62 protein-coding genes and 1 tRNA gene are annotated in these 57671 nt (G+C 38.6%); 35 read left to right on the top strand and 28 right to left on the bottom strand.

Annotated features, from left to right (window positions below):
- The first annotated feature begins 267 nt into the window (after positions 1 to 267).
- From F957_RS10505 to F957_RS10540, 10 genes are all read left to right on the top strand, one after another.
- A tRNA-Met gene (locus F957_RS10505) sits at positions 268 to 344 on the top strand.
- 189 nt (positions 345 to 533) lie between these two features.
- Positions 534 to 767, top strand: a complete 234-nt coding sequence (locus F957_RS10510; protein ID WP_016540430.1) for a hypothetical protein — start codon at positions 534 to 536, stop codon at positions 765 to 767.
- Positions 768 to 877: 110 nt separating this feature from the next.
- Positions 878 to 1087, top strand: a complete 210-nt coding sequence (locus F957_RS10515; RefSeq protein ID WP_004653101.1) for a cold-shock protein — start codon at positions 878 to 880, stop codon at positions 1085 to 1087.
- A gap of 450 nt (positions 1088 to 1537) precedes the next feature.
- The gene (locus F957_RS10520; protein WP_004653102.1) at positions 1538 to 1750 is read left to right on the top strand and encodes a cold-shock protein; all 213 of its coding nucleotides are present in this window, start codon (positions 1538 to 1540) and stop codon (positions 1748 to 1750) included.
- 232 nt (positions 1751 to 1982) lie between these two features.
- Positions 1983 to 2114, top strand: a complete 132-nt coding sequence (locus tag F957_RS22055) for a hypothetical protein (protein ID WP_262758204.1) — start codon at positions 1983 to 1985, stop codon at positions 2112 to 2114.
- A 219-nt stretch (positions 2115 to 2333) separates the two neighbouring features.
- Positions 2334 to 3752 carry an NAD(P)/FAD-dependent oxidoreductase gene (locus F957_RS10525; RefSeq protein WP_016540429.1) on the top strand — a complete coding sequence of 473 codons (1419 nt, stop codon included), beginning with the start codon at positions 2334 to 2336 and terminating at the stop codon, positions 3750 to 3752.
- 181 nt (positions 3753 to 3933) lie between these two features.
- Complete coding sequence (locus F957_RS21630; protein ID WP_016540428.1) at positions 3934 to 4095, top strand: hypothetical protein; 162 nt, start codon at positions 3934 to 3936, stop codon at positions 4093 to 4095.
- Between the two features lie 5 nt (positions 4096 to 4100).
- Complete coding sequence (locus F957_RS10530) at positions 4101 to 4676, top strand: hypothetical protein (protein WP_016660345.1); 576 nt, start codon at positions 4101 to 4103, stop codon at positions 4674 to 4676.
- Positions 4677 to 4773: 97 nt separating this feature from the next.
- Positions 4774 to 5208 carry a putative hemolysin gene (locus tag F957_RS10535; protein WP_016540426.1) on the top strand — a complete coding sequence of 145 codons (435 nt, stop codon included), beginning with the start codon at positions 4774 to 4776 and terminating at the stop codon, positions 5206 to 5208.
- A 186-nt stretch (positions 5209 to 5394) separates the two neighbouring features.
- Positions 5395 to 5955, top strand: a complete 561-nt coding sequence (locus F957_RS10540; RefSeq protein WP_016660343.1) for an FxsA family protein — start codon at positions 5395 to 5397, stop codon at positions 5953 to 5955.
- Positions 5956 to 5998: 43 nt separating this feature from the next.
- On the opposite strand, the gene F957_RS10545 is transcribed toward F957_RS10540, so the two are convergent.
- Positions 5999 to 6184 (bottom strand): hypothetical protein, encoded by a 186-nt coding sequence (locus F957_RS10545; protein WP_016660342.1) that lies wholly within the window; start codon positions 6182 to 6184, stop codon positions 5999 to 6001.
- A gap of 242 nt (positions 6185 to 6426) precedes the next feature.
- Here F957_RS10545 and F957_RS10550 point away from each other — a divergent pair, with 242 nt between their 5' ends.
- Positions 6427 to 6684 carry a hypothetical protein gene (locus tag F957_RS10550; RefSeq protein WP_004653110.1) on the top strand — a complete coding sequence of 86 codons (258 nt, stop codon included), beginning with the start codon at positions 6427 to 6429 and terminating at the stop codon, positions 6682 to 6684.
- A gap of 59 nt (positions 6685 to 6743) precedes the next feature.
- On the opposite strand, the gene metK is transcribed toward F957_RS10550, so the two are convergent.
- Positions 6744 to 7910 (bottom strand): methionine adenosyltransferase, encoded by a 1167-nt coding sequence (gene metK, locus F957_RS10555; protein WP_005211901.1) that lies wholly within the window; start codon positions 7908 to 7910, stop codon positions 6744 to 6746.
- 383 nt (positions 7911 to 8293) lie between these two features.
- Between metK and tkt the strand changes: the two genes are divergently transcribed.
- The gene (tkt, locus tag F957_RS10560) at positions 8294 to 10282 is read left to right on the top strand and encodes a transketolase (protein ID WP_016540423.1); all 1989 of its coding nucleotides are present in this window, start codon (positions 8294 to 8296) and stop codon (positions 10280 to 10282) included.
- Between the two features lie 178 nt (positions 10283 to 10460).
- The gene (locus F957_RS10565; RefSeq protein ID WP_016540422.1) at positions 10461 to 10949 is read left to right on the top strand and encodes a hypothetical protein; all 489 of its coding nucleotides are present in this window, start codon (positions 10461 to 10463) and stop codon (positions 10947 to 10949) included.
- Between the two features lie 13 nt (positions 10950 to 10962).
- Here F957_RS10565 and F957_RS10570 read toward each other — a convergent pair whose 3' ends face one another.
- A complete protein-coding gene (locus tag F957_RS10570; protein WP_016540421.1) occupies positions 10963 to 11373 on the bottom strand; it encodes an OsmC family protein in 411 nt (136 codons plus the stop codon).
- A gap of 227 nt (positions 11374 to 11600) precedes the next feature.
- On the opposite strand from F957_RS10570, the gene F957_RS10575 reads away from it, so the two are divergent.
- Complete coding sequence (locus tag F957_RS10575) at positions 11601 to 12179, top strand: YceI family protein (RefSeq protein ID WP_005189293.1); 579 nt, start codon at positions 11601 to 11603, stop codon at positions 12177 to 12179.
- Positions 12180 to 12302: 123 nt separating this feature from the next.
- On the opposite strand, the gene F957_RS10580 is transcribed toward F957_RS10575, so the two are convergent.
- A complete protein-coding gene (locus F957_RS10580) occupies positions 12303 to 12980 on the bottom strand; it encodes a LexA family protein (protein WP_016540420.1) in 678 nt (225 codons plus the stop codon).
- A 136-nt stretch (positions 12981 to 13116) separates the two neighbouring features.
- Here F957_RS10580 and F957_RS10585 point away from each other — a divergent pair, with 136 nt between their 5' ends.
- From F957_RS10585 to F957_RS10605, 5 genes are all read left to right on the top strand, one after another.
- On the top strand, positions 13117 to 13524 hold the full coding sequence (locus tag F957_RS10585) for a hypothetical protein (protein WP_016540419.1): 408 nt from the start codon (positions 13117 to 13119) through the stop codon (positions 13522 to 13524).
- Between the two features lie 133 nt (positions 13525 to 13657).
- Complete coding sequence (locus tag F957_RS10590; protein ID WP_016540418.1) at positions 13658 to 14209, top strand: hypothetical protein; 552 nt, start codon at positions 13658 to 13660, stop codon at positions 14207 to 14209.
- A gap of 223 nt (positions 14210 to 14432) precedes the next feature.
- The gene (locus F957_RS10595; RefSeq protein ID WP_016540417.1) at positions 14433 to 15185 is read left to right on the top strand and encodes a hypothetical protein; all 753 of its coding nucleotides are present in this window, start codon (positions 14433 to 14435) and stop codon (positions 15183 to 15185) included.
- A 117-nt stretch (positions 15186 to 15302) separates the two neighbouring features.
- Positions 15303 to 15698 carry a hypothetical protein gene (locus tag F957_RS10600; protein ID WP_016540416.1) on the top strand — a complete coding sequence of 132 codons (396 nt, stop codon included), beginning with the start codon at positions 15303 to 15305 and terminating at the stop codon, positions 15696 to 15698.
- Between the two features lie 60 nt (positions 15699 to 15758).
- Positions 15759 to 16310 carry a hypothetical protein gene (locus tag F957_RS10605; protein WP_016540415.1) on the top strand — a complete coding sequence of 184 codons (552 nt, stop codon included), beginning with the start codon at positions 15759 to 15761 and terminating at the stop codon, positions 16308 to 16310.
- 58 nt (positions 16311 to 16368) lie between these two features.
- On the opposite strand, the gene F957_RS21120 is transcribed toward F957_RS10605, so the two are convergent.
- The 3 genes from F957_RS21120 to F957_RS10615 form a co-directional block, all read right to left on the bottom strand.
- Entirely contained in the window at positions 16369 to 17436 is a 1068-nt protein-coding gene (locus F957_RS21120; protein WP_016540414.1) for a bifunctional HD family hydrolase/N-acetyltransferase, read from the bottom strand.
- 110 nt (positions 17437 to 17546) lie between these two features.
- Positions 17547 to 17804, bottom strand: coding sequence for a YjhX family toxin (locus F957_RS10610; protein WP_016540413.1), 258 nt, complete (start codon positions 17802 to 17804; stop codon positions 17547 to 17549).
- A 231-nt stretch (positions 17805 to 18035) separates the two neighbouring features.
- The gene (locus tag F957_RS10615; protein ID WP_016540412.1) at positions 18036 to 18569 is read right to left on the bottom strand and encodes a lecithin retinol acyltransferase family protein; all 534 of its coding nucleotides are present in this window, start codon (positions 18567 to 18569) and stop codon (positions 18036 to 18038) included.
- Between the two features lie 170 nt (positions 18570 to 18739).
- Here F957_RS10615 and F957_RS10620 point away from each other — a divergent pair, with 170 nt between their 5' ends.
- Positions 18740 to 19480 carry a phosphodiester glycosidase family protein gene (locus F957_RS10620; RefSeq protein WP_378319738.1) on the top strand — a complete coding sequence of 247 codons (741 nt, stop codon included), beginning with the start codon at positions 18740 to 18742 and terminating at the stop codon, positions 19478 to 19480.
- Between the two features lie 43 nt (positions 19481 to 19523).
- Here the strand turns inward: F957_RS10620 and F957_RS10625 are convergent, their stop codons facing one another.
- From F957_RS10625 to putA, 4 genes are all read right to left on the bottom strand, one after another.
- On the bottom strand, positions 19524 to 19751 hold the full coding sequence (locus F957_RS10625; RefSeq protein WP_016540410.1) for a hypothetical protein: 228 nt from the start codon (positions 19749 to 19751) through the stop codon (positions 19524 to 19526).
- A 249-nt stretch (positions 19752 to 20000) separates the two neighbouring features.
- Positions 20001 to 21086, bottom strand: a complete 1086-nt coding sequence (trmA, locus tag F957_RS10630; RefSeq protein WP_016540409.1) for a tRNA (uridine(54)-C5)-methyltransferase TrmA — start codon at positions 21084 to 21086, stop codon at positions 20001 to 20003.
- Between the two features lie 93 nt (positions 21087 to 21179).
- Positions 21180 to 21650 carry a GrpB family protein gene (locus F957_RS10635; RefSeq protein WP_016540408.1) on the bottom strand — a complete coding sequence of 157 codons (471 nt, stop codon included), beginning with the start codon at positions 21648 to 21650 and terminating at the stop codon, positions 21180 to 21182.
- A 122-nt stretch (positions 21651 to 21772) separates the two neighbouring features.
- Positions 21773 to 25534 carry a trifunctional transcriptional regulator/proline dehydrogenase/L-glutamate gamma-semialdehyde dehydrogenase gene (gene putA, locus F957_RS10640; protein ID WP_016540407.1) on the bottom strand — a complete coding sequence of 1254 codons (3762 nt, stop codon included), beginning with the start codon at positions 25532 to 25534 and terminating at the stop codon, positions 21773 to 21775.
- Positions 25535 to 25654: 120 nt separating this feature from the next.
- On the opposite strand from putA, the gene F957_RS10645 reads away from it, so the two are divergent.
- The gene (locus F957_RS10645; protein WP_004653132.1) at positions 25655 to 26146 is read left to right on the top strand and encodes an Lrp/AsnC ligand binding domain-containing protein; all 492 of its coding nucleotides are present in this window, start codon (positions 25655 to 25657) and stop codon (positions 26144 to 26146) included.
- 44 nt (positions 26147 to 26190) lie between these two features.
- Here F957_RS10645 and putP read toward each other — a convergent pair whose 3' ends face one another.
- On the bottom strand, positions 26191 to 27687 hold the full coding sequence (gene putP, locus F957_RS10650) for a sodium/proline symporter PutP (RefSeq protein ID WP_016660341.1): 1497 nt from the start codon (positions 27685 to 27687) through the stop codon (positions 26191 to 26193).
- Between the two features lie 480 nt (positions 27688 to 28167).
- On the opposite strand from putP, the gene aspA reads away from it, so the two are divergent.
- Both aspA and F957_RS10660 read left to right on the top strand, forming a co-directional pair.
- On the top strand, positions 28168 to 29610 hold the full coding sequence (gene aspA, locus F957_RS10655; RefSeq protein ID WP_016540405.1) for an aspartate ammonia-lyase: 1443 nt from the start codon (positions 28168 to 28170) through the stop codon (positions 29608 to 29610).
- A gap of 262 nt (positions 29611 to 29872) precedes the next feature.
- Positions 29873 to 31024 carry a lytic polysaccharide monooxygenase gene (locus F957_RS10660; protein ID WP_016540404.1) on the top strand — a complete coding sequence of 384 codons (1152 nt, stop codon included), beginning with the start codon at positions 29873 to 29875 and terminating at the stop codon, positions 31022 to 31024.
- 86 nt (positions 31025 to 31110) lie between these two features.
- On the opposite strand, the gene gcvH is transcribed toward F957_RS10660, so the two are convergent.
- The 4 genes from gcvH to F957_RS10680 all read right to left on the bottom strand — a co-directional run bounded on the left by gcvH (position 31111) and on the right by F957_RS10680 (position 35007).
- Positions 31111 to 31485, bottom strand: coding sequence for a glycine cleavage system protein GcvH (gene gcvH, locus F957_RS10665; RefSeq protein ID WP_005211933.1), 375 nt, complete (start codon positions 31483 to 31485; stop codon positions 31111 to 31113).
- Positions 31486 to 31565: 80 nt separating this feature from the next.
- Positions 31566 to 32591, bottom strand: a complete 1026-nt coding sequence (locus F957_RS10670; protein WP_016540403.1) for an AraC family transcriptional regulator — start codon at positions 32589 to 32591, stop codon at positions 31566 to 31568.
- 128 nt (positions 32592 to 32719) lie between these two features.
- On the bottom strand, positions 32720 to 33160 hold the full coding sequence (locus F957_RS10675; protein WP_016540402.1) for a MaoC family dehydratase: 441 nt from the start codon (positions 33158 to 33160) through the stop codon (positions 32720 to 32722).
- Positions 33160 to 35007: an ABC transporter ATP-binding protein gene (locus tag F957_RS10680; protein WP_016540401.1), complete on the bottom strand. Its 1848-nt coding sequence runs from the start codon at positions 35005 to 35007 to the stop codon at positions 33160 to 33162. The genes F957_RS10675 and F957_RS10680 overlap by 1 nt, the downstream gene beginning before the upstream one ends.
- Positions 35008 to 35214: 207 nt before the next feature.
- On the opposite strand from F957_RS10680, the gene F957_RS10685 reads away from it, so the two are divergent.
- Positions 35215 to 35400 (top strand): hypothetical protein, encoded by a 186-nt coding sequence (locus F957_RS10685; RefSeq protein ID WP_016540400.1) that lies wholly within the window; start codon positions 35215 to 35217, stop codon positions 35398 to 35400.
- Between the two features lie 212 nt (positions 35401 to 35612).
- Complete coding sequence (locus F957_RS10690) at positions 35613 to 35975, top strand: hypothetical protein (RefSeq protein WP_016540399.1); 363 nt, start codon at positions 35613 to 35615, stop codon at positions 35973 to 35975.
- 29 nt (positions 35976 to 36004) lie between these two features.
- On the opposite strand, the gene F957_RS10695 is transcribed toward F957_RS10690, so the two are convergent.
- On the bottom strand, positions 36005 to 36949 hold the full coding sequence (locus F957_RS10695) for a metal-dependent hydrolase (protein WP_016540398.1): 945 nt from the start codon (positions 36947 to 36949) through the stop codon (positions 36005 to 36007).
- 232 nt (positions 36950 to 37181) lie between these two features.
- Positions 37182 to 38411 (bottom strand): sodium/glutamate symporter, encoded by a 1230-nt coding sequence (gene gltS / locus F957_RS10700; protein ID WP_016540397.1) that lies wholly within the window; start codon positions 38409 to 38411, stop codon positions 37182 to 37184.
- 661 nt (positions 38412 to 39072) lie between these two features.
- Between gltS and F957_RS10705 the strand changes: the two genes are divergently transcribed.
- From F957_RS10705 to F957_RS10745, 9 genes are all read left to right on the top strand, one after another.
- The gene (locus F957_RS10705; RefSeq protein ID WP_016540396.1) at positions 39073 to 39267 is read left to right on the top strand and encodes a hypothetical protein; all 195 of its coding nucleotides are present in this window, start codon (positions 39073 to 39075) and stop codon (positions 39265 to 39267) included.
- A gap of 93 nt (positions 39268 to 39360) precedes the next feature.
- Positions 39361 to 39666 (top strand): hypothetical protein, encoded by a 306-nt coding sequence (locus F957_RS10710; protein WP_016540395.1) that lies wholly within the window; start codon positions 39361 to 39363, stop codon positions 39664 to 39666.
- 189 nt (positions 39667 to 39855) lie between these two features.
- Entirely contained in the window at positions 39856 to 40512 is a 657-nt protein-coding gene (locus F957_RS10715; RefSeq protein WP_016660339.1) for a hypothetical protein, read from the top strand.
- Between the two features lie 186 nt (positions 40513 to 40698).
- Positions 40699 to 42570 (top strand): non-contractile tail sheath protein, encoded by a 1872-nt coding sequence (locus F957_RS10720; RefSeq protein ID WP_016540393.1) that lies wholly within the window; start codon positions 40699 to 40701, stop codon positions 42568 to 42570.
- 133 nt (positions 42571 to 42703) lie between these two features.
- Positions 42704 to 43468 (top strand): DUF4882 family protein, encoded by a 765-nt coding sequence (locus tag F957_RS10725; RefSeq protein WP_016540392.1) that lies wholly within the window; start codon positions 42704 to 42706, stop codon positions 43466 to 43468.
- Between the two features lie 65 nt (positions 43469 to 43533).
- On the top strand, positions 43534 to 43866 hold the full coding sequence (locus tag F957_RS10730; RefSeq protein WP_016540391.1) for a hypothetical protein: 333 nt from the start codon (positions 43534 to 43536) through the stop codon (positions 43864 to 43866).
- Between the two features lie 124 nt (positions 43867 to 43990).
- Positions 43991 to 44446 (top strand): lipopolysaccharide transport periplasmic protein LptA, encoded by a 456-nt coding sequence (gene lptA / locus F957_RS20855; protein ID WP_045544702.1) that lies wholly within the window; start codon positions 43991 to 43993, stop codon positions 44444 to 44446.
- Between the two features lie 217 nt (positions 44447 to 44663).
- Positions 44664 to 44945 (top strand): hypothetical protein, encoded by a 282-nt coding sequence (locus F957_RS10740; RefSeq protein WP_016540389.1) that lies wholly within the window; start codon positions 44664 to 44666, stop codon positions 44943 to 44945.
- A gap of 191 nt (positions 44946 to 45136) precedes the next feature.
- Positions 45137 to 45391, top strand: coding sequence for a hypothetical protein (locus F957_RS10745; protein WP_016660337.1), 255 nt, complete (start codon positions 45137 to 45139; stop codon positions 45389 to 45391).
- A gap of 36 nt (positions 45392 to 45427) precedes the next feature.
- Here F957_RS10745 and F957_RS10750 read toward each other — a convergent pair whose 3' ends face one another.
- The 10 genes from F957_RS10750 to F957_RS10795 form a co-directional block, all read right to left on the bottom strand.
- Positions 45428 to 46669 (bottom strand): mechanosensitive ion channel family protein, encoded by a 1242-nt coding sequence (locus F957_RS10750; RefSeq protein WP_016540387.1) that lies wholly within the window; start codon positions 46667 to 46669, stop codon positions 45428 to 45430.
- 120 nt (positions 46670 to 46789) lie between these two features.
- The gene (locus F957_RS10755) at positions 46790 to 47329 is read right to left on the bottom strand and encodes a DUF2058 domain-containing protein (protein ID WP_016540386.1); all 540 of its coding nucleotides are present in this window, start codon (positions 47327 to 47329) and stop codon (positions 46790 to 46792) included.
- A gap of 3 nt (positions 47330 to 47332) precedes the next feature.
- A complete protein-coding gene (locus tag F957_RS10760; RefSeq protein WP_016540385.1) occupies positions 47333 to 48013 on the bottom strand; it encodes a YoaK family protein in 681 nt (226 codons plus the stop codon).
- Between the two features lie 6 nt (positions 48014 to 48019).
- The gene (gene sstT / locus F957_RS10765; RefSeq protein WP_016540384.1) at positions 48020 to 49222 is read right to left on the bottom strand and encodes a serine/threonine transporter SstT; all 1203 of its coding nucleotides are present in this window, start codon (positions 49220 to 49222) and stop codon (positions 48020 to 48022) included.
- A gap of 197 nt (positions 49223 to 49419) precedes the next feature.
- On the bottom strand, positions 49420 to 51120 hold the full coding sequence (locus F957_RS10770; protein WP_016540383.1) for a SulP family inorganic anion transporter: 1701 nt from the start codon (positions 51118 to 51120) through the stop codon (positions 49420 to 49422).
- An 81-nt stretch (positions 51121 to 51201) separates the two neighbouring features.
- Complete coding sequence (locus F957_RS10775) at positions 51202 to 51513, bottom strand: ArsR/SmtB family transcription factor (protein WP_016660336.1); 312 nt, start codon at positions 51511 to 51513, stop codon at positions 51202 to 51204.
- Between the two features lie 561 nt (positions 51514 to 52074).
- Complete coding sequence (locus F957_RS10780; protein ID WP_016540381.1) at positions 52075 to 52641, bottom strand: TetR/AcrR family transcriptional regulator; 567 nt, start codon at positions 52639 to 52641, stop codon at positions 52075 to 52077.
- 476 nt (positions 52642 to 53117) lie between these two features.
- Positions 53118 to 53630: a hypothetical protein gene (locus tag F957_RS10785; RefSeq protein ID WP_016540380.1), complete on the bottom strand. Its 513-nt coding sequence runs from the start codon at positions 53628 to 53630 to the stop codon at positions 53118 to 53120.
- A 37-nt stretch (positions 53631 to 53667) separates the two neighbouring features.
- Positions 53668 to 54723, bottom strand: coding sequence for a linear amide C-N hydrolase (locus F957_RS10790; protein ID WP_016660335.1), 1056 nt, complete (start codon positions 54721 to 54723; stop codon positions 53668 to 53670).
- Positions 54724 to 54921: 198 nt separating this feature from the next.
- Positions 54922 to 56088, bottom strand: a complete 1167-nt coding sequence (locus F957_RS10795) for a cupin domain-containing protein (RefSeq protein WP_016540378.1) — start codon at positions 56086 to 56088, stop codon at positions 54922 to 54924.
- Positions 56089 to 56290: 202 nt separating this feature from the next.
- Between F957_RS10795 and dnaX the strand changes: the two genes are divergently transcribed.
- Positions 56291 to 57671 (top strand): DNA polymerase III subunit gamma/tau (gene dnaX / locus F957_RS10800; RefSeq protein ID WP_016660334.1); only part of this gene is annotated, 1381 nt, incomplete at its 3' end.

Here is a 57671-nt window from a genome sequence, read left to right as displayed (position 1 = left end):
ACTGCATAATTTTTTTGTAGTATTTTGAATTATAAGAAAATAGTTGATTTATTGAACGATTCATTAAATCACACTTAAAAAAATTAAAATTGAAGCATGATCTGAGTGCAATCTATAGGAGTATGGAAAAGTCGTAAAAATGATCGATTTGTACTTAATTTAGGCATTAAGAAGGAAATTATGTGATTTTTCTAAAAAAAATTTGCATTGTGGGGGAGATGGGCGTATAAAGCATCTCATTGATCAGATGTGATGATCAAATGTTGATGCGGGATGGAGCAGTCTGGTAGCTCGTCGGGCTCATAACCCGAAGGTCGTTGGTTCAAATCCAGCTCCCGCTACCACTTTAAAAGTTAATTGAATATTAGCTCTGTGATTATTGAATTGTTGTCTACTTAAGAAATTAGACAGCAAAAAGTTAGCTGAAATAACCCTAAAGAAAGCTAAAAATTATTAGATTCTAGAATTGTAGTTATCCTCTCTCAATTAATCTAGCGTTATAGTAAATCCAAATCGATCACTTGAGCTCAGGAATGAGTGATTTTGTGTTGAAAATTATTAATGAATGGCGTGTAGCCAAAGCCATAAATGGCAATGAGATTTGTGTGCAAATCATCCCTTTAAAGCGTCAGCAAAACACGTTGAACGGCTTTAAATGGGTGGAAGTAGGAAAGAAAGTACTGTTGGAATCGGGTCAGGAAATTGACTTTAATCTAGACGGGAAAAGTTTCTATACCGATGTTAATCAACTTTATCGATTGACATAAATGGTTTACATACTTGTAGTATCTATTTAATACAGATAGATTGTATTAAATCATAATGTAAAAGTTATGGTTTAATTCATAAATGAACAAAGTTTAAAAGGTTTAAAGGTATGTCTGATACAGTTACTGGTACTGTTAAGTGGTTCAACGAAACTAAAGGTTTTGGTTTTATTCAAGCTGACTCTGGCGAAGACGTTTTTGCTCATTTCAGCGAAATCCAAAGCAAGGGCTTCAAAGTATTGAATGAAGGCCAACGCGTTTCGTTTGTTCTTGGTCAAGGTAAAAAAGGACCACAAGCAACTCTAATTACTGTTATCTAATTACTTTAGACCAGTGAAAAAAAAGCTCACACTCTGTGGGCTTTTTTTGTACCTTAAAAAATGCTCATGAATGATGGATATTTGTGAGCATATGGAAATGAAATAATATGTTAAAAATTTATATAAAAAGCAGAATTTTGAATGTTAAATAAAATGAAGTTTTTTAACTATATGAATATTAAAATAAAAAAATATTAATCTTTACTCGGTTTTGCAGAAATGCATGCTTAAAAACATCATTTAAGCCAGCTGTAAAAGATAGAGATTGCGTGAAAAATGTAAAGTCGTGTATAGTAAAACTGACTAGAAGAATAACACTGTTGATTCAGAAAATCTTTGATCTCGTAGTTTTAGACAAACCTTTCGTTTTATCAGATTTCCTTTCAAAGTTTATGATTCCAAGTTGCTCGCTGCTAAGCGCCCCAATTTTTTAAATATAGGTTTAAGTATATGTCTGATACAGTTACTGGTACTGTTAAGTGGTTTAACGAAACTAAAGGTTTTGGCTTTATTCATGCAGATTCTGGACAAGATGTTTTTGCTCATTTCAGTGAAATTCAAAGCTCTGGCTTCAAAGTTCTAAAAGAAGGTCAACGCGTTTCATTTATTTTAGGTGAAGGTAAGAAAGGACCTCAAGCAACCCAAATTACTGTGATCCAATAATCTTAGATCAGTAAATAAAAAAAGCTCACGATTGATGGGCTTTTTTTATGGCAATCTTTTGAGCATACGTTCCTTTACATAATTCGGTTTATTTTTAAATTTTTTAAATAAACTGTCACTTTTTGTCATAAATTAACCATCTGGTTGAAAAATTGCACTAGTCAGATATAAGACTTTTTGCTAATTTATTCTTGTTAATTTATTAGGCAAATTAACAAGTGTGGTACATTTAATGAGCGTTAAAGTTATGGAAAACTTGGAGCCGTATGCTCAAGGGTTTGAGCAAGAAGTTCATGTACATTGTAAAAGATCTTTAGGGACGTTGTTATTCAGCTTTGTCGTCTTGATTGCAACCAGCCTATAAGAAAGAAAAGCACCTTCGGGTGCTTTTTTAATGCTCACTCCTCAGTTTTATTTCGACTTTGGTGTATTTCATTGTTGGCTAGATTTATAAAACAATAAATAGAAAGATTTAGGTAAATAACCTATCAAAAATATTGAAAGATTCTGGTTTTATTGCTCATTTTTTTTGCGATAAACTATAGCAATTAATCAGTAAGAAATTGTTTTAGGTGAATTACAAATGTATAGCGGTATAAACAAGCCAGCGCATTTAGATGATGTTGTTTTTAAAGAAAGTAAAGCATATAAAAATTCGAATGAGTGGAGCTGGGTAAATCCGAAACATGGTCAGTTTGATCATCCTGCAAACTATTATGAAAGTTCCTTAGCGGATTGGCATTGTTTTGATGCGCTCAATTCGGATCAAACCTGTGATGTCGTTGTGATCGGTGGCGGATTATTGGGTGCTTCAGCGGCATTGCATTTGGCTGAACAAGGTGTGGATACCATTTTGGTTGAAAAGAACCGAATTGGTTCAGCTGCTTCAGGCCGAAATGGAGGGCAGCTTACGCCTGGCTTAGCCCGTTGGGAAGCCGAGGAGATGATTAAGCGCTTTAGCTATGAAGATGCTAAAAAACTTTGGCATTTTACGTCGACAGAAGCGATGTCTTTAATTGATCATATCGCAGAAAAATATGCTGTTAACTTAGCACGTAAACGTGGACATATTACCGCTGCTGTACATGAAGGACATTTGATTGCTTTGACTCAAGGTGCAGATGCTCGGAAGTATTTGGGCGAAGATCATACACAGGTTGTTGGTGAATACGAACTTAAGGCTTTAATCAAATCTGATCTTTATAAGGGTGGCTTGGTTGATGACTTAGGTGGCCATATTCATCCACTGGCACTTAACCGCGCCTTAGTACACGGCTTCTGCCAGAATGGCGGGCAGGTGTTTGAACAAACGGAAGTGTTATCAATCACTGAGCAAGCTGATGGTGTTTATGTACAGACAGCATCGGGTATAATAAAAGCACGTAAAAGTGTGGTCATTGCAGTACATCATAATGCATTTAAACTACTTCCAGAGAAGAAGCAAACAGCCATCCCATTTCATACCTACATTGCCGTTACTGCACCTTTACAACTGCCATTAATAGATTTGTTGCCACAAGACCATCCTGTTTATGACACGCAATTACAGATTGATTACTATCGTGGAGTTTCCAAAAATCGTTTGCTATTCGGTGGGCAAGGAACAGGAACAAGTTGGTCTGCTGCTAAGATGAATCAGTACTTGCTTGGGCGTATTCACAAAGTTTTCCCTCAACTGGAGACTGTTGAGATGGATTTCTGTTGGAGTGGGGTCAGTGATTTGACCATGAATGGCGCGACAGATAACCGTAAGTTTGGAAATAAGTATCCAATTTATGCAGTACATGGTTGGAGTGGACATGGTGTGGCGCAAACGGTACGAATTGGAAAAGCAATTGCAGACGATTTTTCTGGTGCAAATGCAGATTATGCAATGCTCACCAAAATTCAGCACAGCGATATCTTATTTGGTCGTTTATTGGCTCCGCTAGCGATCCCAATGTCTAAAGGGTGGTATGGTATAACAGGAATGCTGAATCCTGGAAAAATGGTATCGTTCTAATCTGCGTTCTTATTTGGAAAAAATGTCTCTTCAATATGAGACATTTTTTCTAGTCTCTAATGAAAAAAGTTGTATAAAGCATGGCCTGATCGAAAGCTATGACAACTGACTGATTAGGCTGTATTTTATTCTATATATGAATAAATATAATATGTTAGGCTAAATAAAAAGGATGAAGTCCATGGATGTTATACAAGTTAAAGATTTTTCAGCGGCGACGGGGTACACGCAGGCCATTATGGAAATGGATGAGTGGATCCATACTCGACCTTATTTTTATCTCATTAAAGAGCATTACTTGGTCGATGAGGCGATTCGATTGGAGTTTATTGTTATTCAGTAATCGAGATGAGTATTTTAAAGGGAGATTCGGTTTTGGATTATTATGCAAAAGTAGATGCATTCTGGGGGAGTGTGAATATTGCTGATGAAAATAAATTCACTTATTTGATGGAAATGTTTGAGCGTGGCGTTCATCAAAGTGATACCGATATGCTTGAGTTTGTGGCTGATTTGGCATTTAAGATAGAAAATCAAGAGATCAAGGTTTCGGTTTTAAATCATTTGTTATTGTTAGATGGGCATTACCAGCATCAAATGATAACAAAAGAGCTGCAAGATCTTGCCCATCCATCAAGTGTGGCTAGTATTGCAAAAGTTCTTGAGCAGGGTTTTAAGCGGTTTGAATATACGGCTTCTGATGATGGGGTCATCACAAAATGGTTTAGTCATGCCTTGGCAGATATTGGCACTGAAGAAGCGATCGCTTTAATAAGGCAGCATGCACAAAGCGAAAATGAAGAAATAGCTCAGGAGATGAAATACCGCTTAAGGCGGATAACAGATAAACAATATGGTAGTCTGATAAACAAACCGAAAATGAATGTATTTAATAGGTTTGTGAGTACTTTTAAAAAATTATAAATTAGAGTGTATCGGTTTGCTTCCTGTTTCAAATCATAGACATAATAATCTAAACTATTTTGTTATCTTTGCTTTTTACTTTATCAGAATTCAAATCATGAAAAAGATCTTACTTTTAGGTGCAATTGTAGCCTCATTGGCAGCGTGTTCAGCAACACCAAATAAAGAGATGACGCCACCAAAAATTGGTATGGCAAACCCTGCGAGCAAATATTGTGTAGAGCAGGGTGGTCAGTTAGAAATTAAAAATGAAGCCAATGGTCAGGTTGGATACTGTAAGTTACCCAATGGTCAAGTGGTCGAAGAGTGGGAGTTATTCCGCGCAAACCAGCCGAAATGCCTGGCAGATGAAGCGACGAAGCTCATTGGTCAGTCTGGATTAAGCGAAGATCAAATCAAACAGAAAACCAAATCAGAGATTGTTCGCAGTGTTGGACCAAACCAGCCTGTCACCATGGATTATCGTGAAAATCGTGTGACGGTAACGATTGACCCTCAGTCTAAGAAGATTACTCAAGCAACGTGTGGTTAATCATTAAAGGCTGTTTAGGCTCTCAATTAGATCAAATTTAATTGGGAGCTTTTTTATACAAGCTATCACATTGGACTTGATAAATTGAGAAATGTACCCATCAATTAGTTTATTGAGTTTATTTTATTTGTTGTGTCAGGATTGATTGTTCAAGATTGCACAAGGTTTTAATTTTCGAGATTTGACATGAATCTACTTCTTATCGTGGTATTTGGCACAATTGCTGAAGTTTTAGTCTGGATTGGCGTGGGTGACCTCGTTGGAAGTATGTGGTATGTCTTTTTCTGGTTCATTATCGCATTCTTCATTGGCCTGAATATGGTTCGTTCAAGTACATCGGGTATTATGCCTCAATTGCAGCAAATGCAGATGACAGGCCAATTAGGTGGTGATCCAGCAGTCACCAAGAAATTAGCACTGGCGATGTCTGGTTTTCTATTGATGGTTCCTGGTTTAATTTCTGATGTATTGGCTGTATTGGTTTTAATTCCACCTGTTCAAACGGCGTTTCGCAATGCATTGATGAAAACCATGGCCAAGCGTCAGCAAGCCATGATGGATAAAATGATGGGTGGTATGGGCGGTGGTGCTGCAGGCCCGAATCCATTTGCTGATTTGATGCGTCAGATGCAGGATATGCAGAATCAACAAGGTGGTGGTCAGTATCGTGATTCAACCATTATTGATGGTGAAGCACGTGAAGTAAAACCTGATCAGAAGAAAATTGAATTTAAAGATGTGAATTGATTTTAATTTGCTTCAAAAAGCACACTTGATCAAGTGTGCTTTTTTATGGCTTATCTTTTGGGTCTTGAAGATTCTGTGTGGGTTCGGACGTAGCAGCTAAGTTGGCTTCCTTACTTTGTGGTTGGTAATGGCTCGGTTGCAGCGTCGTAACCTCATTTTCTGATTGTTTATACTTTCGACTGCGATTTGCCCGTTCGCGAAATCCACCTTTATTAATTAATTGAGTCATGCTGTATTCCATAACATGCAAAAGTTTATTTTATCAAATTACGTGAAAGATCAAAATAATATTAAGCACTTAAAGATTTGCTTAAAATCAAAATTCTAATCAAATTGTCATAAAAAATTGTTAATTTGAATGGGTAGGTCAGAAAACTAGATTGAATTCTTGGTTTTTTTTTCATAGGATAAAAGTGCGACATATGAAATTGTTGTAAAAAGAAAATAAAAAATAAGTGGTAGGAGGAATTAATGATGTTATATCAATATCATTGTGCATGTTGTGACAAGGTTGTTGCATCAACTGATAAAGAGTGCCCACACTGTGGCTCTCATCATATCCGCAGTCCGTATGGCATGTGGATGTTCTGTGTGGCGGCATGTCTGGCAGTTGTCGTAGTCATTAAGCTTGCACATTTGTATACGCAACATCATCAAGAAGATCAGCCAGTTCAAAGCAATTCACTCTTTGAAATGTTTAAGCAAGATAATACCAATTCGAATAAATGATGTTAGGGGTAATAAAAAAGCTCGCAAATGCGAGCTTTTTTATGAAAGAGCAGTGTGGATTACAATCCAGCAGCATCTTTAAGGATTTCAACTTTATCAGTTTTTTCCCACGTGAATGCAGAATCAGAACCTTCACGACCAAAGTGACCATAAGCTGCAGTTTGCTTATACATCGGTTGGATCAGGTTCAGCATACGAGTAATACCATATGGGCGTAAGTCAAAGTGTTCGCGCACCAATTGAATAATTAACTCGTCTGATACTTTACCAGTATTGAACGTATTAATAGAAATTGACGTTGGTTCAGCAACACCGATTGCATAACTCACTTGGATTTCGCATTTATCTGCTAAACCAGCAGCAACAATATTTTTTGCCACATAACGACCGGCATATGCAGCAGAGCGGTCTACTTTCGATGGATCTTTACCAGAGAAAGCACCACCACCATGGCGTGCCATCCCGCCATAAGTATCGACAATAATTTTACGGCCTGTTAAACCACAGTCACCTACAGGGCCGCCAATTACAAACATACCTGTTGGGTTGATGTGGAATTTAGTACCAGCATGGAACATTTCGGCAGGGATGATTGGCTTAACAATCTCTTCAATAATCGCTTCTTTAAGCTGAATTTGAGAGATTTCAGGATCGTGTTGAGTTGATAATACAACTGCATCTAAACGAACTGGTTTGCCATTTTCATAAGCAAAAGTCACTTGGCTTTTCGCATCTGGGCGTAACCAAGGTAATGCACCTGAACGGCGTAATTCTGCTTGACGCTCCATTAAGCGGTGTGCATAAGAGATTGGAGCAGGCATGAGTACATCTGTCTCACGGCTTGCATAACCAAACATAAGACCTTGGTCACCTGCACCTTGATCTTCTGGCTTTTGGCGGTCAACACCTTGTGCAATCTCAGGAGATTGTTTACCGATCATGTTGATCACGGCACAAGTCGAACCATCAAAACCTAAATCAGAATGGTGGTAGCCGATTCCATTTACGGTTTGACGTACAATCGCTTCGAAGTCCACATTTGCTGTTGTTGTGATTTCACCAGCAAGAACAACCGCACCTGTTTTTACTAATGTTTCACAAGCGACACGCGCATACGGGTCTTCTTTTAGGATTGCATCTAAAATTGCATCGCTAATTTGGTCAGCCATTTTATCTGGATGACCTTCGCTTACAGATTCTGAAGTAAAAACAGCATACTCGCGCATGAACGTCCTATCATTGGTATTTTCAAAAAGACAGAGTATGTTACATCGACTTGGCGGATAGGACTAGCACAAGCTGACTAAAAAGCATGAATTTATTTCATTTTCATGATGTTTTTATTGATATGAGTATCAGCAAAAGTGATATTTAGTGATTTTGATATGAATAAATCTGTAATTTGATGTTCTAATTATTATCATTCTGTTGTGTGTTCTGTTTATCACTTGAACATTTACACAGATAATGCCAAATGAATGCGGGAAAAATAAGAAATATCGTGTATTGCACTTTACCCACTGTCGTTTTTTTAAGACAATAGTCTCAGTTTTTGAAAGATGATTTCTCATCTTCTCTCATCTTATTTGATTTAATCGGATTCTGACTTATGACAACCCCTTTAAATGAACGTCGTATTGCAAACGCAATTCGTGTCTTGGCAATGGATGCTGTGCAACAAGCAAACTCAGGGCATCCAGGTGCACCAATGGGGATGGCAGATATCGCTGATGTTGTTTGGCGTGAATTTTTAAATCATAACCCAAGCAACCCACAATGGGCGAACCGTGACCGTTTCGTATTGTCGAATGGCCATGGTTCAATGTTGCAATATGCATTATTGCATTTGACTGGTTATGATTTATCTATTGAAGATTTAAAACAATTCCGTCAATTACACTCTAAAACACCGGGCCACCCTGAATATGGTTATGCGCCTGGTATCGAAACTACAACAGGTCCATTGGGTCAGGGTATTGCCAATGCGGTTGGTTTCGCTTTAGCTGAAAAAACTTTAGCAGCTCAGTTCAACAAAGACGGTTTGAATGTTGTTGACCACTTCACTTACTGTTTTTTAGGTGATGGCTGTTTGATGGAAGGTATTTCTCACGAAGTATGTTCACTTGCAGGTACTTTGGGTCTTGGTAAACTTGTTGCGTACTATGACGACAATGGTATTTCGATTGATGGTGAAGTTGAAGGTTGGTTCAGCGATGATACTGAACAGCGTTTCAAAGCGTATGGTTGGCAAGTTCTTCGTGCAGATGGTCATGATGCCGCTGCAATTCGCCAAGCAACTGTTGAAGCGAAAGCTGAAACCAATAAACCAACGATCATCATCTGTAAAACGATTATTGGTCTAGGTTCACCAAATAAACAAGGTAAAGAAGATTGCCACGGTGCACCATTGGGTAAAGACGAAATCGTTTTAACCCGTGAAGCATTAGGCTGGAAAGAAGATTCATTTGTTATCCCAGAAGATGTATATGCAGCTTGGGATGCAAAAGCAAAAGGTCAAACCTCTGAAGCAGCTTGGAATGAATTGTTCGCGCAATACCAAGCAAAATATCCAACTGAAGCGGCTGAATTATTACGTCGCATCAATGGTGATTTACCTGCTGAATTTGCTGCACAGGCAGATGCATTTATTGCTGAAACCAACGCAAAAGCAGAAACCATTGCAACGCGTAAAGCAAGCCAAAATACCTTACAGGCCTTTGGTCCATTACTTCCTGAGTTATTGGGTGGTTCTGCTGACTTGGCGGGTTCTAACTTAACACTTTGGAAAGGTTGCCAAGGCGTACAAGAAAACCCAGCGGGTAACTACGTGTATTACGGCGTTCGTGAATTCGGTATGACTGCAATTGCAAACGGTGTGGCTTTACACGGCGGTTTTGTTCCTTATGTTGCAACATTCTTGATGTTTATGGAATATGCGCGCAATGCGGTACGTATGTCTGCATTGATGAAGCAACGTGTGATTCATGTGTATACGCATGACTCGATCGGTTTGGGTGAAGATGGTCCTACGCATCAACCAATCGAACAAATTGCATCATTGCGTGGTACACCAAACTTAAATACATGGCGTCCATGTGACACAGTTGAAGCTGCTGTTTCTTGGAAATCTGCACTTCAACGTAAAGATGGCCCATCAGCGTTAATTTTCTCTCGTCAAAACTTGCCATTCCAAGCACGTAATGAAGCTCAAATTCAAAACGTTGCAAAAGGTGGTTATGTACTTGCTGAAGAAAAAGGCGAATTAAAAGCAATCATCATTGCAACAGGTTCAGAAGTTTCATTGGCAATGGAAGCATATGTACAGCTTGAAGGTGTGCGTGTTGTATCTATGCCATGTGCTGAAGAGTTTATGAAGCAAGATGCTGCTTACCGTGAAGCAGTATTACCAGCGCATATCCGTGCGCGTGTAGCGGTAGAAGCGGCTCATGTGGATTACTGGTGGAAGTTTGTTGGTTTAGACGGCAAAGTGATCGGTATGACCACTTACGGCGAATCTGCACCAGCAAAAGACTTGTTCCAATTCTTCGGTATTACCACTGAAGCGGTTGTTGCTGCGGTTAAAGAATTGACTGCTTAATCAAATTAAGTGGTATAAAAAAGCGTCCTGATTCAGGGCGCTTTTTTTATGATGATTAAATGGAATATAAATATGAACGAGAAATACATATTCATTATATTGACCCAAAAAATGGAACAGATAATGATATAGCCGATTACTGGTACTTTATTGAAAATTAAAAGATTAAGGTGTTGTGATGAAAAAAGAATTCGAACTTCATGCTTTTGATGAAATATTAGATGATATTAAATATTGGTATTTGGAAAATTTGAATAAAAAAGAAATGTTTTGGCAGTGCGCACAATATAATTTTTTATTTCGCGCATTACAGGAAAGTTTCAAAAATGAAAATGGCGACCCAGCCTTTGGTGGCAATTATAATTATCGTATGCAAGCCTATTTTGAAGAGGCTATTCAAGCTCGAGTTAAATGTCATGGCATGCCAAGTTGGGCGAAGTTAAAGGGAAAAATATTAGTATTTGATGTGCACTCATCAATGTTTGACGGTTTGGGTGAAAAAGAAATAGATGGTTGTGACACTCCACCTCCTGAGTTTTGGATTCATTTCGATGGGGAAAACCTATATTCATTTATTCCAAATGAGCTCACAAATATTGTCGACCTAGCAATAGATATTTCGATGAGTGGCTCATTGGAATGGTATACGAATGTGATTGAAATTTAGTGTAAGGGGCCACTTATCCGACACTTAATTCACTCTGAATCGAAATATTTGATGTTAATAACTTATGAATCGGGCAGCTTTCCGCGACTTTTAATAAACGCTTATGCTGATCCTCGGTAAATTCACCTTTTAAGATAATTTTACGTTCAATATTATTTTGACCTAATTCAGGCTCACCATTGGGATTTAAGGCTAAATCGACCTGCACATGCTCAAGTTTAATCCCTTTATGATTGGCATACATTTCTAGAGTGATGGTCGTACAGGCACCTAAAGCCGACAGTAAAAGCTGAACTGGGTTAGGTGCTGTATCTTGACCACCTTTATCTGTAGGTTCATCTGCATACCAAGTATGACCAGCAGGGTCTGTCAAGCTAACGCGATAAGGTGTGGATGTACTGAGTGCTTGTGCTGTATGTGTCATGTTTTACCTTGTTGTTTATCGTGAAGTATCTAAATCAAAATATACCCATTGATCATGTGAGCTTGTCGATCAATTGTCCAGTATCGAATAGTCTTATGATATTGATTTTTGATAAGCGCTGTAACGCTTTTATTGTTGCACTGGTGAAACATATCGTTTTATAAAGACTAGTGAATAAAAATACTTGATCTATACACTAATCACTATATCAAACAAGGATACGAAAAATGCAATTTAAAACATTAAGCCTCGGTTTAGCAGTCGCTTTAGCTAGTTCGGTAACTTTGGCTGCGCCAGTCGACTATAAAATTGACCCAACCCACACAGCAACTGTATTCAGCTGGAATCACTTTGGTTTCTCTACACCAAGTGCAAATTTCACTGATATTCAAGGGACAATTAAAGTTGATACTGCAAAACCTGCAAATTCATCTGTGGAAGTAACGATTCCTTTAAGCAGTGTAAATACTAATGTTGCTGCTTTGGATAAAGAGTTCCAAGAAGAAGCTTGGTTTAATGCTGCGAAGTACCCGAACATTACTTTCAAAAGTACTAAAGTAGAAACCAAAGATAAGAAACACTTCAAAATTACAGGTGATTTAACCGTGAAAGGGGTAACAAAACCTGTGGTATTAGATGCTGTACTGAATAAACAAGGTGAGCATCCAATGGCGAAAGTACCTGCAATTGGTTTTAATGCTACAACAAGCTTTAACCGTTCTGCATTTGGTATCGGCAACTACGTTCCAAATGTTGGTGACAAGATCACTGTAAATATTACAACTGAAGCAACTGCTGCGAAGTAATATCATATTGCATAAAAAAGCCTAGATCATCATCTAGGCTTTTTTATGGTTATGATGGTCAGATTTATTAAAATACTAATATTGATATAAAATAAGAATACTAATAAGTCATTCGATAAAAAATTAGCTATGTTTTATTTTGGATCTACGTTTGGATTGGTAAATATAGCGAATGGAGTCGACCACTTCACCAACAAAAATACATTCTTCATCTAGAGGAATAATATTGGGCTTGAATTCTGGATTCAATGCTTGTAGATATCTTGAATTATCGGTTTCGATCACTAGACGCTTAAATGTCGCATCTTCATGCTTTCTCACCACAATCATGTCACCCGATTGCATATCGCTATATTGCACAGTAGGGTCAACTAAAATGTAATCACCCTCATGAAAGACAGGATAATTACTCAGACCTTGCACTTTTAAATAAAAGCAGTCATCACAATCATCAGGTAGAGGCAGCCATTCCTCAATTTGTGTGATATCAACCGATTCAACATTGGTAAATACACCCGCTTGTACCCAAGAGAGTACAGGCGCCATATTGGCCTTTACGGCGGTGATGTTGGAAATATCATCTTGGCTAGATTCTTTCGGCATGGCCGTACCAAGACCTGTTTGTAGCCAATAGGCATCTACACCCAAAAAATTAGCAATCGAGGGTAAATGAGATGAGGAACTGACCAGTCCGGTCTCAAGCTGGCTGAGGGCTGATTGGGTAATGCCTACAGCAGCAACCACATCTTTTTGAGACTTCTTGGCTTTTTTTCTTGCTTCTTTGAGCCGATCTTTAAGCATTTTAATGCACCTTAAATCAATAAATTAAGAATATTAGCAAGCTAATGTGAAGTCAAATTAGTATTCTTATTGAATTAATATTAGTTTACTAATATAATTGACCTATCCATGAAGTTATAAATGCTAGAGGTGCGGTATGAACAAACTCATCAATCCAAACATGCATATTAAGCAGAATTTAAATGCAGAAATTGAAGCATGGTTGGCTCAAGGTAATGCAATCACAACGATTCAAAATAACTATGAACAAAGATTGAAAGCAAGACCAAGCCATGTTGCAACGTTTGTATCTCAAGAAAAAACACAAAAAGAATTAAAGCGGCTCGAAAGAGTTGCGAAGCAGGCCACAGAAGATCAAATCCAGATGTTCAGTGCTTGGTTGGATGAGCAAAAGGGGCGAGCGAAAGCCTTGGTGAACGTTTTAGGTTGTGCACATAGTTATATTTCTCAAATTAAAAGTGCAACCAGACCTTGTACTAAAACACGATTTGAAGAAATTTATCAGGCAATGAAGCTTGTAGAAGTCAGGGAAAAATATCACTAAGCACATCAAACTTGAACTTAAAGTAAGTGCACGATGAGTACTGAGAAATAACACAAGACTTGGTTTATTCAATTTACATTTTATAAAACATGAATCAAGCCCAAAATGAAATGACATTGGTTTAGGTGACGATATGAATGCAAGTATTGCAAAGTTTGAAAAATTTGAATGGTTGACGCAGGGTTTAACACTACGCTCAGCGGGTTTAGAGCCATTTATTCGTGGGACAGGCGATCGTCCTTTAAATTATGAAGATCGTTTAGGTGCAATCGCATCTATGAATACACAATTGGCAAAGTCGGTGACAGCGCTCATTGTATTTGAGCATAAAAGCAAGAGCGATTATGACTATGTTCGCCAGTATTTGGCAGACCTTTTTATAGAACAAGCCGAGCGAGATAAAAAACGTGAGCCAGAACGTATTGCGATGTATCACTTGGCTTGGTTAGTGGCGCGGATGGTATTGGATTTTGTGCTAGATCCTGAGTTGGAGGAAAACTATACAGCAAAAGGGCGTCTTGCTTATGCAGGTATTCATCGACTACAGATGAATGTCGAGAGTTATAGAAAGACATGGAAGGGTTATGAAAGCTTAATGATTCAGACGATTGAAATAGCTATCTATGAGGCTGAAACCACAATTGAACAATACCGGAAAAATACTTACAAAAATATGCAGGCTTAGGGATTCCATTATTTCGGAAACTAGGCTATAGTTTTTATATACTGGTCGTATTACATTTGACTTCGACCAAATTGAAAAGCTCACATCTAGTGGGCTTTTTTATTGCCTAAAAACTCGGTATCCGTCAGGAGCCGAGTTTTTTTATATCTGAAGAAAAGCAATCGTCCATTTAATTTTATAGCTGGGTGCTTTAAAAGCCACTCAATAACTCAAGGTGATTAAAATGAATTGTATCAATAATATGATGTTGGGTTCTTTTTCAATTAAACACTTAGACATTCTTTCTTATGCAGATATTGTACCTGCGGTCATGCGTACCACAGCAGATCGATCTGGTATGACGTATATCCATGGAAATGATCTACTCGGTTCAATAAAAATAACAGAGGTAGTCGATGGATCTTTCGCTATTTCAGCCTATTTCCAAGCACAAAAAGGTCGATTTTCATTTACTCATGCAAGCACGATTAACCGATCAATTGTGATTTTGGGTGTGGATCATGAGCCTAAAAGTAACGTAACCGTGAACAATATTGAGCAAGGCTTTGTTATTAATAGTTATTTTGATGCAGGTAAATTCGTAGTGGTGTTGGGTGATTTTAATAGCTTAAACAATGTCACTTATATCCAAGATAACCCATCCGAAAACCCCATAGTGACCTTTGAAATTACCAGTTCTCAATCGATGAATGTTTATATTGATTATGAATTTGTTGGTGCATGGCATTCAAATAATGCATTGAAATTGCCACAGTATTATCAAATCGTTGCGCAAGAGGGTTTAACCCAGCTTGATTTTGATTTACGCGAAGCTTATGCGAGCTTGAACTATAAAATGCCCGCTGAACTTGAAGATGGCATCTATTATCACTTAACCAGTCATGGTGAAATCTTGGGTTCAGAAGTCAAGGTTGGAGACTTTGTTCAATTTCATGATCAGCAAAGTTGGATGCTGCATTTTCCACAATCCTTATAAATTCAATTTTTTACAGAACCAAGGGGGGGATTATGGTGGAAAAATGAAAAACAAATCTACACAAGCGAGGTCTTAATTTTAAACAAGTTGAGGCCTTTTTTAATTATGGAGGACAAAATGACAGAGGTTGTTTCAGCGGGTGCAGGGATTGCAGCCGTGATTAAATCCTATGGCGTATTTTTTATTATCGTTATGGCACTGAGCTTTATGTTTTTAGCTTGGATGGTCGTAATTATGACACGGCTTCCCAAAACTAGGCGTGAATGGGTGGTTTCACTCATATCAACTGCAGTCGGCAGCATTGCTGGAGGTGCTTTTGTGATTCAGCATTTTGGCTTGCAAGAATGGAGTCAAAACCCATATGGGGCATTTGCCTTGGGAGGTCTGTACTTCCTTTGTGGTTTGCAGGTATGGGCGATTATTCGTTGGACCTTTAATTATATTAATGCACGAGAAGATTCAACCATCTTGGATGTTGCAAAAGAGGTGAAAGACTTTAAAGACAAATTTTAAATAATAGATTCAATCCAATGCCGCCTTCGGGCGGTTTTTTATTATAAAGAGGAAAAAGACATGACAATAATACAAGATGGTTTCGATATTTTACGCAACAACTTTGGCAAGTTGAGTCAATCCCAAGTCGATGGCATCAACTTCCTCGTCTCGGTACTGGCTGAAGAGCAAACAATTACATCTGCTCAAGCTGCTTATATCTTGGCAACAGCTTGGCATGAAACAGCCAGAACCATGCAACCTGTGATTGAATATGGTTCTGAAAAATATTTAAAATCTAAGCAGTATTATCCCTATATTGGCTATGGCTATGTGCAACTGACTTGGTTGGCAAACTATAAGAGAATGGGGGATTACTTAAAAATTGATTTAGTGAAAAATCCAAAATTGGCTTTACAAGCTGATATTGCAGCGCGTGTCATGATTGTCGGTATGAAAAAAGGGATGTTTACAGGCAAAAAGCTCGAAAATTACATCAATCAAGATAAAAAAGACTATATCAATGCGCGACGAATTATTAATGGAACAGATAAAGCCGAGCTGGTCGCAGGTTATGCAGAAATCTTTGAGCAAGCGCTGCAAGTTTCCGAAACAATGGTCATGCCTGATTAAAGTGCAGAAGTTCATTCCATATTGTTATGAACTTCTGTCTCGTCATTTAGCAGTTAGCTTATGCAGTCGCATTAAATGCATCTACATAAACGACTTCACCAGTGGGGATATGTTTAGTAAATGGCAAGATTTGGAAATATTCAGCAGGTACACCTTGCAAAACAAGTCTTGCATCTGCTTTAAAGCCAAATTTACTGTAATAAGCTGGATCACCCAGTAAAACACAACCCATAGCATCTAAATCTTTGAGTGCTTCAAGGCCTGCATGCATCAGTTTTGCGCCAACGCCTTGACCTTGATATTCAGGTAAAACTGAAATTGGCCCTAAGCCATACCAGCCTTTGCTTCCATCTGAGATTTTCACAGGGGAAAATGCAATATGTCCAATCAGTTTATGGTTACTGATCGCAACCAAAGATAAACTCAATTGGCCTGAATTACGTAAAGCATTCACAATAAATTGCTCTGTATGACTGGAATGCTCTATAGTCTCGAAAGCCGCTTGAGTTAAATCGAAAATACTTTGAATGTCTGTTGGCCGTTCATCACGAATGTGTATATTCATCTTTATTTTCTCTTGTGTTTCCTGATTGAGGATGGCCCGAATCTGCTTAAGAGCAGGGTTGGCTTGAGTGTATTTTTCACCATAACTAAGATTAAATGCATAATCGAAATTAACTGGGTTAATACCTTGATTGTGTTGCAAAATGGTCTCTAACTTATCCAATGCTTTAACCAGTCTGGCTTCAGCTGTTTTTGCATCTTCATATTCTTGCCATAATGCTCGAATCAAATTTTTCGTGTGTTCATCAAGACATTCGGTCAATTGATCAAGATCCTGTTTTTCCTGCTGATTCTTCGTTGGAAATTGATCTTTCATAATGGCTGGAATATCGCCATGAAGAGCTTCACCCAAGTCATGAATCAGGCACATTTTTAGTGTCTTCTCGAGATTAATGTCCTCGAATTGATCTGCAAAGGTCATTGCCATTAAACATAAGCGCCAACTATGTTCGGCTGTACTTTCTTGGCGACCATTTGAAGTATGTGAAAATCGCAGCACATTTTTTAGTTTTTCCGCTTCTCGTAAAAAAGCTAAGCGGTTTTGAATTACGTCTAGTTCCATTTTCTTTCTCAAAATAAACCATATGTAATTTGGATAAACCCGATCTAAGAGTAGATTGATAGACATCATCTAAGTACAACCAAGGATTTATCCAAACCAATGGTTGTCTGTTAACGATTGTCTAACTGTGGGCGTACTGATCTAAGCCCATGTAAATTAATGTGATAGGGCTGTCCATTGATGGATTTAATCAGTTTTTTCTTTCTTAGCTTATTAAAAACGGCAAGGTCGCAATCGGACAGCAAGAAACCTTCACGGCTATAGCACTCTACAGCAATGGTTTGACCTGAGTCATCACGAAGTTTTACGATTTTTCCGCCTTTTGCTAAGACGTGCAGTGTCCGTTGTTCGGACTTAGATAAGTTCATGTTGTTATCCAGATAGAAATAATCAGAGGCAAAGTTAGGCTTAAAGCCCAAAAAATCGCGCAGATAACCAATTTCAATGTGCTACTGAAATTTGGTTACCAGATTACTGCTATCTCCAACATAGAACCCTCGATAAGGATGGGATACGAAATGTATCGAAGAAAATATTAATGCAAGCTGAGTGAAAAATCAATCAATTGCTGGAAAAACGTTTTAAGGATCGTATGATAATTATTTTTTTGAATGCTTTTGTTTGAGTTGTAAGTAAGCAGGCACGGATTTTTTGGCTTGCCGACGTAACATCATTTTGATGTATAGCACGATTGCAAAGCAGGCAGTAGCTACAGTGAGCATTAAACCGTTCATATAACTCATAACTGAACTGACATAGCCAATGGTGGCAAGACGACGCTGCATACGTTCAACTTGAGTGCTGGATTCAACACCTGTAATCGCCCAAGTACATAAATGTTCACAGTTGTTAATGATGAGATGGTAGTGGTTTTCGTGCATGCGTGAACGCATACGCCGTACCACTGTTTTGGCTTTGTAGCGTGGGGATGGATAATTCCTGATGTAAATTGGCTTATCACGTGCAAAACGTTGGATAGAAGTCATTTCAATGGGATGCTTTTTAAAGATATGGGCAAATCCAGAATAATGAATGACTCGACCACGACCTGCATAAATGCCGTGGTGACTATAACCAAAGTGTTTTACGATCAGATGTGCGCCAATTGGAAAGCGTGGATGTCTTTGCTGCATGTGGATACAAGGTTATTGTATTTACCCTATTATTTTAGTGAAAAAATGTGAATCAATCGAGCTTATTTGCTCCACTAAACCGATGATTGTGTGTGCTGTTTGTATCTGTCATTCAGCCTTGAGCTTTGCTATGAGAAAATAGACCAAATTGATCTTAAATATTAACCATGATGAAAAATTGGCTACTGTTCACTTTTACATTTTTAGCTGCCTCCACTCCTTATGCAATGCAGCATCAAACCATTCAATTTAAGCAACAGCACTATGATGTCATCAAAGTCGAACAGCTGGATCAATTACAATTATTTTTAAAAAGTCCTAAAACTAATCGCTACTACCAAAAGTTTGCCGCGATTCAAAAAGCGCTACCTGCTTGTGAGCAACTCAGTTTTGCCATGAATGCAGGGATGTATCATGCAGATTCTCAACCTGTAGGTTTATATGTCGAAAATGCTAAAGAGCTTGCGAAGTTAAATGAGGCACAGGGCTTTGGTAATTTCTTTATGCAGCCGAATGGGGTGGTGGCGTGGAATGATCATCGTGCTGTGATTAAAACGACTGCTGATTATAAGCATGATCAATTTAAAGCGCAGTTTGCAACACAGTCAGGGCCCATGTTGATCTATAAGGGCAAAATCAATAGCCAGTTTCTCGCTGATTCGAGCTCATTAAAAATTAGAAATGGAGTGGGTATTAAAGATAATCAGTTGTATTTTGTGATTTCACAGCAACGGGTGAGTTTTTATCAATTTGCACAATTTTTTAAGCAGCAATTGAAAATCGACAATGCTCTGTATTTGGATGGTTCGATTTCAAGTTTGTATTCAGCACAAACTAAACGACATGATAAAAATTTTAACTTAGGACCAATTGTGGCAGAAGTGAATAGAGAGAAGTGTAAGTCGTATTGACTCCCTAATCTCTTAATCAAGAGAGATTAGGGAAAGCTTATTTTTATTGGATTGGCGGGTTGATCATCGTAAGTAATTCTTTGCGGCTATAACCTCGGGAAATCAGTACTTTTTTGATGCCTTTAATCACATCTTCATCTGTTGCTTTGACTAAAGCATCCAACAGTTGTTCATTGGTTTTGCAAGAACAATCATTTTCAACGCAAGAAGTTTGGTTCTTGTGTTCGTTATATTGTTCATCTGCATTGAACAGTTTTTGCCAAAAACTCATAGAGCCTTCATATACAACCTAACATAGCTCGAAATATAGCCGCTTTAAAATAAAATACAAGTCAGCTTAAGTGATAAAAGCAGCAGTTGAACTTCAATTTTTTCGATGAGACTTTTAAAGTTTAACGAAATTATGACATTTGGATGACTTGACCTTTGAAAAACATCACTTTTTTATAAATATACTTTGAGAAAAAATAAAGGGTTACTGGAACCCTTTATATAATATTGTTACGTTGAAATAATTTGTTTAAATCTTTTCAAGTAAAATGCCTGATTCCACATGATGGGTAAAAGGGAATTGATCGAACATGGCAAACTTGACAATGCGATGGGTTTGGCTAAGTATTTTTAAGTTGTCATGCAGGGTATCTGGGTTGCATGAGATATATAGAATACGTTCAAAACCCTGTAATAGTTTAAGTGTTTCATCATCGATGCCTGCACGCGGCGGATCAACAAAAACCGTGTCAAAGTCGTAGCTTTGCATGTCGATTTCAGCTTCTTGCAACCGTCTAAATTCACGCTCACCTTGATAAGCTTGAGTGAATTCTTCCGCAGATAAACGAGCAACTTGAATGTTCTCAATCTGGTTTTGCTCAATGTTCCATTGTGCCGCGTAGACGGAAGACTTGGCCAGTTCAGTTGCGAGTACACGCTTAAATTTCAAGGACAGTGGTAAGGTAAAGTTACCATTACCACAGTACAATTCTAACAAGTCTTTTTGGGATTCTTGCGCAGCATCGCAAGCCCATTCCAACATATGCTGACACACTTGAGCATTAGGCTGGGTAAAGCTGCTTTCGATTTGTTTATATTTAAAGGTGCGACCGTGAACATTCAGTTGTTCAACCACATAGTCATCACCAATAATCACTTTTTGGCCACGGCTACGCCCCATGATTTTAATATTCAGTTTTTCAGCTAATGCTTTAGCTGCTGTTTCCCATTCGGCATCTAATTTACGGTGGTAAATCAGAGTAACTAGCATTTCTCCGCTTAGGGTTGAGAGAAAGTCTGCTTCAAAAACTCGTTGTGATAGAATCGGGACTGCTTTTAATTCTTCTAATAGGCGGGGCATTAAATCATTAATGCTTTGATCCGCGATGGGAAATGTATCCACGCGGACAACTTCTTTTTGCTTACCATCTTCAGCACGTTCAAACATGGCGTAGAACAGATCATCTTCGGTATGCCAGATGCGAAATTCTGCTCGCATACGGAAATGTTGTTCAGGCGATTGAAACACTTCTAAAGCAGGTGGATTGAACGGGGCAAATTGTGCGGTAATGCGTTCAACTTTCTCTTGAAGTTGCTGCTGGTAAGATACGGTCATAAAAAAGAAAACTACAGCTGAAATCTAAACGGGAATGGTATCAAAAAAGTGCAATCAGGTGCAGGAAATTATGATATTCACTTATTTATATGCTTAGCCTAGGGCGAGTACAAATTGGATAAAATCTGCTTTAATTTGCCGATATTGGTCTTGAGATAAGCCAACACATCTTTGTTTGAGCTGATTATATTGTTGTGTCAGGCTAGGTGAGTTTCTTAATAGATCCCGAAAGGTGATGAAATTGCAAAATTCTGAACCTGTCACCACGATTTGCAATGTCACATCATGTTGTTGTGATTCCAGCATACAAAGTTCATGAGTACGTAGTGTATCAAGTTTTTCTTTAAAATTAAGCTGTTGTAATTTTTCAATTGAATCTAAAAATTGATGGGCGGGTACTTCAATATAAATATCGAGATCACCTTTTGAAATTGCATTGGGAATGGCGGATGAGCCAATATGTTCAACAATTGCAAAAGGAATAAGCTGCTGGATTTTATTTTTATAATCTTCAAAATGCTGAGCGCAGTTGGGTTGATATTCAGGAGCTGAGAAGAAATGCATCTAAATGGTCTCATTTTATAATAGGAATAAGGTGATCTAAAAAATAATAAAAAACCCGAACCATGTAAACATGATTCGGGTTGGGATGAGGAGCGTTTGAAGCTCCGCAAGGGATTTAAAAATTAATCTTCAGATAAAGTCATTAAGCTTGCGTTACCACCAGCTGCAGCAGTATTCACACTGATTGCACGTTCGATAACAAGACGTTCTAAAGGAATTTGTTCATTGGCTTGTAACTGGGTAATCCCGACAATCGCACCTGAACGATTCGCAACTTTAGTTTGCAAGTCTTGCAACTGTTCAACAGAACCATGATGAAGCACTGCATCAAACGCATCTTTTTCAACACTTGAAATCACAGTGATTGCATCTAAGACATCTTTTGGTAAAGATGCTTTGTGTTTTACTAAGAATGCATTGTCTTTCAATACAGCCGCAGTACTGCTGACGGAGAAAATCGCAAGTAATTGTTGAAGCTGGCTTGCTTCATCATTTGCAATTGAAAGCACACGGTGACGAGGCAAGATAATGTATTGGTTGCTTTCACCCGTAGGGCCTTGCAACTCGTAGAACTTACCTACACCAAATGCTGGAATCGCCGTAATTGCTTGCGGCATGTTTTGGTTTGCCCAAGACAATAAGCTTTGATAAGCAACATTTGAAACTGCATCAAACTGAGAGATTTCAGCTTTCACCGCAAATGGAGTCGCCAATACTTTCTCTGAACAATGTTCCATCAAGCGGTACATATAAAGCGGACCACCAGCTTTAGGACCAGTACCCGATAAACCTTCACCACCAAATGGTTGCACGCCTACAACTGCACCCACGATGTTGCGGTTGATATATAAGTTACCCACTTCAGCGCGCTGGATCACAGTATTAATGGTTTCATCGATACGTGTATGCAGACCCATGGTTAAGCCATAGCCTTTGGCATTGATACGGTCGATCAATTGCTCAAGCTCACCATATTTATAAGTGATGATGTGCAATACAGGACCAAACACTTCGCGTTCTAGATCGTCAAGGTTTGGCAATTCAATCGCTGTTGGCGGAACAAATGTACCTTGTGCAAGCGCTTGTTGGCTTACCGCATCGTTAAACATCAATTGATGAACAGGGTAGCCCTTAGATTTCATCTTTTGAATGTGCGTATCGATAGTTTGTTTTGCTTCAGTATCAATTACTGGGCCAATGTCAGTTTTTAAGATCGCAGGGTTGCCAACGATCAACTGTTGCATTGCACCTTTCAACATTTTGATAACTGTTGCAGCGCTGTCTTCTTGCACACATAAGATACGAAGTGCAGAACAACGTTGACCCGCACTGTCAAATGCAGAACTGACAACATCGAGAACCACTTGTTCAGTCAGCGCAGATGAATCAACGATCATCGCATTTTGACCACCTGTTTCCGCGATTAATGGAATTGGTTGACCATTTGGAGATAAACGTTTTGCCACAGTTTTTTGCAAGATTTTTGCAACTTCAGTCGAACCTGTGAACATGATGCCTTGAACACGATCATCTTGGCTTAATTGAGCACCAACGGTTTCACCGCGACCAGGAAGAAGTTGAACAGCGCCGTGTGGCACGCCAGCTTCCCAAAGCATTTGAACGGCTTGTGCTGCAATCAATGGTGTTTGTTCAGCAGGTTTGGCAATCACACAGTTACCGCTCACCAATGCCGCTGCAATCTGACCAGAGAAAATCGCAAGAGGGAAGTTCCATGGGCTAATACACAATACGGTACCTAATGGCTTCACTTGTGCATTCGCAGGTAAAGCTTCGATTTGAGTTGCGTAGTAACGTAAGAAATCTACTGCTTCACGGACTTCGGCAATGGCATTGGCATAGGTTTTACCACTTTCGCGGCAAAGTAATACCATCAATTCTTGAATGCGTGCTTCCATCAAGTCAGCAGCGCGTTTTAAACAAGCAGCACGTTCAACTTTATCGGTTGCAGCCCAGCTTTGCTCAGCTTGTACTGCAGCTTCTAGTGCCAGTTGTACATCAGCGCTGGTCGCTTCATTGACATAACCGACAACTTCGCTATTTTGTGCAGGGTTTGTAATTGCAAGTGCATTGCTTTGGTCATGTACTGTTGATTCGAAACCAAGTAACGGTGCACTTTTCCAAATCTGACTACGCAATTTCTGTGCAGTCGCATCCAAGTCAGCTAATGGTTGATCGTTATTCAGATCAAAGCCATTTGAGTTTGGACGTAATGGGTAAAGATCATGCGGAAGTGGAATCGCAGGGTGTTTTAAGCCAAGCTGACCTTCGTCTTTTGCAGAAGTTTGAATATCTTTGATTGGAGACTGAATTAGGTCTTCAACTTTTAAAGTCTTATCTGCAATACGGTTTACGAACGAAGTATTGGCACCATTTTCAAGTAAACGACGGACTAAATAAGCCAATAAAGTTTCATGGTTACCAACAGGCGCGTAAACACGACATGGAACACCTAACTTGCCATCTTCTTTTGAACCAACAACTTGCTCGTACAATGGCTCACCCATACCGTGCAAGCATTGGAATTCGTATTGACCTGGATAGTACTTGCTTGGATCAGCAAGGTTGTAAATGGTTGCAAGTGATTGCGCATTGTGTGTCGCAAATTGTGGGTACACTTGGTCTGGTGCAGCAAGAAGTTTTTTCGCGCAAGCGATGTATGACAAATCCGTGTGAACTTTACGAGTAAACACAGGGTAGTCCGTCATACCATCAATTTGTGCTTTCTTGATTTCGCTGTCCCAATATGCACCTTTCACCAAACGGATCATCAGGCGTTTGTTACTGCGTTTTGCAAGGTCAACGATGTAATCCACCACGTAGAAACAACGTTTTTGATAGGCCTGAATAACGAAACCGATGCCTTTCCAGTTTGCAAGTTTCGGTTCGAAACATAAGCGCTCAAGTAATTCGAGTGAAATTTCTAAACGTTCAGATTCTTCAGCATCGATGTTTAAGCCGATATCATATTGTTTTGCCAAGCACGCAAGTTCGAAGACTTTGTTGTAAAGTTCGTGGTGAACACGTGCAATTTGTGCACGTTGATAACGTGGATGCAAAGCAGATAGCTTGATTGAAATACCTGGGCCATCATAAACACCACGACCGTTCGATGCCTTACCAATGGCATGAATCGCTTGTGTGTAGTCATTGTAGTAGCGATCTGCGTCATGTTCAGTCAGTGCAGCTTCACCCAACATGTCGTATGAATAACGGAAACCTTTGTGTTCAAATGGTTTTGCATGCTCAAGCGCTTCTTCGATGGTTTCACCCGTAACGAATTGCTCACCCATCATACGCATGGCAACGTCAACCGCTTTACGGATGATACCACGACCACTACGTGCTAAAAGACCAGTCAAAACACTCGATAAGCTGGTTTGCTTCGGTGTTTCCATTAACTTGCCTGTTAACATCAAGCCCCATGCAGCAGCATTTACGAACATCAGGTTACTTTGACCAACGTGTTCCTTCCAGTTACCTTGGTTGATTTTGTCGCGGATCAACAAATCACGTGTTGCTGTATCTGGAATACGAAGCAATGCTTCTGCCAAACACATCAATGCCACACCTTCTTGTGAGGAAAGTGAGAATTCTTGTAGAAGACCTTGAACGATTCCTGCTTTACCCGCCGAGCTTTTACGTTCTCGTAAATTATGCGCTAGGCTAAAAGCAAGTTCATAAATTTTTTGATCAAGTTCAGGGGAAATGTTTGCAGCTTCAGCAAGTACAGCGACTGCTTCAGGCTCTGCGCGTCGCCAAGCCGTATTAATGCGTTGCTCAAACTCACTTTTTTCTTTAAATTCGGTAATATAACCGTCGATGTGAGCTGTTTCCATTTGTGCGGGAGTATCCAATGTATTCATACTAAATTCCAATAACAATCTCTAGAACATATTGAGTAGAGAGGTTTAGATAATTTATGATTACAGAATAAATCCCGAGTAACTCACTATAATTTACCCATTTTTTAGAGGAAAATTCAGTTGAATGGCCCTATTTATACACTAGATCGAACCGATCTAAAAATTCTGGATATTCTTCAAGCAGATGGGAGAATTTCTAATAGTAAATTGGCAGAATTAGTGAACCTTTCACCGACTGCGGTGATGGCACGTGTTCAGAAGCTGACCAAGGATGAATTTATCTTGGGATATGAGGCAAAGCTTAATCCGAATAAGCTGAATGCGAACTTTTTAGTATTCGTGGAAGTGTTACTTGATAAGACTACACCGCATGTTCTGGATGATTTTATTGATGCAGTGACCCAATATCCTGAGATCGTGGAATGTCACATGGTCAGTGGTGGCTTCGACTTTCTGATTAAATTGCGGAGTGCCGGAATGGAGGAGTTTCGCCGTATTGCTGGGCAAATATTGTGGCAACTCCCTGGTGTGAAAGAAACAAGAAGCTACCCAGTCATGCAGGTGGTGAAAGACAGCTCTAAAATAAAAATTAAATCAAAAACAAAATTTTAACTAAAAGAAAAGGGGCTCGAAAGCCCCTTAAATTTTTATCAGAATTATTTCATTTCACGTGCATAGATTTCATCAGCTTGTTCAAAGCGACTGGTTACAGCAGCATTTGGTGCTTTACCAAGTAAGCTCACTACAACGATGCTGATCAAGGCAAAAACGAAACCTGGAATAATTTCATAGATGCCCGTGTAACCGAAGAAGTTTTTCCATAGGATTACAGTCAAAGCACCAACAATCATACCCACCAATGCACCGTTTAACGTCATACGTTTCCAGAACAATGAAAGAATAATCAATGGACCAAATGCCGCACCAAAGCCAGCCCAAGCATAAGCAACTAAGCCAAGAACTTTACTGTCTGGGTTTTGAGCAAGAGAGAGGGCAAGCATTGCAACAGCAAGTACCATTGCACGTCCAATCCAAACCAGCTCTTTTTGAGATGCATTTTTGCGGATAAAGCCTTTGTACAAATCTTCGGTTAAAGCGCTTGAACATACTAGAAGCTGACAGCTTAACGTACTCATGACTGCAGATAAAATCGCAGCAAGGATTACACCCACAACCCACGGGTTGAACAAGATTTTGGTAAGTTCCATGAATACAGTTTCAGGGTTAGCTGAAACTGCAGCTGCAAGCTCTGGATGCATTTGGAAATAAGCAATACCAATAAAGCCTGAACCGACTGCACCTGCCAAACATAAAACCATCCATGTCATACCGATACGGCGCGCAGCTGGAATTGATTTTACCGAATCAGCGGCCATGAAGCGGACAAGGATATGTGGTTGACCAAAATAGCCGAGACCCCAAGCTGCAGCAGAAAGAATCGCAACAACGCTTAAGTTTGTCGCAAAATCAAATGCATGTGGACGTACACTTTCAACAACCGCAGTAAACTCTTCCATACCAATGCCTAAAGACATGTAGGTCACGATTGGAAGCAGCAATAATGCAAAAATCATTAAGCCTGCTTGGAAAGTATCAGTCCAGCTGATTGCAAGGAAACCACCGATACAAACATAACCAATGGTTGCAAAAGCACCTAACCATAAGGCTGTGCTATACGGCAAATGGAATAATGTTTCGAATAAACGTGCACCAGCGACCATGCCAGAAGCACAATAAATCGCAAAAAAAACAAGAATAATCAATGCAGATGTGACGCGTAAGATTTTCTTCTGATCATCAAAACGACCAGTAAAATAATCTGGTAAGGTGAGGGCATTGTTTTGTACTTCAGTGTGTACACGTAAACGTCCTGCAACCAAATACCAGTTTAGCCATGCACCAATAATTAAACCGATGGCAATCCACGATTCAGATAAGCCAGTTAAGTAAATAGCGCCAGGTAAACCCATGAGTAACCAACCACTCATGTCTGATGCGCCCGCAGATAAAGCGGTTACAAAACTGCCTAGACTTCGGCCTCCAAGAATATAATCGTCAAGGTTTTTGGTAGAAAAATAGGCGTATAAACCGATGCCAAGCATGGCCAGGATATAGACCACGAATACAACAACTGTGGGATTAGAAAAATTCATAATGGATGCCTGTCCTTACATATCCATAATTTGCAATCACACCTGAATAGCTAAAAAAATCATTGACTATTCTTGGGATTGATAAGGTCACAGATTCAAGCACAAATGATTTTTAAAATACTGTTATGTTTATGTATTTAATTTGTATATTTTGTGTAATTTAAAATAAGTGTATGAATCTTAATTTTTTAATTCGAAAAATAGGTTTTTTTTTCATCAAAATATGAATAGGTAACGTTCAAAAAAAACTCAAAATGTATACAGAAGTTACAATTCATAAAATGTACATCTGTAGATTAAGTTGATTCAGTTAAAAACTAGGCAAAAATTCAGAAATATAAAGTTACAAAAGCTACAATCTAGAGAAATTCTATTATAAAAAAATATAATCTTAAGCGCTTTTGCTAATGAAAAGTCAGTTGCAATCTTTCATATTAATCCATTGCACCATTAAGGTGCATTGTCTGAGAGAAATGGAAAGTGGAAACGGTTCAAACGGCAACGATAAGAATAGAGCATGATTTGCTTGGTGCGAAGGAAGTTCCAACAGAATGTTATTACGGAATTCATACCTTACGTGCCATGGAAAATTTTAAGATCTCCTCACAAAAAGTTGGACAAAATGCTTATTTTATCCGCGCTTTGGCACAGGTAAAAAAGGCCTCGGCACAAGCGAATTTAAGCTTTGGCAAACTCACTGAAACTCAAAGTCTGGTAATTCAACATGCCTGTGATGTGCTCATCACTGATGCAGAAAAATGGCAAGATTCCTTCCCAATTGATATTTATCAAGGTGGAGCGGGCACTTCAATTAATATGAACACCAATGAAGTGATTGCCAACATCGCGTTGGAGTCATTAGGTCATCAAAAAGGTAAATATGAGCTGATCCATCCCAATGATCATGTCAATAAATCCCAATCGACCAATGACGTATACCCAACAGCGCTTCGTCTATCAACCTACTGTTCTTTAGATGCTTTGTTCACACAAATGGACAAGCTAATTACCTCATTTGAAAACAAGGCGATCGAGTTTCGTTATGTGTTAAAGATGGGGCGTACTCAATTGCAAGATGCGGTTCCTATGACATTGGGCCAAGAGTTTCGTGCTTTTGCAACGCTATTAAAAGAAGATGTCCGATTAATCAAACGCACTCGTGAATTATTGCTTGAGGTGAATTTGGGTGCGACAGCCATAGGAACAGGTGTGAATACACCCAAAGGTTATGCCATCAAAGCGGTTTCTTGTTTGAAAGACATCACGGGTCTAAACCTCGTCGGTGCAGAAGACTACGTTGAAGCAACCAGTGACTGTGGTGTATTCATCATTTTATCGAGCGCCTTAAAGCGTCTTGCGTGTAAGCTTTCAAAAATCAGTAATGACTTACGTTTACTGAGTTCAGGTCCACGTACAGGATTAGGTGAAATTCAGTTACCTGAACTGCAGGCTGGCTCTTCGATCATGCCTGCAAAAGTAAACCCTGTGATTCCTGAAGTGGTCAATCAGATTGCATTTAAAGTGATTGGTAACGATTTAACCATTACCTTTGCTGCGGAAGCGGGGCAATTACAACTCAATGTGATGGAACCTGTGATTGCAATTTCATTGAATGAATCGATTGAATTGCTTACACATGCAATTCAAAGCTTGGATGAAAAATGTGTGCGTGGTATCAAAGCAAATGAACAAGCATGCCATGACGCCGTGATGCGTAGCGTGGGGATTATCACTTTACTTGATCCGCTCTTAGGTCATGCTTTATGTGATGAAATTGGTAAACAATGTATTGCAGAGAATAAAACCATTCAAGAGGTGGTTTTAGAGCGTGGGTTACTGACTCAAGTCCAACTGGATGAGATTTTCTCTTTTGAAAACTTGGTTTCAGAAGTCGATGGCATTCAAGTGGACGATGTCGCTTAAATCCTGAAAATCCAGTTTTGAAAAAGCCCAGTTCAAATCGAATTGGGCTTTTTTTGATTGCACTGAGAATTAATGGATTTATAAAATAATTTGATCGGGTCATCATAAGCTTTTATTCCTGTGATCAAGTCAACTGGCATATTACAGATTATTACAGCATAGGGAGTTGTCTTGTTTGAGTGACTGACCTATGGTCTAAGAGGTGTCTTAAGAACACCAATGCTTAACAACAATAAATAACTGAAATGACAAAGGTAGAAGAATGATGCATCACTTTATTAGACGCAGTTTAATCTCGATTGGAATATTGGTACTGCCTATTGTACCTTCATTGGTTTTTGCACATGGCTATGTACTTAAACCAGAATCTCGAGCTTATGCCTGTAAGTTAAATAAGAATACTCAATGTGGCAGCATTGTGTGGGAGCCGCAAAGTTTAGAAGCTCCGAAAGGTTTTCCGCAGTCTGGACCAGCTGATGGGCAAATTGCCAATGCAAATTTGAGTCAATTTTCAGAATTAAATGCACAATCACCGACACGATGGGTCAAAACAAATTTGCCCACAGGCGCAAATGACTTTACTTGGCAATTTACGGCGCAGCATGTGACTCAAGGCTGGCGTTATTTCATCACTAAGCAAGGCTGGAATTCTTCAGCTCCTTTGGCTCGTAGTTCTTTTGATCTCAATCCCTTTTGTACAGTAGATGGCAAATACCAAAAGCCTGCCAGTGTGGTCACACACCGTTGTCACGTGCCTGCTGACCGCAGTGGCTATCATGTCATTCTCGCGGTATGGGATATCGGAGATACCAGTAATGCCTTTTATAATGTCATTGATGTAAATGTCGGTTCAGGCAACCCAACTACACCAGTCGATCCGCAACCCCCAAAACCAGTTCAAAGCTGGAACGATATCGGTGATATCAATCCGCTTGATGATTTAGTAGAGAATGATCGTGTATCAACACGTGTATTTGATATGAATGGCGAAAATCCAAATTTGAAAACAGAATTACGGATTACCAGTACTGCCAATGGCAATCGAAATGTTTGGCCTCGCTTATTGGCAGAAGCCATTAATCGAGAGCATAGTGCTTTACGCGCAGGGGTTAAAAATGCACAGGGTGAGATTGTAGCTGTAAGTGGAAAAAATGATGTTTATAGTAGTTTAAATAGCGGTATTCAGCGTGTTGAAATCAAAATTGAGCGTGCCCCGATCAGTGGAGGGACTTATGATTTTGTTTATCCGAAGAATATTGCTACATATAAAGCAGGTAGCAAAGTATTGAGCAGCGATGGACGTATTTATCAGTGTAAGCCATTTCCTTATAGTGGTTGGTGTAGCATTCAAGCACATCAATATGTACCTGGCACAGGCTCGAACTGGCAGGATGCTTGGATTCTCGTGAAATAGTGTAAGTCCAAGTAATAAAAAACCGAGTTAGCAATAACTCGGTTTTTAAATATCCCAATCCAAAGCGATTGGTCAGATTTATAAAATTATAAACCTGATTCGTATTCGCTATTTGAAAGCAATTTTTCAACATCAGCCATATTATCTGGCTTAATCTTATAGATCCAACCCTTACCATACGGCTCGTCATTGACAAAGTCAGGATCATCTTCAAGATCAGTATTCACTTCAACCACAGTTCCAGAAACAGGTGCGTGAATATCAGAGGCTGTTTTAACTGATTCAACAATGCCTGCTTGTTCAGTTGCGGTGACATGGCTGCCCACTTCTGGCGTTTCCACATACACTAAATCACCCAACTCATCTTGTGCATGGTCAGTAATCCCCGTGACAACGAGGTCACCCTCAATTCTTACCCACTCATGCGTACGTGCATATTTCAATTCTGCTGGATGATTCATGACAACTCCTTAACAATCTGTCGTATGATTTTTATTTGGTTTATACATGCTTTTCAACAAAAACAAAAGCTTTCGTGAACTTATAAGTATGGGTCTTTACGCCAGTTACTTGGGCTACGACCACTCCAGCGTTTAAAGGCACGGCTGAAATTCGCGACATCCGAATAACCGAGTTCGTCTGCAATTTGTTCCAAACTATAATCGGTACGAGACAGCAAAGAGGTTGCATGGCGATAACGGACTTCATCCACGAGCGTAGAGAAGGATGTGCCTTCCGCAGCCAATTGGCGTTTCAAGGTACGATCTGACATGTGTAAGCGTTCAGCCACACTTTCAATACTCAGATAATGCTGTTCTGAATTGGTTAAAATATCACGAACCCGCATGGCTAAACGACGACGTTCACCCAGTGCAGAGAGTTCAGTTTCACATTGGTTAATCGCAATCTGGCTGGCAATTGGATCTGCATTGACCATTTTTAAGCCGAGATATTTTTTATCGAAGCTGGAAATCAGATGGGGTTGATTAAAACGTACTGTACTGGTTAATCGATCTTTATATTTTTCAAAACCAGCAGGTTCAGCAAAGTCCAAATCGACTTCACCCCTCAAATCTTCAATGCCTGTGAGAGCTTTGGCCATGGTCATAATACCAATGGTCAGACCTAGAATAATTTCAGTGCGTAATGGCTCAACTTCAATATCACATTGTAGTTGTAGCGTGGCCTTAGGTCCAAAGGTGGAAAAATAAAGTTGTAAAAAGGGAAGACGTAACTGAATAAACCGGCTTGCTAATGCAATGGCATCGGTAATGTCATGTGCCGTCATAATGGCATAGCCAATAAAGCCATGAATGGAAATACGCATCTGCGTTCCTAGATGAAAGCCCAATGTGCTTTCACCGGTAAGACGCAAAGAATGCTTGACCAATTCATTCGCAATCGGTGTTGGAATTCGATAATTTGGATCAGCCAGTTGTTCGCTAGTTAAGTGAAACGGTGCAAACAATGTTTCGTCGCTATATCCCCAGCGCGAAACGACGTCTAAGAGCAATAAGCCATAAACGCCTGGTATTCCTTGATCTTGACGAGTTGAGGTTGTTTTCATGTGCTTTCCGTGGCGCTCATCAATTTTGCCAATATCTTTTAAACATTTAAGTCTTAAACATCTTTACATGAAATAAAATAATCAATCATAAAAATTGTTGGACAAAAGAGTCACCGAATGTTCAAGAATCAAGTTGGTTTTCTAAAGACCATAATTTTGGTTGTCGATATTAATAGCACATCCCCATGTTGGTTCAAAGCTTGTGTTACGTAGCTGACGATACCACGATCATGTTTTGTTTTAGATGGCACAATTGCAGTAATTTCAATCTCAACATGAATTTTATCGCCAACACGGGTTGGACGCGGCCAGCGTAGGCTTGATTCGGTACCCAACAACCCACCAGCAACTGGAAAACACTCTGTCCATAAGCGCATGGTTACAGCGGAGGTATGCCAGCCACTTGCCGCTAAACCTTGAAAGAGAGGATGTTCTGTTGCAGCAACTTCATCAAGATGGAAGGGTTGTGGGTCATATTGCCCAGCAAATTGCTTTACTTCTGCAAGCGTCATTTCATATTCACGGCTGGTGAAGCGATCACCAATACTTAAATCTTCTAAATACAACATTATTCTGTGTCCTGAGTCACTCGTTGTTCAACTAAAAAGCCACCCGTTTGGCGTTTCCATAACTGTGCATACAAGCCATCGTTCGCAATCAGTTCCTCATGTGTGCCTTGCTCAGCAATTCGGCCTTGGTCAAGCACAATCAGGCGATCCATTTGAGCAATAGTAGATAAACGATGCGCAATTGCAATCACCGTTTTGCCAACCATCAAGTCATTTAAACTGCTTTGGATCGCAGCTTCGACTTCCGAATCCAGTGCACTGGTGGCTTCATCTAAAATCAGAATAGGGGCATCTTTTAGAAAAACACGTGAAATCGCAATCCGCTGGCGTTGTCCACCAGAGAGCTTCACACCACGCTCACCGACATAGGCATCAAATCCAACACGTCCTTTTTGATCTGTCAGTTGTGGAATGAATTCTTCTGCTCTGGCTTTTTTCACTGCGAGTTGCACTTCAGCCTCAGTCGCATTTGGACGCCCATATTTAATATTTTCAGCAACAGTACGGTGTAATAAAGAAGTATCTTGCGTTACTAAGGCGATATTGGCGCGTAAGCTATCTTGAGTTACATCATGAATATTTTGACCATCAATCAAAATACGACCTTGGTTGATATCGTAAAAATGAAGCAGTAATTGAATTAATGTTGATTTACCAGCACCAGAGCGTCCAACAACGCCAATTTTTTCACCAGGTTTGATGGTTAAGTTAAAATGCTCAATGACATTTTTTTGGTTATAAGCAAAGCTCACATCCTCAAATCGGATCTCACCATGCTGAACTTTCAATTCAGTCGCATCTTTCTTGTCTTGGATCTGGATCTGTTTCCCTAAAGTTGACATACCATCCTGAATGGTGCCGACATTTTCAAATAGCATGGTGACATGCCACATTAAAAATTCAGCCATACTGTCTAACTTCAGTACCATCGCCGTAGTTGCGGCAATGACACCAATCGCCGCTTGTCCTTGTGTCCATAACCAAACTGAAGTGCCAATGACACCAATATATAGAAACGCACTGAGTAAACGAATGCTGATTTCGTATTTGACTCCTAAGCGCATTTGCTTATAAACCGTAACCATAAACTCTTGCATGGATTCTTTGGCATATTGGCTTTCACGGCCTGCATGCGCAAAAAGCTTTACGGTTTGGATATTGGTATAAGCATCGGTTATACGACCTGTCATGACCGCACGTGAATCTGCTTGTTTTTTGGAAATCTTACCTAAACGGGGGATAAAATAACTGGCAATTACTATAAAAAAAACCAACCACAACATTAAAGGAATAATCAGTACAGGAGAAATGGAGCCTAAGACCACACTAATTGTAATGAAGTAAATCAGTACATAAACCAGCATATCGCCTAAAATCATCCAGAATTCACGTACAGCCAAAGCCGTTTGCATGACCTTTGCAGATAGACGCCCTGCGAAGTCGGTATGGAAGAAATCTAAGCTTTGTTGTAGTAACAAGTTATGGAAGCGCCAACGCATACGCATCGGAAAGTTGCTGAATAGCACCTGATGCTTCACCACAGATTGCAGGCTGACAAAGAAAATATTGGCAAAGAGGATACTGATGAGGATGGTTAAATTTTGTTGATTATTCGCTAAGAAAGTACTGGGTTGACTTTGTGTCAACCAGTCGACCAATTTCCCGATATAGGAGAAAAATAATGCTTCAAAACTGGCTGCAGCTGCCGTACATGCAATTAAGATAAAAAGGTAAGGGCGAATTCCTTTGGTTGCTTGCCAAACGAAAGCAAAGAAAGTGGTGGGTAATGGTTTGTTTAAGTCTTTCGTTGGATAGGGATCAACTAATTTTTCAAACCATTGTAGCATGCCGCTTTTCCTCTAGTTCTACAGTACGATTCAGCTCACCTTGTTAGGATAACAGAAAAGCGAGTTGGAGTCGGTAAAAGAACATAAATGATGAGCATGTCTTTTATGCCATAAACAAAATCATTTCTAGAATTCACAAAGTTTTATGTTAAGCATATGATATTTATTTGTAAGGTCAATCATCCATCATTGTAGAGGTAGAAAAAAGTGAATAACACCAATAATCCAGTAGATGAACTCGGGCAATTAGAAAGTGACCATCAACAACAGAATTCGACGGTAAATTCAATTGATCTTAATCCAGTCGATTTAGTTGAAATTGTTGTTGAGATTGGAAAAGGTGCATTAGATGTGGCTTCATCCATTATAGAGAAGGTTGAGATTGATTTTTGATTAGAAAGTTTGTCTTATAATTAAATGTAGTTATTTCAAATAGGCGAAGGTTAAATAAGATTTTTATTTAGTTATTCTTCATGCTTTGTTTTGTATTTTTAAAGGTTTTGGTGTTTTATTTTGAGGCGGTTTTTTGTTCAATATGATGTTATAATAAGTGAAAATTAATATATATAGAAACGGTGATGAAAATAATATCTATAGTTATACTTATGTTTTTATTCGGTATATGTCGTACAGCAGATGCTAAAAACTTTAAAGATGATTACGTTAATTTATCTGATGTTTATTTCAAATCTATAGATGATCAAATTCAATTTGAATATGGTTTGAGAGGCAAGGAAAAATCGGGCATTGAACAACTAAAAGCAAAGCAAAAACAATGTTTAGTTGAAAAAAGTAAAGTAAATCTACATAAGTTGATTATTGAGCGTTATTCAGATTATCAGCACTATATGCAAGGTGCTACTGAAAGCATTATGGAGAAAAATGAGTTTGTATTTACTCAAAATGAAGCGCAAAAAAATTATTTAGCATTGAAAAATGAGTTAAAAAAAACCCCATATCCATGTTGAATAATGAGGTTTTTTATTGAATTAAAAAACTAGCTTAATGTCGTTTTGTTTGAACTTTGCGTCGTCTGTTCAAAATATTGTACTGCAGGTGAACGAGCCATATAAGCCAATGCTTGCTCGGTATCACCTTCATGTATCGGATTAAATTTTGGCGACACCCAGCGTAAAGTTGCTTTCCATAAGTACTTTATGGTGGGGAGGTTATCAGTTTGCGTTGCCGTTTTTTCGAACTCTCGAATAAAGCTAAAGAATCCGCGGCGCATCAATTTTTGGATCTCTTGATGTTCTAGATCTTGCTGTCCAAGACTACGTGCAAAATCTGCAAGGAAGTAAATAAACAGAGGGAACACACCCATCATGATCACTTGACGAGAGACATAAAAACCAAATTTGTTTGTGAGTAGATGTTCAAAAAGGTCATAGGCTACACAACGGTGCTCAACTTCTTCTGCAAGGTGCCAACGAAACAAATCGGTCATGGCTGGATCTGCTGTATCCCAAGACTTACTATCGAGTGTCCATTGTCCAATCGTTCCAGTAAAGTGCTCGATTGCAGCAATAACACCAACGCGAAACAGTAACCAGTATTCCTCCAATTTCTCACCCTTGAGAAAGGGTACTCCTAAGGGTTTGTCCCCGAGAAGAATATTAAAAATAAAGTGAGCACGATTTAATGGATCTTGGATGTCATAGCCATTTTCTCTTAAGAAATCTTGGGCTTTCTCATGGGCACGGGCATGAGCTGCTTCTTGACGGACAAAGCCAATCACTTCTTGTTTGAGTTTTTCATCTGAAATATAGGGAATTGTCTTGTTAAACACACGGCAGAACCAAAATTCACCCGCAGGCAACAGCATGTTAATCCCATTGGCAATATGTGAGCATAAAGGATCATTCTGCATCCAGCAGACGGAAGATTCAGAAAAATCGAAATGTACTTTTCTTGCTTTAAGTTGATGATTTTCTGTGATCATACATGTCACCCGATATAAAATTACAAATCAAATTGAATACGTAATTTTTAGCATTGAGTAAAAATGTGCGCCATGTGCATATAGGACAAAAACAGGGTTTCAATTGGTTTTAAGGACAAACATTATGCTTTTTGCTGAATCGAGGTTTAAAAACTATATATAAAAAAGCCACATCTTTTGAAGATATGGCTTTAAGACACTTAATTAAGTCGTCATTGCTTTGTTTTAGCGATTAACCAAAGATTTGTAAGATCGTTTGAATAACAACAACGTTCACTAGGTCAATAAAGAATGCACCGACAAGAGGAACGATCAAAAATGCTTTATGCGATGGACCATACATATTGGTAATTGCTTGCATATTTGCAATCGCATTTGGCGTTGCTCCCATGCCAAAACCACACAGGCCAGAAGCCAACACCGCTGAATCGTAGTTTTTACCCATAACGCGGAAGGAAATATAAACCGCAAATACCCACATTGCAATAGACTGAGCAATCAACAAAATAATCATTGGAATTGCAAGATCAGCCAGTTGCCAAAGTTTCAATGAAACCAATGCCATTGCTAAAAATAACGCCAGCGCTGTATTGCCAAAGACATCTATCGAGCGATCAAAGATTTCTTGTTTAAGGCCAGTTTCCAAGATATTACGTAGAAGAATACCACCACCCAATGCCCATACAAAAGTTGGTAATTCAATTGCAGTACCAATGGTTAGGTTTTTCATGGTTTCAGCAAAAGCCAAGGCAAAGGCAAACATACCTAAAGTGACAATGGCATTATCCGCAGTGATTAAGCGAACTTTTTGTGGTGCTTCGAATGTGTACTCACTATCTGTAAGCGGTGCGTCTTTATTTTCCTCACGAACTTCCGCTTTTAATGGTGACGCTAGGTTGTGTTTACGAATGAGGTAACGGGCTAATGGCCCTCCCATCAAACCACCAACAACCATACCGAAGGTCGCACTTGCAATACCCATTGGTAACGCACCTTCAACGGCATATTTGGTCTCAAAAATTGGTCCCCATGCTCCAGCAGTGCCTAAACCACCCACCAAAGCAATTGAACCTGCAACAACCCCCATTAATGGATCAAGACCAACGGCAGAAGCAATTGCCATGCCGACACCATTTTGAATGATGACAAAGAAGGAAATGGCAATTAAGAAGATAATTAAAGGCTTGCCACCTTCCTTAAGTTTGGCAAAATTAGCACTCAAACCAATCGATGCAAAAAACATAAGCATGAATGTATCTTGCATTGGCTTATTGACCGAAATGGTATAACCCGCAAATTGATGAATCAAATAAAAAATAATTGCACCGACCAAACCACCTGCCACTGGCTCAGGGATATTGTATTTGGTTAAAAAGGGGATGTGCTTATTTAAAATGCGTCCGACATAGAGAACCAACACCGCTAGCATGAGCGTATATGTTGGATTAAGTATGAAATCCATAGATATCCTTAAAATATGAACCGTCGAGAGAGCAAAAGGCGCTCTGAGAGAGCTAGATTAAATTAAAAAAATCAGCTTTAAAATATGTGATCTGGTTAACGATTATACATTTCCATGTCTAAGCTGTAGCTACAACGTATTTGATTAAACAAAGCGTAAAATTCCAGTAAATTTAAGCATTTAATTTAATGGTTGTTTATTTCAGGTTACATTTGGTTGTATTGAATATATGGTATAGTTTGCAAGACTTTTTGTTTTTAAGTGCTAATCGTTCAAGCGAATATTTTTTATTCATTTATCGCGCATGTTAATGCAATAAAGATGAATCAAGCACTTTTAAGTGTACTGCTCTAGCTCGCAGCGTAAGTTAAACAATGGCCTATACTCGCAGGTCAAATTTTAAAAAAATGATCAATCAGTTGCTTCTAAATTTAAGTTCACTGAAAAGTAGCATCTCAAATGCATCAGAACGTTTAAATTGTAATTAGCTTTTCATTGGGGGAATGAGGCGAAATATCGCTATTAAACAGCCCACCTTGTCGAGCATTTTTAATGCAAGATGTATATCTGCGTTTTATAGTGCAATAGAAAAAGAAAATGCTATAACTACATAGAGTAGGCGTATACTGTTTATAACTATTAGAATCATAAGGAATCCAAAATGCTGGTTAAATTTGCAATGCGCTTCATAGGTGTTTTGTTAGCGGTATTGGTTTTGGCTGCTCTCGTTATACATTTCTTTTTTTCGAGTAAGTTAACAACGGATTTATGGATTATTGTAGTCCCAATTATCTTGGGTATTCCAATGCTAACCTCTGTGATTGTTGCACGAGACGATGAGTTAAACGTTCACTAAAAATTACAGTTTAATTGAATAAAAGCTCGTCAAAAGATGGGCTTTTTTGATTTCTGTGATATAAAAATATTTCCCATGACTCAGGAGATTGAAGTGGTTATTTCTCAGATAAGACAAAATCTAGGCCGAGAATATGAATTATTCATACATTCCACCAGCTACCAATCTTATAAAAACAGTGAGGTACAAACCAAAGCACAGTTTTTAACGAATGCTTTAAAAGCGATGAAATATCCTCATACGAATTTAATCCCTTTAGGTGGTGGTATTTATAAATTACTGAATTTTGATCACTTTGAATTAGATCTTAATCTGTTTAATACACCCTCATTTCATCATAAAACTGCTTTTATCGACTGGGTATCTAAAAACTTGTATCAAGATCTCTATGCAAAATAGTTGAATCAATGAGCTCAAACAGCAGAACATGCTAAATAAAATATAAATAATCATATTCACCCGATAAATGGCTTGACCAGATATCGGGTTTTAATTTTTATCGGAGTTATTTAAATAAAAATGATTTTTTAAAAATAAAAAATAAATTATCCTCTAAGCTCTTAAATTCAAATAAAAATAGGTATTCGGATGAAAACAATATTCGTTGGGGTCATAGGTTTCGTTACATGTTTAATGACTATAAATGCATGTGCGGATACACCACTACAAGTCAATTACGGAGCACCTCAAGCACTAGGCGAACCGATTTTAGTACAGCAAACAGAGCAGCACCATCGTAGTGAAAGCAGTAGTGGTATTCAGAGCTCTGTATTTGCTGAATACTATGGTTCAAGATTAAAGTCAGATGAAATTGATGGACATGAAAAGCTTAATGGTTTTGGTACAGGGGTGACATTTACGGCTTTAGATACACTTAGTTCAACATTTGGTCTGATTTATCAAAAAAATGCAGATTGGAAAAGTACTGAGATTAATGTGAAAGGGGGCTATACCTTTTACGATGATAACAATAGCTATGCAAATGCGAGTATTGGTGTGGGATATGCGTGGCTGAAAGCCGATGACTATGATATCAAATTACGTTATGTCACATTACCGATAGAGTTTGAGCTAGGACATTATATTCAATCAAATATCGCGGCTTATGTTGGGCTGGGCTACAAATGGCTTTATATTGAAAATTACAAAGACGTTTGTACCAGTTATTTCTGTGATAGCACAGCGGCTGATGTATTGGATATGAATGGAATGATCTATAAAGTGGGGATGCGCTATCAGTTCTGATGAAAATAGCTGAATGATTAACTCCTGAGGCTTATCTATGGATAAGCCTTTTTATTCACCGAAGAGATGGATTTACATAAAATCGATATAACTGCTGATGTTTTGATCAGCAATTACGCTTGCAAACAGTTAAAAAATGATGATCAATTAAGATAAAAGCTCAATGATTAATTAGAGCATTTTCAAATGACACATAATTCTGAATATAAACAAAAAAATTTAAAAACATCTCCTGTATTGAATGTTGGTACTTCTGTTATTGATCGTTTTAGTCCGAAATACTGGCGTATTGATGGACCGCAGACTATGTCGTTTGCAATTACCAATTATGCCAATGGTTTTGAAGCATCATTTCGATCTCGAACCACGACAGATTTAGCAGGAGTGATTTGGGATTCTTACGATGCAAAAGACCATAAATTTCTCGCCTATGAAACTAAATATGATTACACCGGTGTGATTTGGGATTTTGATATTGAGTTGTCTCCATCCATGCCGATGTTGAACAATCCTACTTTGACACCAACACTTACTGTGCAATACAAAGCCAATGGTGAGGACAAGGTTGCTTACATCGTCTTGTTTAATTATGCAAATCAGCCAGCATCTCGCTCAGCACATATTCATATTAATTGGAATACGGTTAAAGCTGGTTTTGCGGCAACTGATACTTTTCCTGTGACCAATATTCAGCGAATTTCGTTTTCAGGTTTTACGAGCAGTTATAATGGGCATTCTACCCAGCCTTTAGCCCAAGCCGAAGAGGGTTATATCCGTGTTACCAATTCGGTGACTACTGGCCCAAATGCCGAACTTACCTTAAAACGAGTGTCTGTGCCTCAACATAATTACGGCCTATGTACCAGTTATGACGACCATTACGATCTTAATCCACAGCGTTTGGTCGATAATTTGCAGGCTTTGGGCTATCACGGTTTGATTAATCATTATTGTGGTATGTCAAAGTATCCTGAAATGTCTTGGGACAGTAGTATTCATAAATGGCAAATTCCAGATACGTTGGTGACCAATGAAGCTGTTGTAAATCCATGTACACGTAAATGGCATGAGCATTTTTCTCAAGCATTACAAAATGCTGGGATGCAGCCTGTATTTGGTGTCAGTTTTGAAATGTACTCATTGGGCGCAAATGAATTCTGGGCACAGCGGGATTGGAACAGTAATTTAGGCCGTACCGGATATGAACCGCCAAGTTATTTCTTTAGCCCGTGTGATCAAAATGCGCTTGCTTATCTACATAAAGCGTTTATTGAGTTTGCTGATACGATGGCTGTAGGCGGCTGTCCTGTAAATATGCAAATTGGTGAACCTTGGTGGTGGTATAACCAGGGTACGGATTTACCATGTGTCTATGATTATCCAACTAAACTGGCTTTTAATGCAGATACTGGATTGTATGCACCAGACTTGGGAACGATCTATGACGCAGTAAATAAAACTGGAACGCCGTATGATGAATTTAAAGCTTGGTTAAAAAATAAATTAGGGCAAACCTGTCAAGACATTCGAACCGTGATTAAAGCCAAATACCCAAATGCTAAAGTTTGTCCATTGATTTTTTTCCCGACCATTCGAACACCGATCGAAACCTTGGCAACCGATATTAACTTTCCGCGAGAGCACTATGCTTACCCGAATTTTGACTATCTGATGACAGAGGCCTATGACTGGATATTAGAGGCACGATTAAATTTGGCGCACCAAGCTGTTGCTGAAATTCCAAGCCAAGATCTGGACTATCCAGCGGATAAAGTCGCTTATTTAGCCGGATTTGTTCCTGATTCTTCGATTGCCCATCTTTACGGCTTTGATAAGAACAAGCCATATCGAACTCCAATTTGGCAACGTGTGTTTGGAGATATGCAGAATAATAATCCTTTGGGGCTGATGAAGCAGTTGATCTGGGCTTATCCGCAAATCATGCAAGATTCTGTAACGATTGATATTGCTCAAGCACCAAATGGTTTCTTTGTCGAAAATACACTCTATACCCCTGTGACTGATGATACGCCGTATCCACCTGAGATCTATTTGTAAGTTTTACATGAATGATAAAAGTGGCTTGTACTGCCAAGCCACTTTTACTCTAAAGCTTCTATTTATCTGAATTTTATAATCAAAATTAATAAAATAGATATACTGTTTTTTCTATTATAAAAAGGCTTAATACATGAAAAAAATAATTTTTGCTATGCTTATTACTTCAGTTGTGAGTGGCAGTGCATTTGCAAGCTGTACTTATAATTTTGATGCCACCCAAGCACAAATACAGTCTATGGGAACAGATGGCGCAACGTTTCCAAGTGTGATAGGAACAAAATTAACTTATCAAACGGCACAGCAAAATAAGGTGTATGCTGCATATAGCCAAAATTATTTAGCAAGAATGCTCGCTGCTAATAATCCAACAGCGATGGAATTTACCAAGGGAGATAAAGCAATTCAGACCAGTGGAATCATGGCATTTGAACTTAAAATTAAAGTACCGGATACAAATGGGTCCCTCAATATATTTCCAATCCATGCCAGTGGAATTATGCAAAATGGTAAAGCATTGAATATATTAATTGGTTACCAGAAAAATAGCTCATCAAATGGCTTCTTAGTGACAGTCACATCAAACGATAATTCAGTGACAAGTAGCTTATTACAACTCCCACCAGAAGCAACGTCTGACTCGTATCAAAAAATTGGCATCTATATAAATCAAAACTCTAACCAAGTTGGGTTGATTTTCAATGGTGTAAATAAGGGCTATTTTGCAGCGTACCCATCTAAACTCGATAATCTATACTATGGGGTAATTTCTAACTTTTATGGACTTACAGCAGCTGACAGCGCCAAGGATGTATCAATAGAACTTCTACTCGATCATACACAGTTAAATTTTTCTTACCCAACTGGTACAAAAGATATCTGCGGTGTCGCACTTTAATGATAAATTAGAAGAAATAACCCGCTTCGGCGGATTTCAATGAATTTATCGTATGCAGCATTGTTATGAAAAGCAAAATTCTATTTTTAGGCTTAATCTCCATCTTATTGGTAGGTTGTAATAAACAACCTGAAGTCAAAAATGAGCAAGCGCAAGAGAGCTTTGAAGTCGTAGATAACAAGATTTCAGAATATATGGATATTTTGGATAATCCAGATACTCCCAAAGAAGAGCAAACACGTGTTCTTTGTAAGGATTATCCAAAATTATATGAATCGAAATATATTCCTGCATTGTTAAAACTGGCACCTAAAGACTATACACAAGAAAAGTTGATGGCTGATCTCAAAACCTCGACTGATTACTATGCTGAAAAGTTGGATATCACCTGTAAATAACGGCTAAGAGAGGGCGTTGCGCTCTCTTTTTTATTTTAAAATAAGAATTATTCTCATTTATTGTGGGCTAGCGAGATAACTATGCTAAGATTCGCTGCTTATAAATTTATCGCTTAACAATAAAATCATGAAGAAAATTTTTTTGATGACATCAATTTTAATCACTTGCTCGTCTATTTTCGCTATTGAATCGGATTTTCAGCAATCGATTTATTTGGAGGCAGAAAATACTCATTATAGTCCCAACCAGAATACTTTTTCGGCTTCTAATATCCAAATAAAGCAAGGTACGATTGTTGTTCAAGCCGCAAAAGCGATGGGTACATTGAGCAACGGTCAACCGCATCAAATTACGCTTACGGGAAATCCCGTCAAGTTTCAACAGAAAGTGAGTGAAGCAAAAGGGATGGTCTATGGTAAAGCCAATCAAGTAGATTACAGTACTTCTGCAACAGAAATCGTTTTAATCGGGAATGCATCAATGATCATGGAGGGCTCCAGTATTTCAGCCGAGACATTGAGATATAATTTAACAATTGGTGATATAGAGGCTCATGGTGTGCCCAACAAACGTGTGTAAATGATTATCCCACCACAGAAAAATGTGCAGATGAAGCCGCTCATTCGAAGTCAGTAGGCGAGTCCAAGTGCTTCTATTTGCTTATTTACCTCATAAAACCGTTATTCTTGTATTTACGCGCCAAAATCTGTCGTTTAGTTGAGTTCTTGGGCTTGAAAAACTGGAAATAGAACATATTATAATTTTTTTCTTATTCTGATATCACAGGCGGAATACAGTGAACGAAGAAGTTTTGTTACCTGCATCACGAGCGACTGCAATTTCTAATGCAAATGTTAAAAAGTTAACAGTAGATAAAATTCTCTCAAAAATTTCCAGTACGATTAAATTAAGAGCCAGTGATGGCGATCGAGATGCTTTGCAACAATTTTCAAAACATGAAGTCAGTAGCGAAGACGCAGATATTGTTGTGAATGAATTAAAAACAGCGGGTTATCGGGTATTTCTCAATCCAAATTTTACCAATACCAATATTCAGTTTCAGCTAGAGTGGGACTGAGTTTTTAAAGATCATAAAAAAAGCTCCAACTTTGTTTGGGGCTTTTTTATATTGTACCTAAGCTGTTTGTTACTGCATTGAACCATGTCTAAAGCTTTTTATAAGTATATTTTCAGCTTATCAGTAAGCATACTTTCCTTAAATGTTTAATAAAAAGGCCTATAATGTAAAAAAGCATGATAGAGCAAAAAATGAGTTTAAGAGGGTGGCTAGTGATTCTGTCGGGACTAACATTGACCTTAGTTGCTTATTTATATTGGAACTATACGCAAACGGGAGGTTATAACAAAAATAGTGATGGTTACTATGGCTATTCCTTCCCAATGGACAATGGTTTAAAAAATGCGGCTGATTGTGAATTGGCAAATACAGAGAATCCAGAAGAGCCTCCTGTATCAAAGCAATGGATGGAAGGGTGCAGGAAGTACTTTGAGATCAATCAATAAAAAAAGCACCTGACGGTGCTTTTTTATTGAGCTAGATTAGGCTTTATCGGTTTGTTCAGTAGAGAGTACCTGAAAATCGTGACCTGATGGTGCTTGATAAATTCTTAGGCCAAATTCAGGGATAATCGCAATCAGGTGATCAAAAATATCTGATTGGATCGCTTCATAAGAGGCCCATGCAATGGTATTGGTAAAGGCATAGATTTCTAAAGGTAGGCCTTCACTGGTGGGCTGCATTTGACGAACTAAAATAGTTTGATTTTGGGCAATCCCTTGATGTTGGCGCAAATAAAACTCTACATAGGCACGGAATGTCCCAAGATTGGTTAAACGACGTTGATTATATTGAGATTGATTGCTCAAGTGATTGTTAAACTCTTCAATCTCAGATTTTTTCGCATCAAGATATTGATCCAATAGCAAGAAATCTTTTAATTTTTGCTGTTCTTGATCACTCATAAAGTGAACACTACTTTGATCTAGGAACAGTGAGCGTTTGATACGACGGCAACCTGATTCACTCATACCACGCCAGTTTCTAAAAGTATCCGTCACCAGTTTGTTGGTTGGAATGGTGGTAAAGGTCTTATCAAAATTTTGTACGGTCACGGTATGTAATGACATATCAATGACATCGCCGTCTGCGTTCAATGATGGCATTTCGATCCAGTCACCAATGCGAACCATGTCATAAGAGGCAATTTGGACACTGGCCACCAATGAAAGAATGGTATTTTGGAATACCAACATTAACACGGCAGCCATTGCTCCGAAGCCTGCAAGTAGGGTGAAGACATCTTTTTTTAAGAAAGTCCCCAAAATCATCAAGCCGCAGACCACAAACAATATAAGCTTAACCAGCTGTAAATATCCTTTGATCGGCTTGTTTCTTGATTTAGGGTTACGTTGATAAATTAAGTTAAAGATATTCAATGCTTCACTGACGGTGAGTGCTAGTGTCAGGAAGATAAAAGCCTGCGCACCCATCTGTACAAAGCTGATGAATTTCTCTGGTAGATGCGGAATCGTGGTAATGCCATTCATGATGACAATCGCAGGAACGATATTGGCAAATCGTTGAGTTACACTATGTTGTGCAAAAATCGATTGATTTGGAGATTTAAATTTTGTAATTAAATGGCGAATACCACGGACGATAATTCTTTTCGCAATAAAGTTTGCAAGTGCAGCAAACAAAATCAAAATTATTAATGCAATCGCTGTTTCTAGCCATGGGTAATGGCTTAACTCACTACGCAAATACTTTAAATAATCCAAACCCAAAACACCTTATAAATTCTTTGAGCGGGAATTGTAAGGTGTAATGGTGTTTTATATTAACTTGATCACAGTTTATATACGATTTGTAAAGGCGTTTTTACATAACTGTTGGGTGGTTTACCACATCAGATCATCAGGAATCACATAGGCTGCATATGGATCTTCTTCATCTGTGGTTTGATCATTATGTTCAGTATTGTTATTGACCAAGATAAAACCCTGCATTTTTTGATCAATTTTTTCTGCCAGCGCTTTAGGTAGGTAGGCGTAACTGTCTTGATCTTTGGCAATAACAAGCGAACCTGAAACAAGAGCATTATACACTTGCTGTGAAAGATAGACTTTTTTGATTTTAGCTTCGTCAATAAATTGATAAATTACATCACCTTCAATTTCTTTGACTTTGTGGTGTTTGATCATTTGGATGATCGAGGCTTTTAAGGCCTTTTCTTCGAGTATGGCTTGTTTTTCTTGATTTAGTGCTTGGTCTTTAGCTAGTTTTTCCTGCTTGGCACGGTCAATGTCAGCTTTTAAGATAGCATCATCATTTTGCCCAAGACGTTGTTCATGCTGTACTTGCTTGGTTAATTTTTTTGCTTTTTTATTGTCAACTAAGCCTGCTTTTAACAGTTGAGCTTGCAATGCATTTTTAACCATAATTCAATCCAAATTTGAGTTTGATGAAGAACGAAAATAGAAAATCCAGTAGGCCAGACTCATGGCTAAGCTTAACGCAGCTGGAATGAGAAAGGTCTGTAAGTTTAAATAAGGATAGAGCAGACTCGCAATCAGTCCACCACATAAAAAGCCAATCAAAATTAAGAGATGCAGAAAAATACGGCGCTTTTCTACATTTAGGCCTCGTGCTTTATAGCCTAATGCTAAACCGATATCGGTCAGGACGCCAGATAAGTGCGTTGTGCGGATAATTGCACCTTTATAGTGACTCACCATCGCATTCTGTACGCCCATGGCAACACAGGCCCATAACAGGCCGTAGCGTGGAAAATAAGGCAGTAAGAGCCAAGTGAGCACCAGAAAGATCGCAACTAAACTCAGCGGTAAACCATAACGTCGACCAAAAGCAACGCTCCCATTGCCAAGGATTAAGCCACTATAAAAAGAGCCAATCACAAAGCAAAGGATAACTAGGCTAAGGTAGATAAAATGCTCAGGCTGCCAGTCAAGCAAACTCATTGCTAACATACTGACATTGCCTGTCATGTGTGAAACAGATTGATGGAGGACTGTGAATAAGCCCAAAACGTTTACCATTCCTGCATTCAGTGCAAGGAAGAAAGCACCAAGTTGAATCCAGTTGGGTAAACGTTGAAGTGGCATAGTAACCTATGATCTTGGATGGTCTTTAAAATCAACAGCAGCAGTAAACAGGACGTCAGTTGAAGAATTTAATGCAGTTTCTGTTGAATCTTGCAATACGCTGATAATCATCCCAATTGCAACGATTTGCATCGCAACCTCTGATGATATACCAAATAAACTACACGCAACAGGGATTAACAATAACGATCCACCGGCCACTCCAGATGCGCCACAAGCAGAAACTGTTGCAACCACAGATAAAATAATCATGGTACTTAAATCAACAGGGATACCAAGCGTATGTACAGCAGCGAGTGTTAGCACAGTAATGGTGACTGCTGCGCCTGCCATGTTGATGGTTGCACCCAATGGAATAGAAACGCTAGCCGTTGCTTCATTCACACCTAAACGCTGTGCCAAATCTAGGTTTACTGGAATATTGGCAGCTGAACTACGGGTAAAGAAGGCAGTGATACCACTTTCTTTCAAGCATGTGAATACGAGCGGATATGGGTTTGCTTTCATGGTAATCGCAACCAAGATTGGATTAATCACAAGAGCAACAAATAGCATTGTGCCGATGAGGACGGCTAATAGATGTGCATAACTAGTCAGGGTTGCTAAGCCTTCACTTGCAAATGTCACCGCAACCAAACCAAAGATACCAACTGGTGCGAAACCAATTACGGTATGAATGATTTTATTGACTGCTCCAGCCACATCAGTCAAAACTTGTTTGGTCGTGTCGGAGCTATGGCGCAACGCCAGACCTAAACCAATTGCCCAAGCCAAAATACCAATAAAGTTGGCTTCACCAATTGCTTGAACAGGATTTGCAATAAAACTTAAAAGTAAATTCTTTAGAATCTCTGCAAGGCTACCTGGTGCTTGAAGGCTAGTTTCTGCCGGTAAATGTAAAAATAGTTGGCTTGGGAATAATACGCTGGCGGTGACTGCACTGAAGGCAGCAAGTAGCATTCCGACTACATATAAAACCAGCACAGGTTTGATATTTGAGTTCTGACCAATCTGGAAATTTGCAATTGAAGATAGAACTAAAACAAAAACTAAAATCGGTGCAACAGACTTTAATGCTTTAATGAATAATTCACCCAATAAACTTAAATAGGGTGTAAAGTTAGGAAAGAGCAAAGCGACGCCAATCCCTAAAAAAATAGCGATAATAATTTTGCTAACTAAGCTCAAGCGAGACAGTACATTAAACATATAAAGGCCTTATAAACCTATGCACGGTTTAAGGTTAAACAAGCGCGGTATTCTATACCTAAGAACCGTGAATAATAAAATTTTTTTTGCAATTCAATTACTTTAAAAATCCCGAAAAAATTAACACAATGTTTTTAAAAAAAAATTATGAAAACATGACACATCCTTTTGTATAAAAAAAATTCAATAAAAGCTGCTTATTCTACAAGCATTTCAGGCGAAAGTGTTTGTATTGCTTGATAATGTGATAAAAATATTTGGCCTGTCAGATCATTTTTTAGCTGCGATTTACATAGTCGCTCCATTACTGGACTCTTTACTTCGGATAGATGCAATTGGATATTTAACTGAGCCAACTCTCGATTGAGGTGCTCTAACATTTCTAAAGCGCTGAGATCAATATTGCTTATGCTTGAGCAGTTGATCACGACATGTTGCAATAGCGAATTTTGACTCACTGCTGTAATTACATGGCCTTTAAGTACATGGGCATTTAAAAAGTTGAGATTTTCATCAACACGCAAAGAAACCACAGCTTGTGTTGTAATGACACTGTAATTGGAAATATTTCTAAAGTGTTGAGTTCCTTCAATTAAACCAATTACAGCAATATGTGGTCGACTGATCCGCCAAAGCAGCAGAACAAAAGTCAATACAATACCAATAATGAGTCCAGTTGAAATATCTATACAGGTGACACCAAAGAACGTCACCCACATTGCCAGTCCGTCAGCTTTTGAATATTTCCATGTTTCAATAAATGGAGTCAGCGTTATCAACTTCCAGATAGAAACAAAAATTGTGGCAGCTAATACAGCTAGGGGGAGGTTTTGAAAGAAGCCTGTAAAGTAAAGACTGACAGCAATCATCAATAAAGATGAAATAACACCAGACATTGGGGTTTTTGCTCCTGCATCAGCGTTGACAACAGTACGAGATAAGCTACCAGAGACTGCAAAACCAGAATTGAGTCCTGCGGCAATATTGGCTAAGCCTAAGGCAATTAGTTCTTGGTTACTGTCTAAGTCATCACGCTTTTGTAGTGCCGTGGCTTGTGCAATGGCTAGTGATTCTACAAAGCTAATCATTGCGATCATAAATGCACTTGGGAGTAGTTGCAGAATCAGCTCAGTGTTCCAGGTCGGAAAATGGAAATTAGGTAGACCTGTTGGAATGACACCGACAGTTTTGATTGCTTGGTCATCATTCCCAAGCAAAGTAATGATTGCAATCGATGCCAAGACCATGAGTAAGGGTAATATTTTATTTAGAAAACTGGATCGAATCAGTTTTGGAAGCATGAACAGGAGTAAAACAGAAATTAGCCCAAAGCTTATGCCTGTCAAAGTAACTTGGTGCAAGTTTTGAGATAAGCTCAGTAAAAATTCAGGAATATTGCCTGCCTGTAATGGAATATCCAGTAAAAACTTGAACTGTCCTAAGGCGATGAGTAAAGCGGATGCAATGATAAAGCTTTGAATAACAGGATGACTAATCAGCTGAATAAGAAAACCGAAACGCAATAAACCTAAAAGCAGAGAAATGATTCCGACAAGTAGCGCTAATAAATAAGCAGCCTCTATATAGGCAGTTGATCCAGCAGCAAATAGAGGATCAAGCGCTGTAAATACCATCATCGAAATAATGGCAACAGGACCAATGGAAAGAGTAGTGCTACTGCCAGTAAAGGCATAGACAATCATGGGTAATATACTCGCGTATATCCCCATAATTGGTGGTAGCCCTGCCAACATGGCATAAGCCATACCTTGAGGTACAAGCATGGCTAATACAATGCAAGCAGCGATCAGATCAGACTTTAAACTAGAAAGCTGATACTGGCTTAACCATTTTCGCGCAGGAAATAGTTTAGATAGGTTTGGCTTTAACATTTTCATGCACAGCAGCCTAAATCATAAAATGATATATATTATGCAGAAAAAATGCTAAAGAGGGTATGGTGGAATTTGTATAGAGAATTATACCTGAGGACAATAATGCTCATATAAGGTGTTTAAAACGATTTTCAATTTAGGATCTAAAATTGAATAAAAAATTTGTTTGCCGTCGCGACGGGTTGAAACAACATTGCTTTTTCTTAGCATCATCAATTGCTGAGAAAGCGTCGGTTGGAAGATTTGGGTCAACTCTTCAATTTGTGAAACATTAAGTTCTTGTTTAGCTAAATGACACAAAATAATTAAACGATCAGTATTTGCCAGAGATTTCAGTACAGTTACAATTGTACTGGCAGATTCTCTCATTGCGTCGATCTCGAAATCCTTTTGCATGCATATACTCTCTCGGTTACAGCCGTGGCTAGTATAAAGTCACATAACGGAAAAATTGTAGTAAAACTGAATAATTGCAATGGTTTTTAATGAAGAAGTATATCAGTAAAAGTGATAATAAATAGCGATACTGTTGAATAATCGGTAATTAATGGGAAATATGTGATTTAATTCACATTATTGTGATTTTGATAGTTTATTATCAAGTTGGGGGTAATCAAAATCGAATCTTGGTCAAACAATTTGTTAAAATTACTAAACAATAAAATTAAGTAATTAATATAATTAATAAATATAAAAAAGTTCAAAAAAAGATTGTGCTTTACAAAAAAATATATATAATGAGAAACAAGACAGAACGATCTGTCTGCATAAGAAGGATCGGAAGTGCGAAAGTACGACCGCCAGAGGGTAATAATACTTATTATTCTTTTTACACTCAGACGCAAGCGTGAGCCACAATAATAACTATAAATCACGCTTTATTTTTTTATTCTGATATATCTTTATTCTTTTTTTCATAAAAAAATATCCCTTTATCTATAAAGGGATACTTGATAATTACGCTAATGCTTTTTCAAAACTAATTAGATGCTCTACGCGTTTCCAGTATTCATCCATTTCAACGGAGTGTTTGTTAACATGTGCTTGAATGGTCATACCATCTAAAATGCTAACAATCAGAGTTGCTAGATGAGTTGGACTGCGAATATCTAAGTTCTTTAATAAGTTTTCAATTAAAGCCGTTAACCAAATTTTGTACTGGGTGGCTGGTTGCAGCGTGGAAGGGTAGATTTTAATCACTTCTTCCAATGCTTTTTGAAACATACAACCATTAAAATCTTCGCTATTAAACCACGCAGCATACCATCCAAAAATTGCTTTAAGCTGGGCAAGATGGTCATCTGGATCACATTCTGCCAAAGTTGCATTTAAAGAAGTTTGGAGATTAATGTTGCGTTGCACTAAGCATTCTTCAATTAGTTTCTCCTTAGAAGGAAAGTATTTGTAGAAAGTCATTTTTGCAACGCCAGACTCGCTAATGATTCGATCTACACCGATCGAGTTATAGCTATGCGAATTAAAAAGTCTTAATGCAGTGGTAATAATATCTTCTTTTTTTGACATACAACGCCTCGAGTTCGCCCATCGCCAAGAGCATCATGTTGCATTTCATCATGCAATTTTGGCAGGGATTTTACATGGTATTTTGAAAATATCATAGGAAAAAATAACATTATTTATTTAAATGATTCTTTAGTCCGCATTTTCAAGTGCAGGGTTTAAAAATAATGTTCTATATCTATAGAAAATAACTATTAATTAAATCTTAAAATACGATAAAACATTAGAACAATTTAAAATTATTTGATTGGTGATTATTCATCTAATTGTTTTCAAAGGACAACTAGTTTTTTAGGCGATTTAGATTTAATAATCGGGCTATATTGAGATCTATTCTTGTTTGTAATTTTGTGTATATTTAAGCAACGGTTCTAATTTTAATGTTTGCTCAGGAATCTATTTTGAATAAATACATAATATAAAAGCCAGTTAGTTATAGTTAAAATAAATAACTGACTTTCATCATATAATTTTCTATTTTAAGATTTACTTTGTTGAGATGGCAGGGTTGCAATCAGCTTGATAAAGTTGTGATACAACATCGATTGCTGGCTTGGTGTGTAGACAGAACGCTTGATGTTGCCTTTGTCTGTTTCGATTAAAAGTTCAACATTTTGGGCTTTTTTCAGCTCGTAAAGGAATGTACTTGGCAGAACAAAGCTATTCGATGAACGTCTTAGAATCAGTCGATTGATGTCTTTTTGCTGTGTTGGACCAACAGGCTGATAAGTGAATGCTTTATCATCAATTAAGAAAGTAAGGCTTTTGATATCATAATAATCATAACTACTATTGAGTACCGTCTCGACTCTTAATTGCTCTTTATGTTGTTTATCCCATTCAACAAAAACATTTGGGCACAGTTCGTTTGCTTTGCAGTTCAAAGAGCCTGCGGTTGCAAGATTGCCTGTTGAGCTGGCAGAAGAGTCAGGTAAGGTTGCACAGCCACTCATCACAATACAAAGGCTCAGTAAACTTAAAGTTTTTTTCATCTTTTTAACTCTCTAGGATGTACTCAATATTTCAGTGTTAATGATGTAGTTGTGGACCAAGAAATTCAAATGGTTTTGATATCTTAAATTGATCGGTTGCATCACCAGCAAAAGTATTTTGTTGATCTTTGCCAAGGTCAAGTTTACGCGCTAAACCATCTTTAAAGTTAATTTTCTTTAAATCAACCCAAAATACATTTGGGGAAACAGCGGATTCAAAGAAATAGAGTTGCTGTTTATGGTCTGCGACGGTTCTCCAGCGTGTTGATGAAATATTAGGTTCTTCTGCTGTATTTAAGCCATAAGGCACAGAAGCATTACGAATCACACTAAAAACAGACGCTAATGCATCTTTAGGATTGTCATTTTTGGGGATGGCATTAATATAAAAAGAGGCGCGTGCAAAGCGGTCAGCAGCACGATTGGTACCTGGTAACATAATCGTTCCGCCAATTTGTTGCCAATACGTATTCAGCGCCAGTTGTTGATCAAATATTGGTGAGTTGGTCATGACTTGATATTTTTTGTTGTGATGAATGACTTGCTTGCCCCCGATATATTCGATAATGGCGCTATCACCTGTTTTGTCCGAAATGGATAAATGCAATGTTGCAAGGCGTTGTTCTCCAGGCACACTGTCAGTTATCAGATCAAAAGGTTCTTTTTCTAAGGCTTTGATTGCTTCAGCAACGCTTGCATAGTTATCCAGAACATATTGTGCCCAAGCCGAAATGCTGAGTTGCGGTTTTTTAGATTGTTTGGTGTCTGGATACTGAGATTCAACTAACCATAATACATTGGCAACCAATCCTGCTTCATTCATACCGTCGGTCGTTGAAATATCATAACCTGTGGCAATCACACTACCGTATTTGGCTTTCCATTTTAAAGATTTTGGCCCTGCATTGCTGTCTCGGAGTACGCCACTGGGTAAAATCCAAAGGTTGGTGCCTACATCAACCTTCCAGTCCATTGATCGAGCGGTAATGATATGGTCATTATGACCTAAATAGACTGCTCGGGTGCAGGCGTGGCTAGTCTGTAGAATGAAAGAGGATGCGAGAAAGGAAAAACATAATATTTTTTTAAACACAAGTCATACTCCTTGCTGTTATATCAGAATGATTTCTATCAAATATTTTTATAATGACTTGGCTTTAGTCTATTAAAAAAAAATTCTTATTCAAGCATTAAAATGTAATCATTATAAAAAGTAGGGTTTTATTTTTGGATCTGGATTTTAGATACATGTGGATAGAGATTAATCTCTATCCACAGAGAAATACATGTTCTAGTTGTCGTTTGGTGGTAATAACATCACAACGGCGGTATTCAGCAGTGTTGTGATATCTTCTAGAATTTCGACTTGATTAAATCGGTCATCTAACAATAAGCTTTCACCATCTGCGATTTGCTTTAGATAAGGAGTGAACGTTTCTGAAACACAGACTGTATCTCCATTCGCCCAAAACTCTAAAGATTCTCCTTGTTTTCTATATAGCAAGCGAGAGGCTGGCTCTAGAATAATTTGATAATCCGCCCCAATAATCTCGGCAACATCATGAGTATCCACTTCTTCGGGCTCTGGAATGTTGTTTGGATAGCTTGCTTCGCTCATATAGGCCATGATCGCTGCATCAAATTCAGGTGCCTGAGTGAGATAATCAAGTAATTGGGTCTTTAAATATGAAAACTCAGTACTGTTAATTTCCCCTAGATGTGCTGTCTGCTGACGTGCAATATCGATCAATGGATTTTTGAGTAAGGTATTCTCTGCAAATTTATCACTGACCTGATCAATCATTTCTGAAAGATTAGGCATGCGGAAACCAAAAGAGAAGGTTAAACAGTCATCTTCTGCAACGCCATAATGTGCAAGACCTGGTGGGACATAGAGCAGGTCACCAGGTGCAAGTACTTCATCAAACTGAATATCTAATTCAGCTAAAAGTTTCAGTGGCTGATCTGGTAAAAACTCAGTTGATTCATCGCACATTTGGCCCAATTGCCAACGACGATGGCCATGACCTTGTACCAAAAAGACATCATAAAAATCGAAGTGTTTACCAACAGAGCCACCTTTAGGTGCGTAAGACACCATGATGTCATCACGACGCCATTGAGGGATAAATGGAAACTTCTTCCAAAGCTCTGAAATATCAAATGAATAGTGATCTACTGCTTGAACTAAAAGGGTCCAAAGATTCGGCAGCTTTTGGAAATCACCTTTGGTTAAAGGAGATGATTTCACATGCCATTCATTTGGATTTTTATTTTTCTGACGGATTAAACGAGCAGTAACGTCTTCTTCTAACGCCAGTTCTTGCACATCTTCTGGCTCTAATAAACCAATGATTTCAGGCATTGCATTACGAACCAGCAACGGCTTTTTCTGCCAATATTCATTAAGAAATTGTTCTGCGCTGATACCGCCGAGTACCGTTAAAGATTGAGACATGGGAAATAAAACCAACAACATATAAATTAGTGCGTATTCTCCCTTGAGTTGAATATTGGTGCAAGTCTTGTCTGAATGTGATGAAAAGCTCGGAAATAGTCATCAAAAGTGCAGCAATGTATTTAATCTTGATCAATTAGAAGCGGATTCATTCACAGACTTTCAAAAAAACAGTATGCTTAAGACGCAAAAAGGAGTATTCATGTATCAAGTACTGGCAAGAAAATACCGTCCACGTAATTTCAATGAGTTAGTGGGGCAAAACCATGTTTCTCGTGCTTTAACCAGCGCATTAGAACGTGGGCGTTTGCACCATGCCTACTTGTTTACAGGAACGCGTGGTGTTGGTAAAACCACGATTGCCCGTATTTTAGCCAAATGCTTAAACTGCGAGACAGGCGTGACTTCAACGCCGTGTGAAGTCTGTGCAACCTGTAAGGCCGTAAATGAAGGTCGTTTTATTGATTTAATTGAAATCGATGCGGCATCACGGACCAAGGTTGAGGACACCCGTGAATTACTCGATAATGTGCCTTATGCGCCAACGCAGGGGCGCTTCAAAGTTTATCTGATCGATGAAGTGCACATGCTTTCAACGCATTCATTCAATGCCTTGCTCAAGACACTGGAAGAACCACCAGAGCATGTGAAGTTCCTCTTTGCAACCACTGATCCACAAAAACTGCCGATTACCGTCATCTCACGCTGTTTGCAATTTACCTTACGTCCTTTGGCTGTTGATGAAATCACAGAACATTTGACAGCAATTTTAAATAAAGAGCATATCGAAGCCGATCAAGATGCGATTTGGCAAATTGCAGAATCTGCGCAAGGTTCATTGCGTGATGCATTGTCTTTAACAGATCAGGCAATTGCCTATGGTCAAGGTGCAGTCCATCATCAAGATGTTAAAGATATGCTCGGTTTGATTGACCGAACCATTATTTATGATTTGATTCTGGCAATTCATCAAAATCAGCAAGCACGAGTAAGTCAGCTACTTCTACAATTTAGACAGCAAGCTTTAGATGTATCTTTGGTTTTGGATCAATTGGTTTCGACCTTGCATGAACTGGCATTGTTGCAATATTTGCCTGATCTTGCACTGAAATATAGTGAAGAAATTAACCAGAAGATTCTACAATTGTCGAAACTCATTTCTGCTCAAGATTTGCAGTTGTATTATCAAATTGCCTGTAAAGGTCGAGCTGAGTTGCAACTTGCAGTGACGCAAGAGCAAGGCTTTGAAATGACTGTGTTGCGTTTACTGGCGTTTAGACCTTTGACTTTGAATGAAGTTACCGTAACTGCAACACCTGTTACGCAAATTACAGCACCTGAAGTGCATCAGCCAGTACAGGATTTAAGTACAGAAAATCAGTTTGCAGTTCAGCAAGAAACGGTTAGCGTTGAACCTGAACCTGAACCTGAACCTGAACCTGAACCTGAACCTGAACCTGAACCTGAACCTGAACCTGAACCTGAACCTGAACCTGAACCTGAACCTGAACAGCACAATCAAGAACCTCATCTCATGGTGTTTGATGCCGAGGAAGGTCAGTTAATTGGATTGGATCTATCAG

Origin of the sequence: Acinetobacter gyllenbergii CIP 110306 = MTCC 11365, assembly GCF_000413855.1 — a bacterium.
In the GTDB taxonomy this organism is placed as follows: domain Bacteria; phylum Pseudomonadota; class Gammaproteobacteria; order Pseudomonadales; family Moraxellaceae; genus Acinetobacter; species Acinetobacter gyllenbergii.
This window is presented reverse-complemented; position numbering and strand designations above follow the sequence as displayed.

What these genes read in the sequence shown, in the direction of transcription:
- F957_RS10670 (WP_016540403.1), bottom strand. Translation starts at nt 32,591, where the DNA reads ATGAAAACAACCTCAACTCGTCAAGATCAAGGAATACCAGGCGTTTAT.
- F957_RS10705 (WP_016540396.1), top strand. Translation starts at nt 39,073, where the DNA reads ATGCTGGTTAAATTTGCAATGCGCTTCATAGGTGTTTTGTTAGCGGTA.
- F957_RS10550 (WP_004653110.1), top strand. Translation starts at nt 6,427, where the DNA reads ATGATGTTATATCAATATCATTGTGCATGTTGTGACAAGGTTGTTGCA.
- F957_RS10775 (WP_016660336.1), bottom strand. Translation starts at nt 51,513, where the DNA reads ATGCAAAAGGATTTCGAGATCGACGCAATGAGAGAATCTGCCAGTACA.
- F957_RS10660 (WP_016540404.1), top strand. Translation starts at nt 29,873, where the DNA reads ATGATGCATCACTTTATTAGACGCAGTTTAATCTCGATTGGAATATTG.
- F957_RS10755 (WP_016540386.1), bottom strand. Translation starts at nt 47,329, where the DNA reads ATGGTTAAAAATGCATTGCAAGCTCAACTGTTAAAAGCAGGCTTAGTT.
- F957_RS10565 (WP_016540422.1), top strand. Translation starts at nt 10,461, where the DNA reads ATGAAAAAAGAATTCGAACTTCATGCTTTTGATGAAATATTAGATGAT.
- F957_RS10615 (WP_016540412.1), bottom strand. Translation starts at nt 18,569, where the DNA reads ATGCAGCAAAGACATCCACGCTTTCCAATTGGCGCACATCTGATCGTA.
- F957_RS10570 (WP_016540421.1), bottom strand. Translation starts at nt 11,373, where the DNA reads ATGACACATACAGCACAAGCACTCAGTACATCCACACCTTATCGCGTT.
- F957_RS10545 (WP_016660342.1), bottom strand. Translation starts at nt 6,184, where the DNA reads ATGACTCAATTAATTAATAAAGGTGGATTTCGCGAACGGGCAAATCGC.
- F957_RS10585 (WP_016540419.1), top strand. Translation starts at nt 13,117, where the DNA reads ATGAACAAACTCATCAATCCAAACATGCATATTAAGCAGAATTTAAAT.
- F957_RS10535 (WP_016540426.1), top strand. Translation starts at nt 4,774, where the DNA reads ATGAAAAAGATCTTACTTTTAGGTGCAATTGTAGCCTCATTGGCAGCG.
- sstT (WP_016540384.1), bottom strand. Translation starts at nt 49,222, where the DNA reads ATGTTTAATGTACTGTCTCGCTTGAGCTTAGTTAGCAAAATTATTATC.
- F957_RS10520 (WP_004653102.1), top strand. Translation starts at nt 1,538, where the DNA reads ATGTCTGATACAGTTACTGGTACTGTTAAGTGGTTTAACGAAACTAAA.
- F957_RS10600 (WP_016540416.1), top strand. Translation starts at nt 15,303, where the DNA reads ATGACAGAGGTTGTTTCAGCGGGTGCAGGGATTGCAGCCGTGATTAAA.
- F957_RS10605 (WP_016540415.1), top strand. Translation starts at nt 15,759, where the DNA reads ATGACAATAATACAAGATGGTTTCGATATTTTACGCAACAACTTTGGC.
- putA (WP_016540407.1), bottom strand. Translation starts at nt 25,534, where the DNA reads ATGAATACATTGGATACTCCCGCACAAATGGAAACAGCTCACATCGAC.
- F957_RS10525 (WP_016540429.1), top strand. Translation starts at nt 2,334, where the DNA reads ATGTATAGCGGTATAAACAAGCCAGCGCATTTAGATGATGTTGTTTTT.
- F957_RS10620 (WP_378319738.1), top strand. Translation starts at nt 18,740, where the DNA reads ATGAAAAATTGGCTACTGTTCACTTTTACATTTTTAGCTGCCTCCACT.
- F957_RS10720 (WP_016540393.1), top strand. Translation starts at nt 40,699, where the DNA reads ATGACACATAATTCTGAATATAAACAAAAAAATTTAAAAACATCTCCT.
- F957_RS21630 (WP_016540428.1), top strand. Translation starts at nt 3,934, where the DNA reads ATGGATGTTATACAAGTTAAAGATTTTTCAGCGGCGACGGGGTACACG.
- metK (WP_005211901.1), bottom strand. Translation starts at nt 7,910, where the DNA reads ATGCGCGAGTATGCTGTTTTTACTTCAGAATCTGTAAGCGAAGGTCAT.
- F957_RS10715 (WP_016660339.1), top strand. Translation starts at nt 39,856, where the DNA reads ATGAAAACAATATTCGTTGGGGTCATAGGTTTCGTTACATGTTTAATG.
- F957_RS10590 (WP_016540418.1), top strand. Translation starts at nt 13,658, where the DNA reads ATGAATGCAAGTATTGCAAAGTTTGAAAAATTTGAATGGTTGACGCAG.
- F957_RS10635 (WP_016540408.1), bottom strand. Translation starts at nt 21,650, where the DNA reads ATGCATTTCTTCTCAGCTCCTGAATATCAACCCAACTGCGCTCAGCAT.
- F957_RS21120 (WP_016540414.1), bottom strand. Translation starts at nt 17,436, where the DNA reads ATGGAACTAGACGTAATTCAAAACCGCTTAGCTTTTTTACGAGAAGCG.
- F957_RS22055 (WP_262758204.1), top strand. Translation starts at nt 1,983, where the DNA reads ATGAGCGTTAAAGTTATGGAAAACTTGGAGCCGTATGCTCAAGGGTTT.
- putP (WP_016660341.1), bottom strand. Translation starts at nt 27,687, where the DNA reads ATGAATTTTTCTAATCCCACAGTTGTTGTATTCGTGGTCTATATCCTG.
- gcvH (WP_005211933.1), bottom strand. Translation starts at nt 31,485, where the DNA reads ATGAATCATCCAGCAGAATTGAAATATGCACGTACGCATGAGTGGGTA.
- F957_RS10760 (WP_016540385.1), bottom strand. Translation starts at nt 48,013, where the DNA reads ATGCCACTTCAACGTTTACCCAACTGGATTCAACTTGGTGCTTTCTTC.
- trmA (WP_016540409.1), bottom strand. Translation starts at nt 21,086, where the DNA reads ATGACCGTATCTTACCAGCAGCAACTTCAAGAGAAAGTTGAACGCATT.
- F957_RS10675 (WP_016540402.1), bottom strand. Translation starts at nt 33,160, where the DNA reads ATGTTGTATTTAGAAGATTTAAGTATTGGTGATCGCTTCACCAGCCGT.
- F957_RS10730 (WP_016540391.1), top strand. Translation starts at nt 43,534, where the DNA reads ATGAAAAGCAAAATTCTATTTTTAGGCTTAATCTCCATCTTATTGGTA.
- gltS (WP_016540397.1), bottom strand. Translation starts at nt 38,411, where the DNA reads ATGGATTTCATACTTAATCCAACATATACGCTCATGCTAGCGGTGTTG.
- F957_RS10610 (WP_016540413.1), bottom strand. Translation starts at nt 17,804, where the DNA reads ATGAACTTATCTAAGTCCGAACAACGGACACTGCACGTCTTAGCAAAA.
- F957_RS10530 (WP_016660345.1), top strand. Translation starts at nt 4,101, where the DNA reads ATGAGTATTTTAAAGGGAGATTCGGTTTTGGATTATTATGCAAAAGTA.
- F957_RS10515 (WP_004653101.1), top strand. Translation starts at nt 878, where the DNA reads ATGTCTGATACAGTTACTGGTACTGTTAAGTGGTTCAACGAAACTAAA.
- F957_RS10725 (WP_016540392.1), top strand. Translation starts at nt 42,704, where the DNA reads ATGAAAAAAATAATTTTTGCTATGCTTATTACTTCAGTTGTGAGTGGC.
- F957_RS10770 (WP_016540383.1), bottom strand. Translation starts at nt 51,120, where the DNA reads ATGAAAATGTTAAAGCCAAACCTATCTAAACTATTTCCTGCGCGAAAA.
- F957_RS10680 (WP_016540401.1), bottom strand. Translation starts at nt 35,007, where the DNA reads ATGCTACAATGGTTTGAAAAATTAGTTGATCCCTATCCAACGAAAGAC.
- F957_RS10795 (WP_016540378.1), bottom strand. Translation starts at nt 56,088, where the DNA reads ATGTCTCAATCTTTAACGGTACTCGGCGGTATCAGCGCAGAACAATTT.
- tkt (WP_016540423.1), top strand. Translation starts at nt 8,294, where the DNA reads ATGACAACCCCTTTAAATGAACGTCGTATTGCAAACGCAATTCGTGTC.
- F957_RS10745 (WP_016660337.1), top strand. Translation starts at nt 45,137, where the DNA reads ATGAGTTTAAGAGGGTGGCTAGTGATTCTGTCGGGACTAACATTGACC.
- F957_RS10695 (WP_016540398.1), bottom strand. Translation starts at nt 36,949, where the DNA reads ATGATCACAGAAAATCATCAACTTAAAGCAAGAAAAGTACATTTCGAT.
- F957_RS10625 (WP_016540410.1), bottom strand. Translation starts at nt 19,751, where the DNA reads ATGAGTTTTTGGCAAAAACTGTTCAATGCAGATGAACAATATAACGAA.
- F957_RS10595 (WP_016540417.1), top strand. Translation starts at nt 14,433, where the DNA reads ATGAATTGTATCAATAATATGATGTTGGGTTCTTTTTCAATTAAACAC.
- F957_RS10580 (WP_016540420.1), bottom strand. Translation starts at nt 12,980, where the DNA reads ATGCTTAAAGATCGGCTCAAAGAAGCAAGAAAAAAAGCCAAGAAGTCT.
- F957_RS10575 (WP_005189293.1), top strand. Translation starts at nt 11,601, where the DNA reads ATGCAATTTAAAACATTAAGCCTCGGTTTAGCAGTCGCTTTAGCTAGT.
- F957_RS10785 (WP_016540380.1), bottom strand. Translation starts at nt 53,630, where the DNA reads ATGAAAAAAACTTTAAGTTTACTGAGCCTTTGTATTGTGATGAGTGGC.
- F957_RS10690 (WP_016540399.1), top strand. Translation starts at nt 35,613, where the DNA reads ATGTTTTTATTCGGTATATGTCGTACAGCAGATGCTAAAAACTTTAAA.
- F957_RS10780 (WP_016540381.1), bottom strand. Translation starts at nt 52,641, where the DNA reads ATGTCAAAAAAAGAAGATATTATTACCACTGCATTAAGACTTTTTAAT.
- F957_RS10510 (WP_016540430.1), top strand. Translation starts at nt 534, where the DNA reads ATGAGTGATTTTGTGTTGAAAATTATTAATGAATGGCGTGTAGCCAAA.
- F957_RS10540 (WP_016660343.1), top strand. Translation starts at nt 5,395, where the DNA reads ATGAATCTACTTCTTATCGTGGTATTTGGCACAATTGCTGAAGTTTTA.